Annotated in this window: 53 protein-coding genes and 1 riboswitch (1 of these 54 cut by a window edge); of the genes, 21 read left to right on the top strand and 32 right to left on the bottom strand. The window is 68.0% G+C overall.

Going from position 1 to position 55975, the window contains the following annotated elements; genetic code table 11:
- Positions 1-441: 441 nt before the first annotated feature.
- Positions 442-7611 carry a DUF4347 domain-containing protein gene (locus tag HNP48_RS29080; RefSeq protein ID WP_184863871.1) on the top strand — a complete coding sequence of 2390 codons (7170 nt, stop codon included), beginning with the start codon at positions 442-444 and terminating at the stop codon, positions 7609-7611.
- A 12-nt stretch (positions 7612-7623) separates the two neighbouring features.
- Here the strand turns inward: HNP48_RS29080 and HNP48_RS29085 are convergent, their stop codons facing one another.
- The 3 genes from HNP48_RS29085 to HNP48_RS29095 form a co-directional block, all read right to left on the bottom strand.
- Positions 7624-8115, bottom strand: coding sequence for a hypothetical protein (locus HNP48_RS29085; RefSeq protein ID WP_184863873.1), 492 nt, complete (start codon positions 8113-8115; stop codon positions 7624-7626).
- A gap of 388 nt (positions 8116-8503) precedes the next feature.
- Complete coding sequence (locus tag HNP48_RS29090) at positions 8504-10435, bottom strand: YhgE/Pip domain-containing protein (protein ID WP_184863876.1); 1932 nt, start codon at positions 10433-10435, stop codon at positions 8504-8506.
- A gap of 217 nt (positions 10436-10652) precedes the next feature.
- A complete protein-coding gene (locus HNP48_RS29095) occupies positions 10653-11885 on the bottom strand; it encodes a PLP-dependent aspartate aminotransferase family protein (protein ID WP_184863878.1) in 1233 nt (410 codons plus the stop codon).
- Between the two features lie 69 nt (positions 11886-11954).
- Between HNP48_RS29095 and HNP48_RS29100 the strand changes: the two genes are divergently transcribed.
- A complete protein-coding gene (locus tag HNP48_RS29100) occupies positions 11955-12728 on the top strand; it encodes a helix-turn-helix domain-containing protein (protein WP_184863880.1) in 774 nt (257 codons plus the stop codon).
- Between the two features lie 28 nt (positions 12729-12756).
- On the opposite strand, the gene HNP48_RS29105 is transcribed toward HNP48_RS29100, so the two are convergent.
- From HNP48_RS29105 to rimO, 3 genes are read right to left on the bottom strand one after another with little or no spacing between them, the layout of a single operon-like run.
- Positions 12757-13167 carry a DUF5329 family protein gene (locus HNP48_RS29105; protein ID WP_184863882.1) on the bottom strand — a complete coding sequence of 137 codons (411 nt, stop codon included), beginning with the start codon at positions 13165-13167 and terminating at the stop codon, positions 12757-12759.
- Between the two features lie 31 nt (positions 13168-13198).
- Positions 13199-13642, bottom strand: a complete 444-nt coding sequence (locus tag HNP48_RS29110) for a hypothetical protein (protein ID WP_184863884.1) — start codon at positions 13640-13642, stop codon at positions 13199-13201.
- An 11-nt stretch (positions 13643-13653) separates the two neighbouring features.
- The gene (gene rimO, locus HNP48_RS29115) at positions 13654-15045 is read right to left on the bottom strand and encodes a 30S ribosomal protein S12 methylthiotransferase RimO (protein WP_184863886.1); all 1392 of its coding nucleotides are present in this window, start codon (positions 15043-15045) and stop codon (positions 13654-13656) included.
- A gap of 175 nt (positions 15046-15220) precedes the next feature.
- On the opposite strand from rimO, the gene HNP48_RS35220 reads away from it, so the two are divergent.
- The 5 genes from HNP48_RS35220 to HNP48_RS29135 all read left to right on the top strand — a co-directional run bounded on the left by HNP48_RS35220 (position 15221) and on the right by HNP48_RS29135 (position 18696).
- Positions 15221-15877, top strand: a complete 657-nt coding sequence (locus tag HNP48_RS35220; RefSeq protein ID WP_221480391.1) for a hypothetical protein — start codon at positions 15221-15223, stop codon at positions 15875-15877.
- A gap of 39 nt (positions 15878-15916) precedes the next feature.
- Entirely contained in the window at positions 15917-16921 is a 1005-nt protein-coding gene (locus HNP48_RS35225; protein WP_221480392.1) for an AIPR family protein, read from the top strand.
- A 221-nt stretch (positions 16922-17142) separates the two neighbouring features.
- Positions 17143-17844: a glutathione S-transferase family protein gene (locus tag HNP48_RS29125; RefSeq protein ID WP_184863888.1), complete on the top strand. Its 702-nt coding sequence runs from the start codon at positions 17143-17145 to the stop codon at positions 17842-17844.
- Position 17845: 1 nt separating this feature from the next.
- Positions 17846-18223, top strand: coding sequence for a helix-turn-helix transcriptional regulator (locus HNP48_RS29130; protein WP_184863890.1), 378 nt, complete (start codon positions 17846-17848; stop codon positions 18221-18223).
- A complete protein-coding gene (locus HNP48_RS29135; protein ID WP_184863892.1) occupies positions 18220-18696 on the top strand; it encodes an SRPBCC family protein in 477 nt (158 codons plus the stop codon). The genes HNP48_RS29130 and HNP48_RS29135 overlap by 4 nt, the downstream gene beginning before the upstream one ends.
- Positions 18697-18708: 12 nt before the next feature.
- Here HNP48_RS29135 and HNP48_RS29140 read toward each other — a convergent pair whose 3' ends face one another.
- The 3 genes from HNP48_RS29140 to HNP48_RS29150 form a co-directional block, all read right to left on the bottom strand.
- Positions 18709-19167, bottom strand: coding sequence for a hypothetical protein (locus HNP48_RS29140; RefSeq protein WP_184863894.1), 459 nt, complete (start codon positions 19165-19167; stop codon positions 18709-18711).
- Between the two features lie 17 nt (positions 19168-19184).
- Positions 19185-19745, bottom strand: a complete 561-nt coding sequence (gene phaR, locus HNP48_RS29145) for a polyhydroxyalkanoate synthesis repressor PhaR (RefSeq protein ID WP_184863896.1) — start codon at positions 19743-19745, stop codon at positions 19185-19187.
- A gap of 227 nt (positions 19746-19972) precedes the next feature.
- Positions 19973-20620 (bottom strand): hypothetical protein, encoded by a 648-nt coding sequence (locus tag HNP48_RS29150; RefSeq protein WP_184863898.1) that lies wholly within the window; start codon positions 20618-20620, stop codon positions 19973-19975.
- Positions 20621-21056: 436 nt separating this feature from the next.
- On the opposite strand from HNP48_RS29150, the gene HNP48_RS29155 reads away from it, so the two are divergent.
- Together HNP48_RS29155 and HNP48_RS29160 are read left to right on the top strand one after the other, a co-directional pair.
- Positions 21057-21209 carry a hypothetical protein gene (locus HNP48_RS29155; protein WP_184863900.1) on the top strand — a complete coding sequence of 51 codons (153 nt, stop codon included), beginning with the start codon at positions 21057-21059 and terminating at the stop codon, positions 21207-21209.
- 553 nt (positions 21210-21762) lie between these two features.
- Positions 21763-24036 carry a diguanylate cyclase domain-containing protein gene (locus HNP48_RS29160; protein WP_184863908.1) on the top strand — a complete coding sequence of 758 codons (2274 nt, stop codon included), beginning with the start codon at positions 21763-21765 and terminating at the stop codon, positions 24034-24036.
- On the opposite strand, the gene HNP48_RS29165 is transcribed toward HNP48_RS29160, so the two are convergent.
- Both HNP48_RS29165 and HNP48_RS29170 read right to left on the bottom strand, forming a co-directional pair.
- On the bottom strand, positions 24037-26229 hold the full coding sequence (locus HNP48_RS29165) for a response regulator (RefSeq protein ID WP_184863910.1): 2193 nt from the start codon (positions 26227-26229) through the stop codon (positions 24037-24039).
- A 124-nt stretch (positions 26230-26353) separates the two neighbouring features.
- Complete coding sequence (locus HNP48_RS29170; RefSeq protein WP_184863912.1) at positions 26354-26737, bottom strand: response regulator; 384 nt, start codon at positions 26735-26737, stop codon at positions 26354-26356.
- Between the two features lie 145 nt (positions 26738-26882).
- On the opposite strand from HNP48_RS29170, the gene HNP48_RS29175 reads away from it, so the two are divergent.
- On the top strand, positions 26883-27182 hold the full coding sequence (locus HNP48_RS29175; RefSeq protein ID WP_184863914.1) for a hypothetical protein: 300 nt from the start codon (positions 26883-26885) through the stop codon (positions 27180-27182).
- 332 nt (positions 27183-27514) lie between these two features.
- Here HNP48_RS29175 and HNP48_RS29180 read toward each other — a convergent pair whose 3' ends face one another.
- From HNP48_RS29180 to HNP48_RS29235, 12 genes are all read right to left on the bottom strand, one after another.
- Positions 27515-27661 (bottom strand): hypothetical protein, encoded by a 147-nt coding sequence (locus HNP48_RS29180; protein ID WP_007858237.1) that lies wholly within the window; start codon positions 27659-27661, stop codon positions 27515-27517.
- A 196-nt stretch (positions 27662-27857) separates the two neighbouring features.
- Positions 27858-28130: a hypothetical protein gene (locus HNP48_RS29185; RefSeq protein ID WP_184863917.1), complete on the bottom strand. Its 273-nt coding sequence runs from the start codon at positions 28128-28130 to the stop codon at positions 27858-27860.
- A 178-nt stretch (positions 28131-28308) separates the two neighbouring features.
- Positions 28309-28899, bottom strand: a complete 591-nt coding sequence (locus HNP48_RS29190) for a hypothetical protein (protein WP_184863918.1) — start codon at positions 28897-28899, stop codon at positions 28309-28311.
- A gap of 118 nt (positions 28900-29017) precedes the next feature.
- A complete protein-coding gene (locus HNP48_RS29195; protein WP_184863920.1) occupies positions 29018-29179 on the bottom strand; it encodes a hypothetical protein in 162 nt (53 codons plus the stop codon).
- Positions 29180-29398: 219 nt separating this feature from the next.
- Entirely contained in the window at positions 29399-29617 is a 219-nt protein-coding gene (locus HNP48_RS29200) for a hypothetical protein (protein ID WP_184863922.1), read from the bottom strand.
- A 125-nt stretch (positions 29618-29742) separates the two neighbouring features.
- Positions 29743-30930: a TCR/Tet family MFS transporter gene (locus HNP48_RS29205; protein WP_184863924.1), complete on the bottom strand. Its 1188-nt coding sequence runs from the start codon at positions 30928-30930 to the stop codon at positions 29743-29745.
- A 292-nt stretch (positions 30931-31222) separates the two neighbouring features.
- Positions 31223-32338 (bottom strand): porin, encoded by a 1116-nt coding sequence (locus tag HNP48_RS29210; RefSeq protein ID WP_184863926.1) that lies wholly within the window; start codon positions 32336-32338, stop codon positions 31223-31225.
- 190 nt (positions 32339-32528) lie between these two features.
- Entirely contained in the window at positions 32529-32990 is a 462-nt protein-coding gene (locus HNP48_RS29215; RefSeq protein WP_184863928.1) for a nuclear transport factor 2 family protein, read from the bottom strand.
- A 28-nt stretch (positions 32991-33018) separates the two neighbouring features.
- Positions 33019-34041, bottom strand: a complete 1023-nt coding sequence (locus HNP48_RS29220) for a fumarylacetoacetate hydrolase family protein (protein ID WP_184863930.1) — start codon at positions 34039-34041, stop codon at positions 33019-33021.
- Positions 34038-34412: a NifU family protein gene (locus tag HNP48_RS29225; RefSeq protein WP_184863932.1), complete on the bottom strand. Its 375-nt coding sequence runs from the start codon at positions 34410-34412 to the stop codon at positions 34038-34040. Before HNP48_RS29225 ends, HNP48_RS29220 begins: the two co-directional genes overlap by 4 nt.
- A complete protein-coding gene (locus tag HNP48_RS29230; protein WP_184863934.1) occupies positions 34396-35418 on the bottom strand; it encodes an amidohydrolase family protein in 1023 nt (340 codons plus the stop codon). Before HNP48_RS29230 ends, HNP48_RS29225 begins: the two co-directional genes overlap by 17 nt.
- 25 nt (positions 35419-35443) lie before the next feature.
- Positions 35444-36430, bottom strand: coding sequence for a tripartite tricarboxylate transporter substrate binding protein (locus HNP48_RS29235; protein ID WP_184863936.1), 987 nt, complete (start codon positions 36428-36430; stop codon positions 35444-35446).
- Positions 36431-36584: 154 nt separating this feature from the next.
- On the opposite strand from HNP48_RS29235, the gene HNP48_RS29240 reads away from it, so the two are divergent.
- Complete coding sequence (locus HNP48_RS29240; protein ID WP_184863938.1) at positions 36585-37073, top strand: MarR family winged helix-turn-helix transcriptional regulator; 489 nt, start codon at positions 36585-36587, stop codon at positions 37071-37073.
- Between the two features lie 109 nt (positions 37074-37182).
- A complete protein-coding gene (locus tag HNP48_RS29245) occupies positions 37183-37542 on the top strand; it encodes a hypothetical protein (RefSeq protein WP_184863941.1) in 360 nt (119 codons plus the stop codon).
- Between the two features lie 13 nt (positions 37543-37555).
- On the opposite strand, the gene HNP48_RS29250 is transcribed toward HNP48_RS29245, so the two are convergent.
- A complete protein-coding gene (locus HNP48_RS29250; RefSeq protein ID WP_184863943.1) occupies positions 37556-38278 on the bottom strand; it encodes a FadR/GntR family transcriptional regulator in 723 nt (240 codons plus the stop codon).
- A gap of 258 nt (positions 38279-38536) precedes the next feature.
- Here HNP48_RS29250 and lhpI point away from each other — a divergent pair, with 258 nt between their 5' ends.
- Genes lhpI through HNP48_RS29265 form a run of 3 tightly spaced genes read left to right on the top strand, consistent with a single transcriptional unit; the run spans position 38537 to position 41630 of the window.
- Positions 38537-39430, top strand: a complete 894-nt coding sequence (lhpI, locus tag HNP48_RS29255) for a bifunctional Delta(1)-pyrroline-2-carboxylate/Delta(1)-piperideine-2-carboxylate reductase (RefSeq protein WP_184863945.1) — start codon at positions 38537-38539, stop codon at positions 39428-39430.
- A gap of 13 nt (positions 39431-39443) precedes the next feature.
- Positions 39444-40451, top strand: a complete 1008-nt coding sequence (gene lhpH / locus HNP48_RS29260) for a trans-3-hydroxy-L-proline dehydratase (RefSeq protein ID WP_184863947.1) — start codon at positions 39444-39446, stop codon at positions 40449-40451.
- 54 nt (positions 40452-40505) lie between these two features.
- On the top strand, positions 40506-41630 hold the full coding sequence (locus HNP48_RS29265; RefSeq protein WP_184863949.1) for a branched-chain amino acid ABC transporter substrate-binding protein: 1125 nt from the start codon (positions 40506-40508) through the stop codon (positions 41628-41630).
- Positions 41631-41675: 45 nt separating this feature from the next.
- Here the strand turns inward: HNP48_RS29265 and HNP48_RS29270 are convergent, their stop codons facing one another.
- Positions 41676-42539, bottom strand: a complete 864-nt coding sequence (locus tag HNP48_RS29270) for a LysR family transcriptional regulator (protein ID WP_184863951.1) — start codon at positions 42537-42539, stop codon at positions 41676-41678.
- 106 nt (positions 42540-42645) lie between these two features.
- Here HNP48_RS29270 and HNP48_RS29275 point away from each other — a divergent pair, with 106 nt between their 5' ends.
- Both HNP48_RS29275 and HNP48_RS29280 read left to right on the top strand, forming a co-directional pair.
- Positions 42646-43647, top strand: a complete 1002-nt coding sequence (locus HNP48_RS29275; protein WP_184863953.1) for an NAD(P)H-quinone oxidoreductase — start codon at positions 42646-42648, stop codon at positions 43645-43647.
- Positions 43648-43694: 47 nt separating this feature from the next.
- Positions 43695-44147, top strand: coding sequence for a hypothetical protein (locus HNP48_RS29280; protein ID WP_184863955.1), 453 nt, complete (start codon positions 43695-43697; stop codon positions 44145-44147).
- A 5-nt stretch (positions 44148-44152) separates the two neighbouring features.
- Here HNP48_RS29280 and HNP48_RS29285 read toward each other — a convergent pair whose 3' ends face one another.
- The 6 genes from HNP48_RS29285 to HNP48_RS29310 are packed head-to-tail and all read right to left on the bottom strand — an operon-like array spanning position 44153 to position 50014.
- Positions 44153-44920, bottom strand: a complete 768-nt coding sequence (locus HNP48_RS29285) for an SDR family oxidoreductase (RefSeq protein ID WP_184863957.1) — start codon at positions 44918-44920, stop codon at positions 44153-44155.
- A gap of 11 nt (positions 44921-44931) precedes the next feature.
- Entirely contained in the window at positions 44932-45939 is a 1008-nt protein-coding gene (locus tag HNP48_RS29290) for an ABC transporter substrate-binding protein (protein WP_184863959.1), read from the bottom strand.
- A 5-nt stretch (positions 45940-45944) separates the two neighbouring features.
- Positions 45945-46712: an ABC transporter permease gene (locus HNP48_RS29295; protein ID WP_184863961.1), complete on the bottom strand. Its 768-nt coding sequence runs from the start codon at positions 46710-46712 to the stop codon at positions 45945-45947.
- Entirely contained in the window at positions 46709-47467 is a 759-nt protein-coding gene (locus HNP48_RS29300; protein WP_260420424.1) for an ABC transporter ATP-binding protein, read from the bottom strand. The genes HNP48_RS29295 and HNP48_RS29300 overlap by 4 nt, the downstream gene beginning before the upstream one ends.
- Complete coding sequence (locus tag HNP48_RS29305; RefSeq protein WP_184863963.1) at positions 47457-48929, bottom strand: acyl-CoA reductase; 1473 nt, start codon at positions 48927-48929, stop codon at positions 47457-47459. The genes HNP48_RS29300 and HNP48_RS29305 overlap by 11 nt, the downstream gene beginning before the upstream one ends.
- Complete coding sequence (locus tag HNP48_RS29310; protein ID WP_184863965.1) at positions 48926-50014, bottom strand: long-chain fatty acid--CoA ligase; 1089 nt, start codon at positions 50012-50014, stop codon at positions 48926-48928. The genes HNP48_RS29305 and HNP48_RS29310 overlap by 4 nt, the downstream gene beginning before the upstream one ends.
- Before the next feature lie 83 nt (positions 50015-50097).
- Positions 50098-50189: riboswitch (TPP riboswitch) on the bottom strand.
- 144 nt (positions 50190-50333) lie between these two features.
- Here HNP48_RS29310 and HNP48_RS29315 point away from each other — a divergent pair.
- The 4 genes from HNP48_RS29315 (at position 50334) to HNP48_RS29330 (ending at position 55058) form a co-directional block, all read left to right on the top strand.
- Positions 50334-50717, top strand: coding sequence for a YciI family protein (locus HNP48_RS29315; protein ID WP_184863967.1), 384 nt, complete (start codon positions 50334-50336; stop codon positions 50715-50717).
- A gap of 77 nt (positions 50718-50794) precedes the next feature.
- Positions 50795-51361 (top strand): RNA polymerase sigma factor, encoded by a 567-nt coding sequence (locus HNP48_RS29320; RefSeq protein ID WP_184863968.1) that lies wholly within the window; start codon positions 50795-50797, stop codon positions 51359-51361.
- 90 nt (positions 51362-51451) lie between these two features.
- Positions 51452-52564 (top strand): FecR domain-containing protein, encoded by a 1113-nt coding sequence (locus HNP48_RS29325; protein WP_184863970.1) that lies wholly within the window; start codon positions 51452-51454, stop codon positions 52562-52564.
- A 106-nt stretch (positions 52565-52670) separates the two neighbouring features.
- Positions 52671-55058, top strand: coding sequence for a TonB-dependent receptor (locus HNP48_RS29330; protein WP_221480393.1), 2388 nt, complete (start codon positions 52671-52673; stop codon positions 55056-55058).
- Between the two features lie 140 nt (positions 55059-55198).
- Here HNP48_RS29330 and HNP48_RS29335 read toward each other — a convergent pair whose 3' ends face one another.
- Positions 55199-55975 carry the 3' portion of an LLM class flavin-dependent oxidoreductase gene (locus tag HNP48_RS29335; protein WP_184863974.1) on the bottom strand. It continues 549 nt past the right edge of the window, so the window shows 777 of its 1326 coding nt (coding positions 550-1326); its start codon lies beyond the right edge, outside the window; the stop codon is at positions 55199-55201.

Genomic DNA, 55975 nt, shown 5'->3' on the forward strand with positions numbered 1-55975 from the left:
CGACATCATGGCCGGGGGCACCAGTGCGGCCGAGCTGGTGGTCATGGCGGCCAACCTGGATCTCAACGCAACCCGCATCGATCTGGTGGGGCTGGCAGCGAAGGGCCTGGAATTCGCCTGACGGCGAAGGGCCTGGAATTCGCCTGAGGCAGGTGGGGCATCGCCGCGCCACCCCTCGCAGCCCTTGGCAATTCATTGTCGTAAGAATTTTTACTTTCTGGTAATAATCGGTTGGCGCAGCGCGCCACACACGGCAACCAGCAGGGAGCGGCCGGCCCGAACCGGGCCACTCCGTCCCATGCCCCAGCAGCGCGCCCGCCGCCGTCCAGAACCACGAACGTGCGCGCAGCCCCCGGGGTGCTGGTTGCTCTCGCACCCTGAATCAACACAACAGGAAGCCTCTCGCGGCACGAGGGCTGCCCATGCACAAGGAAACTGCCCATGACCCGCCACGCCATCGCCAGCCAGCGCCACCCTGCCCCGTGCGCCGTCACCACGCCAGCGCAGGTGGTTTTTGTCTTCGACGACCTGCACGACTGGCAAACCTTGGCGGCCGCCGCCCCCGAAGGTGCCGAGGTGGTGGTGCTCGACGGCTGGAGCGATGGCCTGGCGCAGATGGCCGCCCACCTACAGGGGCGCAGCGGCATCGGCGCGCTGCATGTGCTGAGCCACGGCACACCGGGCAGCCTGCTGCTGGGCAGCCTGCAGTTGACCGCCGCCCTGGCGGCCGAGCCCGCCCATGCGCAGGCGCTGGCCACCATCGGCCAGGCGCTGGCCGAAGAGGGCGACATCCTGGTCTATGGCTGCCGCGCCGGCGCGGGCGAGCTGGGCGCCAATTTCGTACAGGCCCTGGCGCTGGTCACAGGCGCCCATGTGGCCGCCGCCACGGGGCTGGTGGGCGCCGCGCACCTGGGCGGCAGCTGGGCGCTGGACCGGCAGCAGGGGGCCGTGGGCACGGCACCGCTGGCGGGCCTGGCGCGCTATCAGGGGGTGCTGGTGCCGAACGATCAAACCTTCAGCATCGCCGCTCAGCAAATCGGAAGCGGGGCTGTATTTGACTACATGGGCGTGCGGTACACGCTCGCTGGAGGGTCTGGCTACGATCACATGGTCCAGAACCCAGGCACGTACACACCGACTGCGAGTACCTACTTGATGCTGGATCTCGGCGGAAGCGGAGCGACCACCGTCACCGTCAGCGCAACCGATGGCAGTGCCTTTCGCCTGAAGGGGCTGAGCTTTTTGGTGGAGGAAGATGTAGTTTCCGGGGCGCCCTCAGTGGACTACACCCTCACCCCGCAAGGCGGGACCGCGCTCACCTTCACCTCAGACACGAAGTACCCGCTGTACGACTTCTCCAGCAACACCGACTTCTACAACATCACCAGCTTCACGTTCACGGCAACGGGCAGTCCGAAGATCTACGTCTCGCTGGACGACATCGATTTCGAGACGCCCATCATCCTCCCCACCATCACCAGCGCCACCTACGATGCGGCCACCGGCCTCCTCTCGGTCACCGGCACCAACATGACTGCGGGCGATACCATCGCCCTCAACAAGATCACCATCAGCGGCGAGGGCGGTCTCTCGCGTGTCCTCACCAGCGGCACCACCACGGCCACCAACGCCACCACATTCAGTGCCACGCTCAACGCGGCCGACCGGGCCGCCATCGACCAGTTCATCAACAAGAACGGCAGCACGTCCACCGGCGGCACCACCTTCAACCTGGCTGCCGCGGACGACTGGAACACCAATGTGACGGTCGCCAACACGGCCGACGCAAGCAATACCCTCACGGCCAGCAATGTGGCCGCCCCCACCATCACCGGCGCCACCTACAACGCAGCCACCGGCACGCTGTCGGTCACGGGCGCGAATTTTGTCCGGCTCAACGGCACCGACAACGACATCGATCTCACCAAGCTGACCTTCGGCGGCGAAGGCGGCGCCACCCGCACGCTGACCACCACCGGCGTGGAGATCACCGACGGCACCTCGTTCACCGTCGTACTCAACGCCGCCGACAAAGCTGCCATCAACCAGATCGCCAACAAGGACGGCACCAGCCCTACCACCACAACTCCCGTCTACAACCTCTCTGCGGCCGCCACCTGGGCCGCAGGGTCTGCGGTCGGCGCGGCCGACCTTTCGAACCCGGTCACGGTCTCCAACGTGGCCGTGCCCACCATCACCAGCGCTACCTACAACGCAGCCACCGGCGTGCTGCTGGTCACGGGCACCGGTTTTCTCAAGCTCAATGGCACCACCAACGACATCGACGTGAGCAAGCTGCGCTTTGTCGGCGAGGGCGGGGTGGACCACGCGCTGACCGGCACCAGCGTGGAGATCATCAACGGCACCACCTTCTCCGTCACACTCAATGGCGCCGACAAGCTGGCCATCAACCAGATCGCCAACAAGAGCGGCACCCTTTCCACCGGCGGCACCACCTACAACCTGGCCGCCGCCGAAGACTGGGCGGCCGGCGCCGATGCCGCGGTGGTGGTCGCCGATGCCAACAGCGGCATCACGGTCTCCAACGTGGCCGTGCCCACCATCGCCAACGCCACCTACGACGCCAGCACCGGCACCCTGGTGGTCACCGGCACGGGCTTCCTCAAGCTCAATGGCGCCACCAATGACATCGATGTGAGCAAGCTGGGCATCACCGGCCAGGGGGGCACCACGTACCCGCTGACCACGGGCGGCGTGGAGATCAGCTCCGACACCCAGTTCACCGTCGTGCTGTCGGGTGCGGACCAGACGGGTCTGCGCACCGTGCTCACCGCCAACGGCACGCAGTCCTCGGGCGCTACCCCCTACAACCTGGTGGCCAACGAAGACTGGGCCGCCGGCGCCGATGCCGCTGTGGTGGTCGCCGACCTCACGCTCAATGGCATCACGGTCTCCAATGCGGTCTTGCCCACCCTCAGCTCGGCCACGTATGACGCAGCCACCGGCACCCTGGTGGTCACCACCACCGGCATGCAGACGGGCGATGCCATCGATGCCACCAAGATGACCCTTGCGGGCCAGGGCGGCAGCTACCTGCTGACCGCGGACACCGCCAACACAACGGCCACCAGCGCCACCGCCTTCACACTCACGCTCGGTGCCGCCGACAAGCTGGCCGTCAACGGCATCCTGAACAACAACGGCACCGCCGCCGCAGACACCACGGTCTTCAACCTGGCCGGGGCCACGGGCTGGAACTCCACGGTCAACGCGCCAGCAGACACCACCGGCAACGGTGTGACCGTCAGCAACGTCACCGCTCCCACCATCACCAGCGCCACCTTCGACGGTGCTACCAACACCCTCGTCGTCACCGGCACCGGCCTTGTGAGGGCCTTCGGCGCCACCAACGACATCACCATCGGCAAGCTCACCATCACCGGCGAGGGCGGGGGCATCTATGCCCTGTCCACCTCCGGCGACGTGGAGGTCACCAGCGCCACCAGCTTCAGCATCACCCTCACCGGTGCAGACATCGCCGGTGTGAGCAACCTGCTCAACAAGAATGGCACTTCGTCTGCCAGCACCACCCCCTACAACATCGCCGCCGCCGACGACTGGAACAGCCCCATCACCGGCGCCGACATCGCCGACCTCACCGGCAACGCCATCACCGTCAGCAACGCCGCCCCCAGCATCCAGTCGGCCACCTACGATGCCGCCACAGGCACCCTCACGGTCTCGGCGCTGAACATGGTTATTGGCGACACGATCGATGTCTCCCAGCTCAGTGTCACCGGCCAGGGTGGCAGCTATGCGCTGACCAGTGCCAACGTCACTGCCGCCAGCGCCACCAGCTTCTCGATCACGCTCAATGCCGCCGACCAGCTCAACGTCAACGGCATCCTGAACAACAACGGTACGGTCTCGGCGGACGGCACCACCTTCAACCTGGGCGCCAATTCCAGCTGGAACACCAGCCGCTCCAGCAGCGCCGACGCCACCGGCAACGGTGTCACTGTCAGCAACGTGGCCGCCCCGACGATCACCTCGGCCACCTTCGACGGTTCCACCAACACCCTCGTCGTCACCGGCACCGGCCTTGTGAGGGCCTTCGGCGCCACCAACGACATCACCATCGGCAAGCTCACCATCACCGGCGAGGGCGGGGGCAACTATGCCCTGTCCACCTCCGGCGACGTGGAGGTCACCAGCGCCACCAGCTTCAGCATCACGCTCACCGGTGCAGACATCGCCGGTGTGAGCAACCTGCTCAACAGGAATGGCACTTCGTCTGCCAGCACCACCCCCTACAACATCGCCGCCGCCGACGACTGGAACAGCCCCATCACCGGCGCCGACATCGCCGACCTCACCGGCAACGCCATCACCGTCAGCAACGCCGCCCCCAGCATCCAGTCGGCCACCTACGATGCCGCCACAGGCACCCTCACGGTCTCGGCGCTGAACATGGTTATTGGCGACACGATCGATGTCTCCAAACTGAACATCGTTGGCCAGGCCGGTGGTGGCTCCTACCCCCTGACCACCGCCAACGTCACCGCCTCCAGCGCCACCAGCTTCTCGGTCACGCTCAACGCTGCAGACAAGCTGGCGGTCAATGGCTTGCTGAACAAGGATGGCACGCTGGCTGCGGACAGCTCGGTCTACAACGTGGGCGCGCAAGCCAACTGGAATACGACCAGGCCTTCGGCTTCGGACCTCACGGGCAACGCTGTCACGGTCAGCAACGTCACCGCCCCCACCATCACCAGCGCCACCTACGACGCCACCACCCACACCCTGGCGGTCACCGGCACGGGCCTGCTCAAGTCCATCGGCGCCACCAACGACATCACCGTCAACAAGCTCTCCATCACCGGCGAGGGCAGCTCCCATCTCCTGTCCACCACGGGCAATGTGGAGGTGATCGATGCCACCAGCTTCACCGTGACCCTCACCGGCGCGGACATCGCTGCGGTGCAGGCGCTGTTCAACAAGAACGGTACATCCTCCACCGGCGGCACCACCTACAACCTGGCCGCCGCCGACGACTGGAACAGCGAGGTCACGGGCGCCAGCATTGCCGATGCCACCTCGCCCATCACGGTCTCCAATGTGCCGCTGCCCGCCATCACCAGCGCCACCTACGACGCCTCCACGGGCACCCTGGCGGTCACGGGCACGGGCTTCAGCGCCCTGGCCGGCGCGGCCAACGATGTCCTGGCCACCAAGTTCACCTTGACTGGCGAGGGCGGCTCCACCTACGCGCTGACATCCTCCACCGCCAACGCTGAGATCACCAGTGCCACCGGCTTCACGCTGACGCTGGGCGCGACCGACCGCGCCGCGGTGAACCAGTTGCTCAACAAGAACGGCACCAGCTCCACCAGCACCACCACCTACAACCTGGCGGCCGCCGAGGATTGGGCCGCCGGGGCGGACGCCGCCCTGGTGGTGGTCGATGCCACCAATGCCGTCACGGCCTCCAACGTGGCCGTGCCCACCGTCACCAGCGCCACCTACGATGTGGGCACCGGGGTGCTGGTGGTCACCGGTACCGGCCTCCTGGGCAAGGCCGGGGCGCTCAATGACATCGCGGCCGGCAAGCTGACCTTCACCGGCAAGGCCGGCGGCACCCATGTGCTGGCGACCACCGCCGATGTGGAGATCACCAGTGCCACCAGCTTCAGCCTGACGCTGGACGCTGCCGACAAGACTGCCGTGAACCTGCTGCTGGACAAGGCCGGCACCAGCGCCACCGACAGCACCACCTACAACATTGCGTTTGCCGAGGACTGGAACACCGGGGCCGATGCGACCGTGGTGATCGCCGATCTCACGGGCAATGCAATCACCGTGGGGGGCTTTCCTTCCAGTGGCGGTGGCGGCACGACCCCGCCCCCCACCACGGTGGACGGCGTGCCCGTCACCACCACCCCTGGCCCTGGTGGCTCGACCATCATCACCATCCCGGTCGTGCCTCCCACGCGCCCGGAGGTACCCGGCACCACCAGCCCGCTGGCCGACATCCCCATCGCCAAGGCGCCCGATGGCCACCCCATCGTCACCGTCGGCTTGCCCACCGGCGTGGGCCTGTCGGCCGAGGGGCTGACGACCACCACCATGGGCTCGGCCGCCTTGGCTGAACTGGGCTTTCGCATCGAGCGCATTGCCGGCGACAACCCCGAGCTGACCAATGCCGGCCAGGTGTTCTTTGCCAGCATGCCACCCAATGAGCCGCTCACGGTGCAGATCCTCAAGCCCAGCATCGGTGCCGGCTACGACGCTTCGCAACCCCTGGTGATCACCGGCAGCGATGCGGCGGGTGATGGCAAGCAGGCCATCATCCTGGACGCACGCACCCTGCCTTCGGGCACGGTGATCCAGGTGGACAACATCGACTTCATCGCCGTGGTGGGCAATGTGCGGCTGATCGGCGGGGCCGGCCAGAATGCCGCCAGCGGCGATGGCGCCGCCCAGTGGATCGTGCTGGGCCCCGATGACGATGTGATCCATGGCGGTGGCGGCAATGACACCGTGGGCAGCGAGGCCGGCGATGACCAGGTCCATGGCGATGCGGGGGACGACACCGTGTTTGGCGGTGCGGGCAATGACCTGCTCTCCGGAGGAACCGGCAGCGACAAACTCAATGGCGGCACGGGCTTTGATGTGGCGATCCAGGAGGGGGCGCGCAGCGACTACACCGTGGTTCTCGAAGGGGCGGGCATCAAGCTGACCCATACCGCCAGTGGCGTGTCCGACTGGCTGGTGGATGTGGAGCAGGTGCGCTTTGCGACCGGCCCGAGTCTCACGGTGGCGCACAGTGCGGCCGAGGAGGCCGGGGCCTATCTGTTCCAGAAGTGGCTGGGGCGCGACCTGAACCAGGGCGAAGGCGCCATCATCCAGAGCCTGGCCGGCAAGACGGCGCTGGAGGTGGCAACCTTGTTCGCCCAGGTGTTCCCCACGCAGACCGCGGGCAAGACGCCGGCCCAACTCCTGGAGGGCATGGCCGGTGCAGGCGCCATCCGCGTCGATGCAGTGCGCGATGTGCTCGTCAACGGCGATGCCGCCAACAATACCATCACCCCGACCCTGGGCCTGGCACGCTATGTGGACGGTGGTGCGGGCACCGATACCGTGGTCATCCCTGCAACCCTGGCGCAGACGCACATCCAGGCCAACGCCAATGGATCCTTCACCCTGCAGCGCATGACCGATGGAGCCATGCTGGATGTAACCCGCGTCGAGCGCGTGAGCTTCAGCGATACCAAGCTGGCGCTGGACCTCAATGGCAATGCGGGCCAGGCGGCCAAGCTGCTGGGGGCCCTGGCCGGCCCGGGCATTCTGGCCAACAAGGGCATCGTGGGCGAGGTGATCCGCCTGCTCGATGCCGGCGCCAGCAGCCAGACCATTGCCGGCCTGGGGCTGCAGCTCTTGGGGGCCAGCACCCCCACCCAGGTCGCGCAGACGCTGTGGACCAACGTCACAGGCCGGGCGGGCACGGATGGCGAGCTCAAGATCCTCACCGACATCATGGCCGGGGGCACCAGTGCGGCCGAGCTGGTGGTCATGGCGGCCAACCTGGATCTCAACGCAACCCGCATCGATCTGGTGGGGCTGGTGGCCAAAGGAATTGAGTTCGCCTGAAGGCGGCAACCTCTACACCGTGCCGGCCAGGGTAAGCAGCTGGCGCACCTGGTCCGGCCTGGGCGCACATTCGCCGCGCCCGAACCAGGGGCCCCAGCCCTGCAGGATCTTGCGCGAGAACCAGCCCCCTTCGGTGCGGTAGGCCTTGACCGATGCGGCCACCGCGCCCGTCTTGCGGTCCAGGTAATCGGTCTGCTCCACGCCGATGGGAATCCACCGGCCCGCCACCGTGCCATGCCCCTTGCGCACCTGCCGCAGGTCGCGCGGGTGGTCCACCTTGAAGTGGACCTGGTAGGCATTCTCGGGCCGGCACAGCGCCTCGAACTGCCGCGCCCCGGCGATCTCGTCGGCCATCGGGGCCAAGAGCAGCATGGGTGTGAGCACCAGCCACAGCGCGGCGCGCAGCCCGATGGAAGCGGGAATCCGCTTGACCAGCTTGAACGCCAGTGCCGATGCAACGGCCGCCCAGAACAGCACGACCAGCAGGAACAGGATGGCGGACATGGGGGGACGGGCAGCAAAGGGAAAATGAAGGGCCCGACGAATCTACCACCGGCCCCCACGGCGTGGCTGCCCTCCCGTCGCCCCACGGGCACCGGCCAGCGCCCGCCTGCGCTCATGCGGATTTGCATTCAATCGCCTAACGTCGTTGGTTCGCCTTGCCGTGCTACAGCACTGCCTGCGGCTGCCCGGCTGGTTATACGATTGAGTACAAGTCCGTATCAGTCATCCATTGCACTGCGCGGCACCCACGACGCATGAAACCGGCGCGGCCAAGGCCAGTGCCCCCGCGCAAGGGCCGCCCCGCCGCGCTGGGGGCGTCCCCCTCCCGAATCGCGCAGCGAGTCGAGAGAGGGGTGAAGGCGCGAAGCGACTCAGGGGGTGTCTCACTTCAGATATCCATGGCGGGCTTGTGCTCCTCGGGCGGCACGAACTTCCACTGCCCCACCAGCAGCGAGAACACGAAGGCCCCGGCAGCGAACAGCCCGAGCACGGCCAGCGCCATGCCCCAGTCGCCGCCCAGGGCACCGAAGGCGCTGGCGCGCACGGCCTTGATGGACCAGGTGAAGGGCAGCCAGGGGCTGATGTCGCGGTAGAAGGTGCTGGTCAGCTCCACCGGCAGCACGCCGCCGGCCGACGACAGCTGCAGCACCATGAGGATCAGCGCGATGGCCTTGCCCACGTCGCCGAAGGCGCGCACCAGGGCCAGGATGACGAGCATGAAGGTCAGCGAGGTGACCGCCATCGACAGCGCCAGCCCCAGGGTGTTGACCGCCTGTATGCCCAGCATGAACCAGACCATGGCCAGCACGCAGGCGGCCTGCAGCAGGTTCACGCTCCACAGCACCCAGAGCTTGCCCAGCAGCAGCGAGACGCGCGAGTAACCCGCGGCCTCGTCGGGCAGGCGGCGCAGGTGGAAGATGAAGGCCGTCATCACCGCGCCCAGCCACAGCGCAATGGGGATGAAATTGGGCGCCAGGCCCATGCCGTTGTTCTTGACCGGTGCATCGATCTCGATCTGCGGCTTGACCGAAATGGCCAGGCCGCTGGCCGTGCCCTCCATGCCGGGGCCGCCCGAGGGCAGCGAGGCTTCCAGCGTATCGAGCCCCAGCACCAGCTGCGAGGAGCCGTCCTTCACCTTGAGCAAGCCCGTGCGCAGCTCGCCGGCGGCGCCGGCCAGCGCCTTGCTGCCGTCCACCACCTGGTCGACCTTGGCATCGGCCGGCACCTTGGCCGCCAGCGTGGAGGCGCCGGCCGAATACGCACCAAAGCCGTCCGCCATCTGCGCCACGCCCTGCGACAGGGTTCCCGCGCCCTCGGCCAGCCGGGCCTGGCCCTGGCTGGCCTGCTGCAGGCCGCCATGCAGTTGTGTCGCGCCATCGGCCAGTTGCCCGGCAGCGCCCGAGACCTTGTCACCGCCGAAGAGCAGGCCTTTGGACTCGTCGCGCAACTGCCCCGCCCCATCGGCCAGGCGCTGCGCGCCGTCTTCGAGCTGCGGCAGGGCCTGGCGCAGTTCCTCCTGCCCGCTGGCCAGTTGCCGGGCGCCGGCTTTCAGGGCCTGCAGGTCCGCTGCTTCGGGCTTCTTCGCATCGAGCGTGCGCGCGCCCGCGCCCAGCTGCTTCATGCCATCGCCCAACTGCGCCACGCCGCTGGACAGCTCGGTCGCCCCCTTGGCCAGTTGCGCCGATCCGCCCTCGGCCTTGCCCATGCCGCTGTGCAATGCCACCGCCCCTTCGCGCAGCTTGGCAACGCCTTCGTGCAGGCGCTGCAGGCTGTCGGCCGCCGAAGAGCTGGCACCGAGCACCACCTCCCAGCGCTTTTCGTTGAGCGATTCGTTCACCTGGTGCCCCAGCTCCTCGGCAAAGCGCCGGGCAAAGCCGGCACCCGCGTAGTTGTTGCCCTCGGAGGCAAACACCACGAGCTTGCCAGCCCCCGGCGAGCCCGCGGCCATGGCCCCGGCGCTGAAGTCGGCCGGAATCACCAGCGCAAACAGGCTCTTGCCCTGGCGCACGGCACGCCGGGCCACCTCGGGATCACCCTCTTCATAAAAGCCGAACTGCTCTTTGTCCTTGAGCGTCTGGGCCAGGTCCATGCCCAGGTTCACCGCCTGGCCATTGGCCATGGCACCGCGGTCCAGGTTGACGATGGCGGCCGGCAGGTTGCGGGTGTGGCTGGTGGGGTCCCACACCGATTCGAGGTAGATGAAGGCGTAGAACGCCGGGATGACCACCACGCCCAGCAGCGACCAGCGCAGCTTGGGAAAGCTGCGCAGCAGCCGCGCCTCGAGCATCGAGACGTGAAAGGCGTTGCGAAACAGGCGCATGGCGGGCAGGCCGGTCGGTCGGTCGGGTGTCTTGTTGTGTTTGCAAGGCAGCGCCAGCCCCCGCACCCGCGCGGTCGCACGCGAAAGCCGGCCCTGCCTCTTGTGCCCTGGAGTTTGCCCTGAACTGCGCCGCTTCGCCCGTACTGGCCCCACCGTCGGCGCACGCAAATGTGTAAAGTTTTATGTGTGCAGCGGCCCCGCCGCGCGCTGCACCAGCTCAGGGCGAAGAAGGGCCAGCGCCGTGGCCGATGTGCGCCAGTGCCGCTGCCAGGTCATCGCACAGGTCGCCAGGCGCCTCCAGCCCGATGTGCAGGCGCACCAGGCGCCCCGCGTCGGGCTGCACCGGCAGCGCGCGCAGGTGGTGTGCAATGGCCGGCATCACCAGGCTTTCGAAACCGCCCCAGCTGGTGCCCAGCCCGAACAGCTGCAGGGCGTTGATGAAGGCCTCGAACGCGGCCTCGCTGCAGGGCGCCAGCTCCACCGTGAAGGGCCCGGGCGCGCCGCTGAACTGCCGCCGCCATAGCGCATGGCCCGGGTCCGACGGCAGGGCCGGAAACAGCACCCGCTCGATCTGCGGCTGCGCCTGCAGCCACGCAGCCACGGCCAGCGCGCTCGCATGGTGGCGCGGCATGCGCAGGCCCAGGGTGCGCATGCCGCGCAGCACCAGCGCGCAGGCATCGGCCGACACATGGGAACCCTGGCGGTCGCACCAGGCCCGGGTGGAGGCCAGCGCCTCGTACGAGCCCGTGACCAGCCCCAGCACCACGTCCGAATGGCCGTTGATGTACTTGGTGGCCGCATGGATCGACAGCGCAATGCCCAGCGCATGTGCGTCAAAGAAGAGCGGCGTGCCCCAGGTGGAGTCACAGGCCACCGGCACGCCCCGGGAGGCCGCGAATTCGCTGACCGCCGCGGCGTCCAGCATGCGCATCGTGAGCGACGAGGGCACTTCGATGAAGACCAGGCAGGCCTGGTCGGTCCAAAGCTCACGCAAGGAGTCCACGCTGTCGAAATAGTCGATGCGGCACTGCAGCGGCGCCAGCACCTGGTCGCACAGCACTTGGGCCGGCCCGTACACGCCCTCCTGCACCAGGATCTGCCCGCCCGGCCGCGCATGGGCGCCCAGCACGGCGGCAATGGCCGCCAGCCCCGATGGCAGCGCGATACAGCTCTGCGCACCGCACAGCTGCGCCATGGCGGCCTGCAGCTCGAACTGGGTGGACGTGCCCGAGCGCCCGTAGCGCGGGGCCTCGAACACGGTGCCGCGGTACGAGTCCTTGAACTCCGCCAGGGTTGGGAACACGGTGGTCGATGCCCGCACCAGCGGCGGATTCACCGACAGGGCGGCCGTGGCCGACGTGCGGCCCAGGTGCGCCAGGGCCGTGTCGGTGTGCCAGGGTGTGCTGCGGACTGCGTGCGGTAGGGAGGGGGGTGTGGGGTGGTCAGTCATGCCGCCAGCGTAGGGCGGCTGGCAGATTCCGTCTCACGCCAATCGGCTGATTTCTGTAGAAAATCGGACATGGCCTCTTCCCCCCACCACCGCTCCCTGGACTGGGACCGCATCACGCGCCCCCTGGTGGCCATGGACAACCGCTGGCCTTCGGGCCGCTCCACGGGCTGGCACGCCCACCCCCGCGGGCAACTGCTCTATGCCACCGAGGGCGTGATGGTCGTGCACTCGGACGCCGGCTCCTGGGTGGTGCCGCCCCACCGCGCGCTGTGGATGGTGGCCGGGCTGCGCCACAACGTCACCATGTCGGGCGAAGTGCTGATGCGCACCGCCTACATCGATGCCACCGCCATCGCGCGCCTGCCGGCGGCCAGCTGCGTCGTCAACGTCTCGCCGCTGCTGCGCGAGCTGCTGGTCGAGGCCGTGCGCCTGCCCATGGAGGGCGCCCTGTCAGCGCGCGACCGGCGCCTGCTCGCCCTGCTGGCCGACGAACTGCGCACCTGCGACACGGTGCCGCTGCACCTGCCCCTGCCCGCCGACGAACGCCTGCGCAGCGTGTGCAGCGCGCTGATGGAGCGGCCCGACGATGCGCGCAGCGCCAGGGCCTGGGCCGCCACCATCGGCGTGGGCGAGCGCACGCTGCAGCGCCTGTTCGTGCAAGGCACGGGCATGGGCTTTGCGCAGTGGCGCGAGCAGGCCCGGCTGCTGGCCGCCTTGACCGCCATCGCCCGGGGCGAGAAGCTCATCGCCGTGGCCCTGGGCTGCGGCTATGCCAGCCACAGCGCCTTCACCGCCATGTTCCGCCGCCACTTCGGCGTGCCGCCCTCGGTGTTCTACCGGTAGCAGACTGGCCACCCGGTGCTTGGGGCGCCTATTGGGAAGATGCCATGCCCGGGCCGCCGGCACTGCCACCCGCCCGGATCTTTTGCAGCTCTTTGGCGAACCACTGGGCGCTGGGCTGAACGCTGCCGTTGCAGCGCACCTGGTAGGCCTGGCCCGAGGCGCTGCTCGACGAGGCAGCCAGCTCGATGAATTTCTCGGTGCTGGGCAGCGTGCTGCGCTTTTCGATGTAGTCGAGCTTGCGCAGCAGATGCGTCTTCGCCTCCGCGGCGCCGTGCCAGGAGCCATTGCGCTGGAACTCGCAGCCCGAGGACTGGAGCGCGGCCAGCAGGCGATCGATCTCGCCGCGCACCGGCGCGGCCGCTGGCGCTGCGAACGCCAGGCCCGCAACCAGGCTGAGCCCCCAGGCGACCACGGTGTGCTGCAGATGTCGTCTTGTCATGGGCGAAAAGGATACCCCGTGGCCCAAGGCCTCAGCACTCGTAGGGATCAATGCGGAGCACCCGCGGCACGCCCGGCTGGCTGCAGCCTTGGGTGCACTGGTACACGGGCCAGCGGGGGTCACCACAGACCTTCTTGCGGCCGGGCACCCGGCGGTAGGTGGCGCCGGCCAGCACCGTAGCGCCATCGGCACCGCAGGCAAAGCCGGCCCGGCCGTCCGGGGTCCACTGGCACTGGCTGTCAAAGGCGACCATGCCCGAAGCCGAAGACCGCGCCACAGCGGCCGGCTGCGGCTTCGCGGACCGCAGCACCTCCACACCGATCATGAGCTTGCCGAATTCGCAGCCCCCATCGTTGATGGTGACCTCGTGCGTGCTGGAGCGCCCGGAAAGGACCTCGGAGCAACCCGCGTGCCCTGCCCCGCTTGCCAGCAAGGCAGCGGCCACCACCAGGCATGCGCGCAGGGTCCTGAGCATGGCCCGAACGGTCAGATCGGCTGGGCGATCAGGTCGTGACCACGCACGCCCACGATGCGGGCGCGCGTGAACTCGCCCACCTTCATGGTCTTGCTGATCTTCTCGGGCGGCAGCAGCTGCACCGTGCCGTCGATCTCGGGCGCATCCGCGTACGTGCGGCCCACGCCGCCCTTGCGGCCCAGCGCGGGGGCCGAGTCCACCAGCACCTGCATGGTGGCGCCCACGCGGCGCTGCAGGCGCGCGATGGAGACCTCTTCGGCCACGGCCATGAAGCGGGCGCGGCGCTCTTCGCGCACTTCCATGGGCAGCATGCCGGGCAGCTCGTTGGCGGCGGCGCCGTTCACATCGCTGTAGGCAAAGCAGCCCGCGCGGTCGATCTGCGCTTCGCGCACAAAATCCAGCAGGTGCTGGAATTCTTCTTCCGTCTCGCCCGGGAAGCCGGCGATGAAGGTGCTGCGGATGACCAGCTCGGGGCAGACCTCGCGCCAGCGCTGGATGCGCTCCAGATTGCGCTCGCCGCTGGCGGGGCGCTTCATGCGCTTCAGGACATCGGGGTGGCTGTGCTGCAGCGGCACGTCCAGGTAGGGCAGCACGCGGCCCGTGGCCATGAGCGGCAGCACGTCGTCCACGCTCGGGTAGGGGTACACGTAGTGCAGGCGCACCCAGGCGCCGTAGGGCTCGGCGATCTCGCCCAGGGTCTGCACCAGTTCGAGCATGCGCGTCTTCACGGGCTTGCCGTCCCAGAAGCCGGTGCGGTACTTCACGTCCACGCCGTAGGCCGAGGTGTCCTGGCTGATGACCAGCAGTTCCTTCACGCCGCCTTCGAACAAGGCCTTGGCCTCGCTCAGCACGTCGCCGATGGGGCGCGACACCAGGTCGCCACGCATCGAAGGGATGATGCAGAAGGTGCAGCGGTGGTTGCAGCCCTCGCTGATCTTGAGGTAGGCATAGTGCTTGGGCGTGAGCTTCACGCCCGCAATGCCGAAGCCGCCAGGCACCAGGTCGATGAAGGGGTCGTGCGGCTTGGGCAGGTTCAGGTGCACGGCGTCCATGACTTCCTGCGTGGCATGCGGGCCGGTCACGGCCAGCACGCTGGGGTGCATCTGGCGCACCATGTTGCCGCCGCCCTCGGCCTCGCGCGCACCCAGGCAGCCGGTCACGATGACCTTGCCGTTCTCGGCCAGCGCTTCGCCAATGGTGTCCAGGCTTTCCTTCACGGCATCGTCGATGAAGCCGCAGGTGTTGACGATGACGAGATCCGCCCCCTGGAAGGTCTTGGAGGTCTCATATCCTTCGGCGCTCAGTTGCGTCAGGATCAGCTCGGAATCGGTCAACGCCTTGGGGCAGCCCAGGCTGACAAATCCGACTTTCGGTGTTTTCGTGGGGGACAGTACTTCGCTCATAACCCTCTATTGTCCCAGTTCTGGCGGGAAAGGGCTATGGAGGGGGCTCTCCAGGCCCTTCGAGCACGTTCCCCTCCGCCGAGCCATCAACATCCCGTAACATGTCAACCGAGCAGCATCTCAACAGCTTGCTGCCCATGCAGCACTAGCACAAATAATTGAAGGAGGGAACCCAATGCACTTGGTTACGCGCTCGTATTTTGAAACTTTCTGCAGAAATTTTGATGCTCCATATGACGAAGCAAAAAATTTCGAGGCATTTGTAAATTATTGCGCTTACTCAAAATATTCAGGAGACAGTGTAGAGGCCAGCGATCTGGCATACGAAGGTGCGGACCCAGGCATTGATGGAGCGCTGTTATTCCTCGATGATCGAGCAGTTTTTTCAATTGAAGAACTTGACGAAATTTTTGAGACAGGAAGGCGCGAGTACCAAGTCACCATTGTTTTGAGCCAAGCCAAACGCTCTGTCAATTGGTCAAAACAGGAAATCGATTCCTTTGTAGCAGCTATTGTCGATTATTTATCAGACACACCAGCCCAGCCCCACAGCCCTTACCTCTCCGATTTCAAAAGGATGTTTAAAAAGCTGTATGACAATATAGGAAGAATAAAGGGCGGACTACCCAATCTACATGCATACTTCTTCTCCGCAGCGCCTGACACAGATGCCGTTGAAATCAATGCCGCATTTCAAATTGGCGAGGTCGCATTGAAGAAAATGGGGTATACCAACGAAACCCTTTTAATCAAAGGACATCGCGAGGTCATTCATGGACTATGGTTGGCAGCAGACGGCCCGATGGAAGCAACGCTGCAAACCGTAGGATAAGCATCATTTCCGAAGGCACCAAACATTAACAGCGCGTACGTGGCAACCGTCACTGCGCGCAGTTTTATAAATTCAATTCTAAAAGATGGCAAAGGCGCCCCCAGAAAAAAACTCTTCGAGGAAAATGTGCGTGATTTCTTGGGGGTAGACGCCGACGTCAATTCAGAAATAGCAGACACACTGAAAACTGAAGGGAAACGCCCAAGATTTGGGTTAATGAACAATGGCGTGACCATTGTGGCATCAAGCGTTCGACCAGCTGGACAAGAGATCTACATCCGCGACTTTCAGATCGTCAACGGATGTCAAACATCAAACATTTTAATTTCCCTTGATGCAGAAGTTGATAGCTCCGTAAGCTTAATGATTAAGCTAATTGAAGCCGAAGAGCCTTCTGTCATAGATGATATAGTTAGAGCTACCAATCGCCAATCCAAAGTTGAAGATGCACAATTTAGCTCCACGCTTGTAGCACTGCGCAAACTTGAGCAATATTTCAATGCAAGAGGTGTAGGCGAAACAACTAGAATTTACTTTGAACGCCGAAAAGGTCAGTATCGACCAGAAAATGTAGCACCAGTGAGAATATTTGATGTGAGAGAAACAGCCCGGTGCTACGCAGCCATCTCCATGATGCGCCCGGATCTCTCCAGCAGGTATCCCAATCGTCTTACTGGCGAACTCCTCACTGAGGTTTTCGCACAAAGTGCTCATGAAGAAGACTATTACACTGCTTGCTTTTGTCACTATCGATTGAGAATGCTGACATCAAACAAAAGATTTGATGGAAAATATTCCAAGCTAAGATGGCATATTATGGCAGCAGCGTCAAAATATTGCGCAGCCAAATACAAAAATTTTGGATGCAAATCAAAAAATGAGGCACTTTATAACCTTTTTTCCAGCAATGATGGAGTATGGTTTGATCGATTAGATCGCTTGATTAAAACCACCTTGCCAGAGCCGGACATTTCAAGAGATTTATTGAAATCCCCTCCACTAACGGCCACCGTGCTAGCAAATGTAGATCAACTCCTTGATTGATACCTATTTTTAGAAATTTACCGAATTGCTCCTTGCCAGCCTCCATTGGCAAGGTCAATTGATATTGACCAGCTAGCTACACATCCATTTTTCTGCACACCGTACTCTGCCTGTCTGGCATATTTGTGGCATGAATAGCATCAGGTCGGCTCGTCACCTTGACGAGCAGTACCAGTAATGCTGATAGTTTCTTATTGTAGAAACTATGATGATGACCAACTATGCCTACACAACTCACCCTGCACTACCACCCCTTGTCCTCGTACTGCCACAAGGTGCTGATCGCGCTGGATGAACTCTCCATCACGCCCGAGCTGCGCCTGCTCAACCTGGGCGACCCGGCCGAGCGCGCGGCCTTTCTGGCGCTGTGGCCGACGGGCAAGATGCCGCTGCTGGTGGACGCAGGCCGTCCGGTGCCGGAGACCAGCATCATCATCGAGCACCTGCAGCGCCACCATGCCGGCGCAGGCTGTGCGCCGCTGATCCCGCACGACGCGGATGCGGCCCTGCAAGTGCGCCTGTGGGACCGGCTGTTCGACCTGTATGTGATGGCGCCCATGCAGGCCTGCACGGCCGACCTGCTGCGGCCCGAGGGCCAGCGCGATGCCCTGGGCCTGGCCCGGGCGCGCGAGGCCCTGTCTGCCGCCTACGCCATGGTCGACGCGCACATGGCAGGGCGCACCTGGGCCGCGGGCGACGCCTTCAGCATGGCCGACTGCGCTGCCGCGCCGGCCCTGTTCTATGCCGTGACCCATGTGCCGCTGGACGCCCGGCACACGCACCTGGCAGCGTACTTCGAGCGCCTGGTGGCACGCCCCTCGGTGGCGCGCACCATCGCAGCGGCGCGGCCCTTCTTCCGCTTCTACCCAGGGCGCCAGGGGCTGGCGCGCCGCTTCTTCAATCCTGATGATGCGCAGGGCTGACATGCCGCCGCCCTCTTCCTCTTCTCCCGCCCCGGGCGATCTGGACCGCATGTTCTTCGCCCTGGCCGACGCGCACCGCCGCGGCATGCTCGAATTGCTGAGCCGCGGCGGGCCGGCCTCGGTGTCGGAACTGGCCGCACCGCTGCAGATCGCCCTGCCCTCGGCCGTGAAGCACCTGGCCGTGCTGGAACAAGGCGGCTTTGTCGCCTCGCGCAAGGCGGGGCGGGTGCGCACCTTCCAGATCGAGCCCCACGGCTTCGATGCCATGAACACCTGGCTCGCACAGCACAAGGCCATGCTGCATGCGCAGTTCGACCGGCTGGGCGACTACCTGGCGCAGCAGCAGGCAGAGCCCGCAAACCAAGGAGACCCGCGATGACCGCCAGCCGCCCGCCCAGCACGCAGACCGATTTCGTGATCGAGCGCCAGTACCCGGCAGCGCCCGATGCGGTGTTTGCCGCCTGGACCGACCCCGCGGCCAAGCGCCTGTGGTCCGATTGCCACCCCGAGCACACGACCCACTATGCGCTCGACTTTCGGCTGCACGGGCACGAGACGCACCGGGTGCGGCATGCCGATGGGCGCCTGCAGGAGATCGAGAAGCTGTTCTTCGACATCGTGCCCGGCCGGCGCATCGTGTTTGCCTACGACATCCGGCTCGACGGGCGCGCCCTGTCGGTGTCGCTGGCCACCGTGGAGTTCTTCGCGGCCGCCACCGGCACCCGCATGGTCTATACCGAGCAGATCAGCTACCTTGACGGGCACGAAGACCGCGCGCAGCGGTTGCGGGGCACCGAGGAGGGGCTGGAGCGGCTGGGGCTGTACCTGGCACAGCCTGGCGCTGCCTCGTAGGCAAGGCGGCCGCTACCCGCTCACTTCCACGCGCACCACATGACCGCGCTCGATGTAGCAGGTGAAGTGGCGCCGCGCCGTGCCGTCCTGCAGGCATTCGAAGGACAGGTCCCAGGGCTTGAGTTCGTCGCCATCGGCCGGGATCGACAAACCCACCCATGCGAACGCGTCCCGCCATTCGGCGGGAAACTGGCGGCGCACCCAGTCTTCGTACTCGCCGACCAGCAGGTCTTCTCCCTTGTGAAAAGCTGCATCGGGGTAGTGGATGTAGCGCTCGAAAAAAGCCACCTGTGCAGGCACGGGTTCAGCCCCTCCCGGGGCCTCGATGGCCAGGGTCAGCGGATGGCCCAGAACTTGGGTCTCACCCTCCCAGTACGCCCCATGCTTGGCACGGATGAGCACCAGATCGCCAAAGACAGGGTGCGCGAGCCTGCGCTCCCCTCCTCCAAACAGGCGTTGCAGAAAGCCCATGGCGACCTCCGGTCGGATCAGCGCTTGAGTCCAAAGGCTCCCAGCATCTGCTCGGTCTGCTTTTGCATCTGCTCCTGCATCTGCGTGAGCATGGACTGCGACTGCTCGACGTAGTTGCCCATCATGCCCTTGAGCATGGGCGATTGCAGGTTCATGAACTGAGCCCACATCTCGGGCGTCACGCTCTGGCTCTGTTCGGCCAGCTTGGCCTGCACGTCGGTGAAGGCCTGCACATTCTTTTCGAGGTAGGCGCCCATGAAGCCCTGCATGGCATGGCCGTAGAAGCGGATGATGTTGGCCAGCACGGCCTCGGTGAACATGGGCGCGCCACCGGCCTCTTCTTCCAGGATGATCTGCAGCAGGATGCTGCGGGTGAGGTCTTCGCCCGTCTTGGCATCGCGCACCACCACATTGTGGTGGGCCATCACCAGCTCGCGCACCTCGGCCAGCGTGATGTAGGTGGAGGTGTCGGTATCGTACAGGCGGCGGTTGGGGTACTTCTTGATCACGCGCTGTGCAGACTTGCCGCCGGCAGGTGCTGGTGCGGATGCGGCGGGGGCGCTCTTCTTGTCGGACACTACGGACTCCTCGGGCGCTCGGGCCCATGTGTGACTGTTCTGTGGCTATTGCAGTGCAACAGATTCTAGGCAGTGCAGCCCCCCGGTGCGGCAAAGGAATACCCTGATGGGGAGAAGTCGCGCATTTGACAGCAGGGCCCGGTGCGCAGCGGCGCCCAACGCCTCCCCCAAAAGAAAAGGGCGGCACCATGTGCCGCCCCCCGGGATTGCGCGCTGTCGGGCGCGTGTCAGTGGTAGACGTAAGTGGCGCTGTAGGGCAAGGCCAGGCCCGAGACGCTCAGCGTCATGGCGATGGAACCCGTGCCTTCGATGACATTGAAGGTGCAGGCCTTGATCGTCCAATTGCCGGCCAGCGCGCTTTGCTGCTGGCTCTGGGTGATGGGCAGGCGCAGCGACGCGTCGCTGCAGAACTCCTGCTGGCTCATGGGGCGCGTGACGTTGACCAGGGTGATGGGGTTCTGCGCCGTGGCCACCGCGGTAACGCGCACGTCCAGCAGGTGGCCGGTGCCTCCGGTGCCGGTGAACGGGGGCGTCGTCACCACGCCGCCATAGCTCACCAGCGCAAACGAAGGGTTGCCCAGGCTGACCTGGGTGAAGATGTCCTTGCCCAGGGCCAGCCGGGGCAGGTACAGCAGCTTGCCATTGCTGATGAACTGGCTGTCCTCACCCACCACGGCGGGGTCGCCAGCCTTGAGCTCGCCCACGTCGAGCAGCTTGATCACCACATTGAAGTACTTGGCGTTGTCGATCTGCAGCACGGGCATGCTCAGCGTGCCGGCTGTGCCATCGAACACCGCCGGATCCGCTGCCTGGGCCCCTGCCATGGCGCTCACGAGAAACGCCGCAACCGCGAGGTTTTTGGGGTTCGGTTTCACGTCTGATCTCTCCTGGAGGGCCTTGCGGGCCCTGTAACCGTTAACGTACATCGTAACCAACTGAGTCGGGCAACAATCTGCACCGCCCGACCTGGGTGCGTCGCGCATGCGCCACACCTTAATGGGTGTATTGTCCGCCACCCTGTCCCGACTTGCTGGTGATCGGGGGCACAAGCTCGTGCAGAAAAACGCCTCATTTTTCAGCAGGCCCAGGCGATATTCGCCACGCCAAAGATAACAACAACAATGAAATTGATACATAAATCACATCTTTGGCGCCAATTGGGCGCTCGGCAGGGTGCGCGGCGCGTGCCTGTGCCAGAGCCTGCGCTCACCGGCTCCGGGTCGGGGCATTGGCTGGCATACACGGCATGGATGGGGCGGTACCGTGGGCTTGTCGGGGCACGCCGCCCCATTCCTTCAACAGGAGTTCACCATGCCCGCACCCGCACCCCAGCCCCTGCCGCCCATGGACATCCCACCGCTCGAGCAGCCGCCCCGGCCGGCCTGGGCCCCCGAGCCGCCCCAGGGCGACCCGCCGCCCGGCCCGGCAGAGTCACCGGTGCAAGACCCACCTCCGCACTTCTGACGAAAGGCCCCATGTCCCACGGCAAGGGGCGGCTGCACGCCCTTGCGGCCGGTGGCGCCCCTCGATCACACCATCCCTAGCACTAGCACGGGAGGGCCTGTGGCCACACCCCCCGCATGGGGGAGTGCTTCGGTCTTGACAATCGGCACCACACCAAGGCCGCCACACACCAGGGACGGGGCGGCGGCAGGCCCCATGGGTCGCAGTTTCACCCCCACGGGTGATGACTTCGGGCCGGCATTTGCAGACAATGCTGACCAGCCCCAGGGGCCGGCCCGCCCAAGCTGCCAGGCGCCAGTGCACCGCCTGGCAGCCGCCACGGCGGCAGCGTCCCGCCCCATGAACCCGCGCCAGCGGTGCTGCCCAGACAGCCGGTGCGCGGGCCCGTGGTCCACTGGAAGCGAGAAATCGACTGTGCCGATTTCTCGCTTCCAGTGGACCCATGCTACAGGGATGGATGAAAGGCAAGGCCCGGCAGGTGTTTTCTTCGCGAACCGACTCTCCCCCAGGGTCTGCCAAGGACCGCACTTCGCCACGGCTCGAACCGTGGCGGGTGTTCCTTTTTGTGTTCGCCCTGGCCGGGGTGGCACTGGCCCTTCAGCTGCTCACCGCACGCCATGCCATCCGCGAAGTCGAGGTTGCGCGACTGCAGGATGTGAGCCGCTATGTCTCGGAAAACCTCACACGCCAGCTCAAGGGCTTGAACGAAGCGCTCACGCGCATCAGCCGCGACTACCGCGCCTCGGCGCTCGCGGCGTCGAGCAGCGACTCCTCGCGCCAGCTGCACCTGCTCACCGACGTGATCCAGGCGGTGCGCGGGCTGGCGGTGTACGACGCCAACGGCACCGCCGTGGCCTCCGACCGGGCCATCGACGTGGGCCGCGACTTCTTTGCCAAGGAGTTCTTTCGCACCGTGCGCGGCCGGCCCGACCCGCATGTGCTCTACCTCTCACGCCCCTCGGCCTCGGACGACGAGGGCGTGGCACTGCACCTGTCGCGCGCCGTGTTCGACGCGGCCGGCCAATTCACCGGCGTGGTCACCGCCACGCTGGACGACGAGTTCTTTGCCTTCACCCTGCGCGCAGCCCTGTTTGCATCGGACATGCGGGCCACCATGGCGCATGCCGATGGCGAGGTCTTCGTGACCGTGCCCAGCATGGGCTCCGAGCGCATGGCCAACCTCTCGCGGCCGGGCTCCGCATTCGAGGCCCATGTCCAGAGCAAGCGGCAGAACACGGTGTACGAAGGGCTGGTACCGGCCACCGGGCGCGAGCGCCTGGTGGTGCTGGCCAGCGTCAAGCCGCAGGGCCTGGGGCTGGACAACACCGTGGTGCTGGCGGTGAGCCGCGAGCGCTCGGAGGTCTATGCGCCCTGGTATGCGCAGGTGCGCCTGTACACCACGCTGTACGCCACCGTGCTGGTGCTGGCCACGGGCCTGCGCTTGTTCGAACGCCGGCGCCTGCGCCGGCTGCTCGCGCAGGAGGAGGCCTCGCAGGCCGCGCTGCAGCTCACGGCGGCCCGCCTGGAGCGCGCACTCGACGGCGCGCAGCTGGGCCTGTGGGAGCTGCAGGTGGACACGCGCCAACTGCGCATCGATGCCCGGGGCGCGCGCATGCTGGGCTATGGCAATGCCGAGGTGGTGCGCTCGGTCGAGGAATGGACGGCCACCCTGCACCCGGCCGACCGGGCCGGCAACACCGCGGCCTTCGCCAGCCACCTGCGCGGTGCCAGCCCGGCCTACGAAAACGAGTTCCGCGTGGGCGTGGGCGATGGCGGGCAGTTCGTGTGGCTGTTCAGCCGCGGCAAGGTGACCGAGCGCGCCGAGGGCGGCGCGCCCCTGCGCATGATCGGCACCTTCATGGACATCACCGAACGCAAGGCCAACGAGGCAGCGCTGGCCGATGCCGTGCTGCTGCAGAAGAAGTCCGGCGAGATCGCCCGGGTCGGCGGCTGGACGCGCGACCTCGCCACCGGCGAGTCGCAGTGGACCGACGAGGTCTACCGCATCCACGACCTCGAACCCGGCAGCGCGCCCGACCTGCCGCGCACGCTCGACTACTACACCCCGGCCTCGCGGCCCCTGATCGACGCCGCCGTGCAGCGGTGCATACAGGACGGCACGCCCTGGGACCTGGAGCTGCAGATCGTCTCCGCCAAGGGGCGGCTGCTGTGGGTGCGCACGCAGGGCGAGGCCATCCGGCGCGATGGCACCATCGTGCGGCTGGCAGGGGCCTTCCAGGACATCACGGCGCGCAAGCAGGCCGCGCTGGAGCTGGAGCGGCTCAACGCCACGCTGTCCGAGCTGTCCTACCAGGACGCACTCACCGGCCTGGGCAACCGCCGCCTGTTCGACGACACGCTACAGGCCGAGTGGGCGCGCAATGCGCGCCAGGGCTCGGCGCTGTCGCTGCTGATGGTGGACGTGGACTACTTCAAGCGCTTCAACGACCTGCACGGCCACCAGGCGGGCGACGAATGCCTCAAGCGCGTGGCCCACGTGCTGCGCGATGCGCTGTGGCGCTCGCACGAACGCGCCATGCGCTACGGCGGCGAGGAGTTCGCCATCCTGCTGCCCGAAACCACGCTGGAGGGCGCGCGCCAGGTGGCGCAGCGGCTGCTGGACGCCATCGCGACCGCCCGCATCGCGCACGGCGCCTCGGTGCTGGGGCCCTGGGTCACGCTGAGCATCGGCGTGGCCTGCGTCACGCCGGCGGCAGACGGCCGGCCCACCCACCTCACCCGGCGCGCGGACATGGCGCTCTACCAGGCCAAGTCGCAGGGCCGCGCCTGCTTTGTCGCCGACGAAACACCCGCCAGTGTGCTTTGACTACCGGCCGACGCTGCCGTCGAGCAGCGCGCGCACGCGGCGCGCCATGTCATCCACCTCGAAGGGTTTGGTGAGGATCTCCATGCCGGGCGAGGCGAAGGGCTGCGAGGCCGAGACCTTCTCGGCATAGCCCGTCATGAACAGAATCTTCATGTCCGGCCGCTCGGCGCTGGCGGCCTCGGCCACCTGGCGGCCGTTGAGCCCCGGCAGGCCGACATCGGTGATGAGCAGGTCGATGCGCCGCTCGCGCACGCGCAGCTGGTCCAGCCCCGACAGGCCGTCGTGCGCCTCCAGCACCTCATAGCCCAGGTCGCGCAACACTTCGGCCACCATCTCGCGCACCAGCGCCTCGTCCTCCACCACCAGGATCACCTCGCCCCGGGTCGCTGCCGCCGTGGCGGCGGGCGTGGGCAGCGCGTGCGCCGGGCTGTCTTCGGCGTTGAAACGGGCCGGCAGGTACATGCGCACCGTGGTGCCCTGGCCGTACTCACTGAAGATGCGCGCATGGCCCTCGGACTGGCGCGTGAAGCCGTAGATCATCGACAGCCCCAGGCCCGAGCCCTCGCCCACCGCCTTGGTGGTGAAGAAGGGCTCGAAGGCATGGGCCAGGGTTTCGGCCGTCATGCCCGTGCCCGTGTCGCTCACGCTGATGCAGATGTAAGAGCCGGGCTGCACGCCGTGCAGGGCGGCGGCATAGGCCGCATCGAGCTCGGCGTTGTGGGTCGCGATGGTCAGCCGGCCACCGCCCGGCATGGCATCGCGCGCATTGATGGCCAGGTTGAGGATGGCGCTCTCGAGCTGGTTCTCGTCGCACAGCGTGGTCCACAGCTCGGGCGCGAGCTGCAGTGCCAGCTCGACCTTCTCGCCGATGGTCTGGCGCAGCAGGTCCTGCATGGACAGCACCAGCGGATTGGCGCGCACGGCCTTGGGGCTGAGCGGCTGGCGCCGCGAAAAGGCCAGCAGCCGGTGCGTGAGCCCGGCCGCGCGCGAGGTGGAGGCCAGGGCCCGCGTGACATAGGTGTCCAGGTCGGCCGCGGCGCCCTGCGCAATGCGCTTGCGCAGCAGCTGCAGGTTGCCCATGATGCCCTGCAGCAGGTTGTTGAAGTCGTGCGCAATGCCGCCCGTGAGCTGGCCCACGGCCTCCATCTTCTGCGCCTGGCGCAATGCCTCCTCGTGCTGGCGCAGCTGGGCGGTGCGCTCGGCCACCTGCGACTCGAGGGTGGCATTGAGCGTCTGCAGCGCGGTCTCGGCCTTGCGGCGCTCTTCGATCTCGCGCTGCGCGGCCTCGAACAGGCGCGCGTTGTCGATGGCAATGGCCGCCTCGGCCGCGAGCAGCGCCACCGAGCGCTCGGAGCGCTCGGTGAACACCCCCGCCTGCGAGTGGCCAAAGAACAGCCCGCCGATCACCTCGCTGGCGCGGTTGACCACCGGCACCGCCAGGTAGCTGGTCACGGCCAGGTGGCCCTGGGGCATGCCATGGTAGGGCGCACTCAGGCCGTAGCGCGGGTCGCGCCGGATATCGTCCGAGCGCACGATGCCCTCGCCCGCGAAGGTGGGGCCGAACACCGCCGTGTTGCGCGGCATGGGAAAGTGCTCGAACGCCGCGCGCGGCGCGCCCGACAGGGTGTACAGGGTGTAGCTCTCGCCCGCCTCGTTCACCCGGTTGTAGAAGAAGGCACCGAACTGCGCGCCCGTGACCTCCACGCCGGCATCGGTCACCGCCTGGACCACCTTGGCCAGGTCGTTCTCGCGCGCCAGCGTGGCGCCAGCGCGGTTGAGCACCTCCAGCGTGCGCTTTTCCTCGCGCAGTGCGTCTTCGGACACCTTCCACTGCGTGCGGTCGCGCAGCACCTTCACGAAGGCCACGGGCGCGGCGGCCGGGTCGGTCACGGGCGTGAGCTCGCCCACCGCCCAGAAGCGCGAGCCATCGGCGCGCATGCGCCAGCCCTCGTGGCCGCCACGGCCCTTGGCCAGTGCGTCGGCCATCTCCTCGGTCACGCGCGCCTGGGGGTTGGTCTCTTCGGGGAAGATGCGCAGCAGGGTCTGGCCACGCATCTGCTCCTCGGTCCAGCCCAGCAGGCGCACGGCACCGGGGTTCCAGCTGAGCACGGTGCCGGCGCTGTCCAGCGCGATGATGGCCGTGTCGGTGGCGCTGTTGATGACGGTGGATAACGCGGCTGCGCTCAGTTGCATGGGCTGTGTCTCGTTGAACACGTTCGTCGGGGCCGAGGGCTCCCTGCTCGGGAAAGGCCCACTGTAACGTTTCCAACCCATTTGAACCACCGGGTGTTCATGGGGTGGGCAGGTCCTCCGGCCTTCAGCCGGGCTCGGGGTCGGGCAGCCCCATGCAGTGCTCGAAGAAGGCATCGAGCTCGGTGGACTTGTCGAACACGCCGTCGGCGCCCAGCGCCTGGCAGCGGCGGCGCATGTCGGGCGTGGCGTAGTTGGACAGCACGTACACATGCTGGCTGGGGTTGCGCTGGCGCACGGCCTGCAGCACCTCCAGGCCCGAACCGGCGGCCAAAAACAGGTCCACCACCATCAGCTGCCACTGGCCGCGCCAACGCTCCAGCGCCTGCCGGGCGCCCGTGGCCGTGGCAGCAATGGCAACCACGCGCGCATTGGCCAACTCCTCCAATGCCGGGACCAGTGTCTCGCTGATCGTTGGGTTGTCTTCGACGAGAATGGTGATGAAAGGCATCGTGGACGCCTGCCGGTTACACCGGTAATGGGCAAGCTGCCTACAATCTATGCTTGCAGCCGGATCCGGCGTGTAGGCGGGCGCCCCGCGTGTAGGGCCTGCTACACCGGAATGTGTGATTTTTTCCACGAGCAGGCGGACATCTATGCCCAGCGACCCGAAGACGCCCCCGGCATCCCCCGAGATTGCCGAGGTCTTGAGCCAGAACGAGGAAGCGGCCGAGCAGATCAAGGCCACGGCCAGCGAACTCGACGTGGTGCACGCTGTGCTGTCCACGCAGATCCCGCCCGAGCACCTGGAGGGCGACCTGCAGGCCGCCGTGGAACGCACGGACGAGCTGGAGCAGCAGCTCAGCGAGACGGCCGAGGCGCTCGAAAAATCGAACGACCTGCTGCGTGAGATCGACGCCAGGCACAACGGCGGCAGCGCCAAGACAGGCAAGTAGGGCAAGGCCTGCCGACGGTGGCCGTCGGGTCGGCGGCATCGTCCTACAGCGGCGTGATCGCCATGCGCGCACACTGGGTCTTTGGCAGCCAAGGGTCCACCATGGCCACACCTCCCCCACCACCCGCCGACAACCGGCCCCGCACAGACCCGACCCCGGCTTTCACGGAGACCGGTGTTTCTGGCAGCAGGCGCGACACGCCTGCGGACGCGGCGCCCGCAGCCCCAAGGGAACACCCACCCGAGTCGGACACCCACCCCGAAACCCCGGCCAGCATCAACTCACCATGATGGGGCGGCGCGCCCCAGCCCGAGGCATGCAGGCAGTGCGGTTCACAGCGGGGTCAGCGCCTCGGGCAGGCACGATTCCTCATGGCCCACGAGGCGTATCCACATGCCGGTCTTGCGGATGATGATGTAGTCGACGGTGACGACGCGGCCTTTATAGAGGAATTGGGAGCCGGGTTTGTACAGGACCATGGAGCAGGCGAAGAAGGCGGGTTGCAGATGGCACATGGGCCACCCGCAAGAAACAGGCCTTCGATGGTGCCTGCACTGGCATCACCGGGTTGTGACAGCCGCAAAAAACCCGGGGATCCACTGGGCTGTTGCTTGACGCGCTGCAGCAGTCCAACCCCGTACCACCCGGGGCACGATGTGCAGCGCGCCTGGCTGCTCAGTGTTCGCCCATGGCCAGGCCGTGCGCTGGCGTGTCGGCCCGCGGCGCAGGGGCCGAGGCCGACGATTGCGCCGGCATGGGCTGGGACGCCGCGGACAGGTGGCTCAGCACGGCGGCCTTGATCTCGGGCCCGGCCATCTTGAAGCCCACCACGGCCCAGACCACGAGCACCGCGATGGTTGCTGCCACGCCGAACACCCGCGAATCACCGGCAGCGTCGGCGCCCTGCAGCATGCCGTAGTGGCCCGATGTATTGCTCATGCTTTTCATGGTGTTGCTCCTGGCTGTGTGGTGCAGTGAAGTTAACGGCCAGACAGCGCCCGGACTGTCGGACAAACACCCTTCCTGGCTGCGGAAAACCCGCAGCCCCCGCCCTGCCCCGCCCGGCATGAAAAAAGCCGCCTGGCAGGGCGGCTTCATGGGCTTGTCACGGTCTCCCGGAGGGTTGTCACATGCGGTTCCAGGGCCACTCGCCGCACTTGGACTGCGATACCGTCACATTGGCCAGGCGGCGCATGGAGGTGTCGTCGTAGATGTAGCTCAGGCGCACGCCGGCCTGCAGGTCGGGCGCCACATGCGGGTCGCGGCACAGCGTGCCCATGAGCTCGCGCTCCACCACGGCCTCGAAGTCCGGCCGCACGCCGGCGGGGCTGACCAGGAACTTCACCGTCACATGCCGGCCCGCATGCGTGGCCGAGGTGTTCAGAATGCGCTCGTCGCGCCGCTCGCGCGCCTCGCCGTTGTACTCATCGGCCAGGCGGGCCGCGCGGGCCTCGGCGCTCATGCGTGGCGTGCGCTCGCCGGGCACCACCCGGGCCATGAGGTAGTTCTCGTCGCACACCCGGAGTGCCACCTGGATGCCCGTGGGCGTGGGCTTGTTGGTGGCGGCATCCACACAGCGGTCGTATTGCGCACGCGCCCGGGGGCCGAGTTCATCGCGCGAACGCAGCGGGTAGTCCTGCGCCATCGCGGCGCAGGAAAACAGCAGCGCCGCGCCGAGCGCGGCAGCGCGTGCCAGTGGTGGTTGCATGGTCCGCATGGTGTTTCCCCAGATATCTTGTTGGTTGATTTCAGCGAGACCGCAGTGTGCGCGCGGGCCAGCCATGCGGCAAGTGGCGTTGCCTGCGGTAACCGGCGGCACGGCGCCGGGGCTTCCTTCAGCCTGCGGCCAGGGTCACCACGGCCACCAGCAGCATCACGGCGGCAGCGGCCAGCCACATCACACGCGGGCCGTACTGGCCGAACTCCAGCTCACCGTCGTCTGCCAGGCCGGCATCGGCAAAGGACATCTGGCGCTGCAATGGTTTGCTGGTGTTCATGGTGCTCTCCCGGTGTGGATGTGTGCAAAGGTAAGTACAAGGTAGCTGGCAGGCCCGGCCGTCCGTGTCAGACAAGGCCCCATCCTCGCAGCAGATGGGGCCGGCGGCGCAGGCGAAGTGGCCGGGGATGTGACATACCGCACGAAGAGCGCACGAAAGAGCCCCCAGCGCTGCGGCCAGGGCAGGCTCCACAGGCCGAAGACCCTTTGGATCAGGCTATCAGTTGAAAACCTTGCCGCTGTGGTCGCACACCCAGCTGCGCGCGTGCTCCAGGGCCTCGTCCTCGGTCTCGAAGGTCTCCTCGGGGCCCACGTTGAGCACCTCGCCCCCCGATAGCTCCACCGACACGACCGACCACTGTTCTCTGCGCTCCAGGGTCACCCAGCAGCTGTCCGAATCACTGCACCGCAAACGGTGCTCCGTTGTCACCATGGCCATCGGCATGTCCTTGTTGGTCCCGGCTGGCAGCCCCCCAGCGGGCGGCGCACCAGCACATCGATGGACCACTGTACGGCGGGTGCGCGGCGCTGCGCGTCAGCCAACACCTACAAAACCGGCGTGCGCTAACGCGGGCTCTGGGCGGTGCCCCGCAGCACGAACGGCAGCGCCAGTGCATGGACCACCACGACCAGCAGCCAGATGGCGCCCGGCCAGTCGGCACGCACTGCGTAGTAGAAGGCGGAGAAGCCCAGCGGCGCGATGATGGACGCCAGGCTGATGGCCGAGGCCAGCGCGCCCTGGAACTGGCCCTGCTGGTCAGCCCCCACCTGCCTGCTGGCCAGCGCCTGCAGGGCCGGCATGCCGATGCTTCCCAGTGCGAACACCGGCATCACCGCAAACACCAGCCACCCCTGGCGGATGAAGGCCATGGCCACCAGGGCCAGGCAGGCGCAGGCGATGCCCGTGAGCACCGCGCCACGCTCGCCCAGCCAGCGGCTGGCAGGCCCGGGCGCGAAAGCCTGCACGAGCATCTGGCACAGACCGAACGCGCCCAGCGACAGCCCGACCCAGGTGCCGTTCCAGTGGAAGGCATCGCCGCCCCACAAGGCCCAGCAGACCCCATAGGCCTCTCCGGTCGCGGCAAGCATGAAAAAGGTGAACGCCAGGGGCAGCAGCTGCGGTTGCGAGCACACCCAGGCCAGCGGCCGCAGCGGGCTCAACGCGGCCAGATCGATGCGCCCCCCGCTGCCCTGGCGCGACTCGGGCAGCGACACCCATGCCAACAAGAAGTTGGCGCCATGGAGTACCGTCGCCGCGATGAAGGGCAGCCGCACCCCATGGTCGCCCAGCAGGCCGCCCAGCACCGGCCCGGCAATGAAGCCCGCGCCGAACATGGCATTGAACAGGCCGAAGCGCCGCGCCCGCTGGTCCCCGGGCGTCACGTCCGTGAGGTAAGCCGTGGCCACCGACATGCTGGCCCCCGTCAGGCCCGCGATCGCGCGGCCCAGGAGCAGCAGCGGCAGGCTGGGCGCGCAGGCCAGCAGCAGGTAGCTGGCACAGGCCCCGGCCAGCGACAGCAGCAGCACGGGCCTGCGCCCGAGCCGGTCGCTCAGCGCACCGAGCACCGGCGCGCACACCAGCTGCATGGCGGCATAGAGCGCCGCCATCACGCCGATGACCGGCGCCACGTTGGCAACATGGGTGACGTCCTGCACCAGCGCGGGCAGGATGGGAAAGACGAGGCCGATGCCCATGGCATCGAGCGCGACGCACAGGTAGATGGCGAAGAGGGAGGGGGTGCGGTGGTGCATGGCGGCAAGCGTTCCAGTGGGTGCGGGCACGGTGCAAGGTGCTCGCAACAAGGTCCGACGGATGTCGGGGGAAACGCTGGCCGGATCACCCCCTGCGGGGGCCGATGGCGTGTGCGCGGCGGCTGGCTGCCGGTGGTTGATGTACCCACCTGGCAAGGGCCAACAGCCGTTTTTCGCGGTTGTTATGGCCGCAGTATCGCACAGCGGGCGACCGCGCAAAAAAAGCGGGCTGCCAGCCCTGCATGGCCGGCAGCCCCAACACCTTGGAGATCGGAAAGCCCGGGGACCGTGCTCAGAAGCTGTGGCGCAGGCCCACGTCGAAACCGCTGGAACTGCCGTTGGCCGCCGGGCTGCCCGCGCCCTGGGTGACCGTGGCGAAGGCGCCGCCGCGGTTGTTCAGGCGTGCGTAGGTGGTGTAGACCGCCGTGCGCTTGGACAGGTGGTGCACATAGCCCAGCGCCAGCTTGCGCGCCCGGTTGTCGGCGGCGGCAAACTCCTGCCGGTACTGCGAGTACGACACCCGCACCTCGCCCGCGCCCACGGGCACCAGCGCGCCCAGCAGCCAGCCATGCCCGTCGGCCGCCAGCGCGGGGCCGCCCGCCACGGCGCTGGCAGAGCCCTTGTCGCTGGTGACCTGGCCCATGAGCCGCGCCACGCCCAGGTCCCACTGCGCGCCGATGTTGGCCTGCCGGATATCGCCCAGCGCCCCTGCGCGCTGCGTGCGGCCCAGGGCCAGCGCCACGTTCACCGGCCCGCTGGCGTACCCGAAGCGTGCCCCGGTGCCCGTGCCATCGCTGGCCGTGCCGCCCGCGGCGTTGCTCGCGTTCTCGCCGCGGTAGTGCATCACCTGGCCGTAGAAGCCGCCCAGGTTGCCCGGCAGCAGGTAGCCGATGCTGTTGGAGGCGCGCGCCGCGGTGAACGGCGCACCCGTGACGATGCTGCCGAAGGTGAGCGTGGCGCCCACGCCCACATTGCCGTAGGGATCGAAGATCGTGAGGTTCCAGAACTGCGGGGTGTAGTCGCGGCCCAGGCGCACCTCGCCCCAGGGGCCGGCCAGGCTCACGGTGGAGCGGCGGTTGAAGGTCAGGCCCTGCCCGCCCGCCGCTGCCGGGGCTGCCCCCGAGGCCTGGTTGTTGCTGTTGGTGGCCAGGCCGGTGCCGTCGTCGTTGTTCAGCCCGGCTTCGAGCCAGAACGATGCGGACAGGCCGCCGCCCAGGTCTTCCACGCCGCGAAAGCCCAGGCGCGAATTGCTGAAGCCCGAATTGGTCAGCCGGCTCACGCTGGCGCCGCCCGCATTCGAGATGTGCTGCAGCGTGGCATCGACCACGCCGAACAGGGTCACGGACGATTGCGCCGCTGCCGTACCGGCCACGGCCCATACGGCCAACAGGGTTGCTGTCTTCTTCATGGTGTTGTCTCCATCCATCCAGTGGGTTTGCTTGGTTTCTTGCTTGCTTCAGGCATGCGGCGGCCGGGCGCCGGGCGAGCCGGGCACCAGGAATTGCATGCAGGAACTGCTGGCCCCCGCCGCCGGCGGACTGCCGGCGGTCAAGGGACTGTCGTGGTCAGGGTGCGGCCGGCGGGCGGCCGCGACGGGCTCAGAACATGCCGTTGGGGTTGGCAGCGGTCTCGGGCACGGGCTGCATCACATCCCAGTGCTCGACGATCTTTCCCTGGTGCACGCGGAAGATGTCCACCAGGGCCATGCCCCGGTCCTCGGGTCCGCCGCGCTGCGCGTGCGAGTGCAGCACCACCAGGTCGCCCTGGGCCACCACGCGCTTGACGGTGGAGCGAGCCTGCGGTGCGCTGCGCTGCAGCTCGCGCACAAAGCCCTGCAGCGGTGCCAGGCCCGTGGGCACGCGCGGGTTGTGCTGGATGTAGTCCGCCGCCACATAGCGGGCCGCGGCATCGGCGTTCTTGCCGTTGAGCACCACCTCGTAGAACTCCAGCACGAGTTTTGTGTTGGCCTGTTCCACCGATGGTGCCGACGCGCCCGGCCCTTGCGATGAGCAGCCCACCACCAACAGGGCCGCAGCCCACAACGCAAACAGTTTCTTCATGGTCGATTTCCTTTCTTTCGGCATGGCATCAAAAACGGGGGTATGCATCGGCTTTCACGACCTGGTTGCGCAGCGTGCCCAGGCCCTCGATCTCGGCCTCCACCACATCGCCCACCTGCAGCAGGCGCTCGGGGAACTTGCGGTGAAAGCCCGCACCACCGCCGGGCGTGCCGGTGGTGATCACGTCCCCACACTCCAGCCCCAGCCGGGACCAGTACGCAAAGATCTGGCCGCAGCTGAACAGCATGCTGCGCGTGGAATCGTCTTGCCGCACCTGGCCGTTGACGCGCAGGCCGATGCGCAGGTTGCCGGGGTCGGCGATCTCGTCGCGCGTCACCAAAAACGGCCCCATGGGGCAGGCCGACTCGAAGTTCTTGCCCGCGAACACGATGCCCGAGGCCTTCTCCGCAAGGATCACATCGCGCATGCTCAGGTCGTTGACGATGGTGAAGCCGGCCACGCAGTCGAGCCAGTCCTCGGCCGCCACGTCGCGGCAGTTGCGGCCCACCACCATGGACAGCTCGACCTCGTAGTCCAGCTCCTGGCCGAAGCCGGGGTAGACGATGGGCTGGTCACAGCCCACCACGGCGGTCGACATCTTGAGAAAGGCCGGCGGGTAGCTGGGCAGCTCGGTGATGGCGCCGGTATCGCGCCCCTCGTCGATGTGGGCACGGTAGTTGGCCCCGATGGCCACCACCTTGCCGGGCCGCGGTATCGGCGCCAGCAGGGTCACACTGCTGCGCCCATGCAGCAGGCCGCACTCCAGCAGCTCCTGCACGCTGCCCGGGCCCCGGCCCAGCCAGCGCCGGGTCTGGTCATGGGCGCGCTGGCAGGCGGCCATGGCCGTGGCACCGCCCGCCAGCAGGCTCTTCATGTCGTGCGTGATGAGCGCCGTGGCCGTGGCAGCCGCACCGGGCTCGCGGTCGATCTGCGACAGCACCTGGGCATAGGCGCGCACGGCATCGATCAGGTAGGCGCCGCCCGCATGCTCCAGGTAGATGCCGATGCGCGGCTCGCGCCGGCCGGCGGGGAGGTAGGTGGCCAGTTTCATGGGAGTGCAATCCTGTTGTCGTGTTCGATCTGCCGCACGATGCGCACCGCGCGCTCGCGCGCCGCGGTCTGGTCCAGCGTGGCGCCGATGCGGGCGCAGGCGGCTTCGGAGATGCGTGGCCCCGCCACCGCGACGGAGGTGACGCCCGCGACATCCAGCAGTGCGGGCTCCACCGTGCCGGCCGTGGTCACGGGGCGGTAGTCGCAGCCCGCGCACATGCCGGTGTAGCGCACGGTGACGCGGCCATCACCGGCCACGCCGACAAGCTCGATCTCGCCCGCATGCGAGCGCACCAGCACGTTGACCGAGGCGATGCGCGCCTGCAGGGCCTGGGGGTCGATGGCGGCGGCCATGTCAGCGCCCCAGGGCATCGAGCTCGGCCCGCTTGGCCGCGATGTCCACGCCCATCAGGCGCGCGAAGTTTTCGCCCAGGATGGCGCGCCGGTCTTCGTGCGTGATCTGCGGGTAACCGTAGCCGTCGCGCAGGTCGTCCGGAATCTGCATGCCCATGAAGGCATCCAGATACGGCTTGGGGCCGCCGGCCAGCGCCGCCTCGGAGCCCCATAGCAGCTTGCCCGCCCCGCCCACCTGCAGCAGCCGCCCGATGTGGTGCTGCACGCGGCGCGGCGCGATGCGGTACATCGCCATGTACCCCGCCAGCGACAGGTAGACGTTGGGAAAGCGCGCGGTGATGGACACCATTTCGTCGAAGTACGGCAGCGCGAAGTGGTGCACGATGAAATCCATGTCTGCAAAGTCGCGCATGGGCGCCTGCAGGTCGATGGGGCTCAGGTACTCCATGTTCTGCAGGCCGTGCGGGTTGCCCTTGTGGAACTGGACCACCTTGATACCGAGCTCCCGCGCACGCTCGTACAGCGGGTAGGCGATCTTCTCGTTGTCGCAGCGCCAGCACTGGCGCGTGTCCACATGGCCGTTGTAGAACTTGAGCGAGCGCGCGCCCAGCTCCTTGACCTGGTACTCCATCTGCTCCAGCGCTGCGGAGAGACCCTGGTAGGCCGGGTCCACGCCGCCGCACAGCAGCACGCGATCAGGGTGGGCCTTGGCCATCGCATGCTGCGATTGCACGGGCGCATACCAGTCCTTGAACCAGTCGAACATGGGCACCACCTGGGCCATGGCCATGTCGGTGGGGGCCTTCTGGAACACCAGGTCGTACATGTCCTCCACGCCCCAGCGGCGGCCCCAGTCGAAGGCCTTGTCCTCGTGCAGGGGGTAACCGGTCCAGCGCAGCCGGGCGACCTCATCCAGCGTGTGGTCGCGCGCACCCTGCGCGTCGGCCACGTCCTGGCGCACGTTGGCGTTGGACAGGTCGTACAGGTGGATGACGTTGTCGAAAATGAAGCAGTCTTCAATCATGGGGCACTCTTGGGGGCAGGGGGAATCAGTCGGGCTTGACGCCGGTGCGGCGCACCAGGGCCGCCAGGCGCGTGGTGTCTTCCTGCACACGCTGCTGGAACTGCTCGGGCGTGGTGTGGATGGGCACGAAGCCCAGCTCGGCCGAACGCGTCCTGAACTGCTCGGTGGAGATGATCTGGTCGATCTCGCGCGCCAGGCGGCCCACGATGGCCTTGCTCACCCCGGCCGGCGCGAACACGCCGAACCAGACCTTGAGCTCGTCCACCAGGTCCACGCCCTGCTCCTTGGCCGTGGGCGTCTTGGGCAGCAGGGCATAGCGCTGCGTGCCCGACACCGCCAGCGCCCGCACGCGGCCCGCCTTGTCCAGCGGTACGGCGTCGAAGCCCGAGGTGATGATGGTCGTGACCTGGCCGCCCAGCAGGTCCTGGATCGCCGGGGCCGTGCCCTTGTAGGGGATGTGCGTGAACTCCACACCCGAGCCGCTGGCCAGCAGTGCGCCCATGATGTGCGAGGCCGAGCCCGAGCCGGGCGTGCCATAGGTCACCGAGCCGGGCTTGTCGGCCGCCATCTTCACCAGGTCCTTGTAGCTCTTGGCGGGCGAGTCGGCGCGCACCAGCAGCACCAGCGGCATCTCGGCCACGATGGCGATGGGCAGCAGGTCCTTCTGCGGGTCGTAGCCCAGCCTGGCGTGGTAGTTGGGCGCCAGCGCCACGGCATCGCTGCTGCCCACGCCGAGCGAATAGCCATCGGCCTCGGCCTTGCTCAGCAGGTTCAGGCCGATGGTGCCCCCGGCGCCCGCGCGGTAGTCGAAGTACAGCGGCTGGCCCAGCCGCGCGGCCAGTGGCTCGGTCACCAGGCGGAACACCGCATCCCCGCCGCCGCCCGCCGCATAGGGCACCACCAGCCGCACGGGCTTGGTGGGATAGGCCTTGCCATCCGGGGCCTGCGCCCAGCTGCCAGACAGCGCCGCCAGGCCGATGGCCAGGCCCGCCACGCGAATCACCAGTTTCATCGCTCGTCTCCTTGAGGGGTTCGTGCCCCGTTCTGCGCTCACGCCAATTGGTTCGACATAAAACTAGTTTAGGTGTGATATCGTTCGACGTCAAACCAATTTGCCCTGGGGTTTACCCGTGGCATCGAACCTTCACCCCCAGAACCGGCAACCCATGAGCACCAGCCCCGCCCCCCAGGATGCAGACACCCCCGACAGCGACGGCAAGGGCGCGATGCGCATGGGCATCCTGCCCAGCCTGGTGGGCCGGCAGCTGCGCCTGGCCTACCTGCGCACCTTCAAGGACTTTGCGATGGCGGTGGAGGGCACCAGCCTGAGCCCGGGCAGCTTCGAGATCCTGGAGCTGCTCAGCTGCAACCCGGGCCTGAGCCACTCGCGCCTGGCCAGCGCCATCGGGCTGGAAAAATCCAGCCTGGTGCCGGCCATTGCGCGGCTGGAGGAGATGGCCCTGGTCAAGCGCAAGCAGTCCGCCACGGACAAGCGCTCCAACGAGCTGCGCATCACCCCCAAGGGCGAGCGCGTGCTGGCCGAGCTGCGCAGCTACGTGGTGCAGCGCGAGTCGGAGATCACCGAGGGCATGGCGCGCGCCGAGGTGGACACGCTCAACCGGCTGCTGGCGAAGATGGCGGGGATCAACGGCTAGGGGCGACCCAGGGGCGCGGGCCGCAGCAGACACATTGCACGGCCCTCTTTTCATGGGAAGCATCGGGCGCCAGGTCCACAATACGGGGCCTGCAACCACCCTGCCCCCCGTGCCCAACTTCTACCTGCTCTTTGGCGTGATCGCCGTGGCCGCTGCCATCCTGTGGGCCTCCCGCCAGGGCAGGCCATCCGAAACATCCACCCCCAAAGACAGCCGCAGGCCCGCCGACGCCAGGCCAGCGCACCCCATGGCCTGGATCGTCTTCGCGGTGGTGGGCGCTGTGCTGCTGGCAGCAGGGGTTGTGCTGGGCTTCTCGCCCGGAGAACCGAGCGGCGGCGGCGGCAAGGGCGGCGCCCTGCTCGCCTACGCCGCCTACTGGCTTTTGGGCGACTATGGCCCAGCCATCACCTTGCTGGCCATGGGGGCGGCGAGCCTGTACCAGGCCTACCGGCTGCTGCGGGGCGATTGAGCAGCCGTCGCCGCTACTCGCGCGTGGCGATGTCCCGCCGCACCCGCTTGAGGTGGCACTCCACGTAGAACGCCGCGGCGTCCTCGTCGCCGGTGACGATGGCCTCGTAGATCAGCCGGTGCTCGGCCACGTACAGCTGGATGCGTTCGGGGTCGTAGATGCCGTCGTCGCGCAGCCGGTTCCACAGCGGCTGCTCCATGCTCTTGGCCACCTCGTCGGCGATCTTCACCATCAGCGCGTCGCCGGTCATGAAGGCCAGTTGGCGGTGGAACAGCCGGTCGCACTCGGACCACAGCGCCTGCTGGGCGGGGTCGGTGATGTCCTTGACCGCCGCCATGCGCTGCAGGTGGCCCTCGGCCACGGGGTCGCGCCGCGCGCGGCGGGCCGCCAGGCGGGCGATGGCCGGCTCGATCAGCAGGCGCACTTCCAGCGTGCTGGTGGGGCTGAAGTCGGCATCGGCCTGCGCGGGTGCCAGGGGCGCGGCCGGCACCTGCTCGGTGACATAGGTGCCCGAGCCATGGCGCGTGGCCACCAGGCCCTCGTTCTGCAGCGCGCCAATGGCTTCGCGCACCGCAGGGCGGCTCACCTTGAGGCGGGCGGCCAGCTCCCGCTCTGCCGGCAGGCGCGTGCCGGGCAGGTAGACCCCCGCCACGATGGCGTTGCGGACCTGCTCGGCCACCTGCTCGTACACCTGCTTGGGGCGAAAGCCCGCGGAGGGCTCGAGATCTCTGTGCATGGGCCGGGTGCCTGTCGTTCGATGGGGTGGGCACAGTGTAGGCGACACAGGTTGCCTTCGTGACCACTTTTCGCCGATATCGGCAAAACATGCGGAAAATTCAACCACTTTGGACAATTCAACTATCCAATCTTCGCAAACACGGCTACTATCGCGCCTTCTGGCAACCACCTCAGGCGCACTCCCGGCAAAGTGGTCACCGGTGTGACCAGATTCTGGCACCCGCCCGCCCCCAATCCTCCACCCATCGCCCGCAACATGAACACCGCCCCCACCCTGCATGGCCCGCAGCAGACCGCTGCCTTGCTGCCCTTTGCCGCGCTGGTCGATGCCATCGCCGCCGCTGCGCTGCAGTACGCCGACGGCGGCATCGCCAGCCCCGAACGCATGGTCGTGCCGCTGGGCGATGGCGGGGTCATGCTGAGCATGCCTGCCACCGCAGCGGACATCGCCATCCACAAGCTGGTCAACGTGCAGCCCGCGAACGCGGCGCTGGGGCTGCCCACCATCCACGGCATGGTCACCGTGTGCGATGCCGCCACGGGCCGGCCCCTGTGCCTGCTCGACGGCCCCGAGCTCACGGGCCGGCGCACGGCCGCCGTGTCGCTGCTGGCCCTGCGCACCCTGCTGGGCGCGGCCCCGCGCGAGGTGCTGCTCTATGGCACGGGCGTGCAGGCGCGGCACCACCTGAGCGCGCTCCAGGCCCTGCACCCCGGCTGCAAGCTCTGGCTGCGCGGGCGCAACGCCGGCCAGGTGCAGCGCCTGTGCGATGAGTTCGGCGCGGCGCCCTGCCCTGCAGAAATCCCTGACACCGTGGACGCGGTGCTCACCCTGACCACGGCCACCGAGCCGGTGTACGACGAAGCCCCCCGGCCCGGCCGCGCGGTGGTGGGCGTGGGCGCCTTCAAGCCCGGCATGGCCGAGATCGGCAAGACCACGCTGGACGGCAGCGCCCTGTATGCCGACGACCCCGCAGGCGCACGCCACGAGGCCGGCGACCTGCTGCGCGCGGGCATCGACTGGGCGCGCGTGCAGTCGCTCGCCACCCTGCTGCGGGGCGGGCATGACGCCCGCCGCCCGGCGGTTTTCAAGAGCGTGGGCACGGGCGCCTGGGACCTGGCCGCCGCACGCATCGCACTCCAGAACCTCTGAAAGCACCCACAGCATGCAGATCACCCGCACCATCAGCACCGTCGAAGTGCACACCGGCGGCGAGCCGTTTCGCATCGTCACCTCGGGCCTGCCCCGGCTGCCCGGCCACTCCATCGTGGAGCGCCGCGCCTGGCTGCGCGAGAACGCCGACGACATCCGCCAGGCGCTGATGTTCGAGCCGCGCGGCCATGCCGACATGTACGGCGGCTACCTCACGCCGCCCATCTCGCCCGAGGCCGACTTCGGCGTCATCTTTTTGCACAACGAGGGCTACAGCGACCACTGCGGCCATGGCGTGATCGCGCTGGCCACGGCGGCGGTGGAGCTGGGCTGGGTGCAGCGCACCGAGCCGGAGACGCGCGTGGGCATCGACGCGCCCTGCGGCTTCATCGAGGCCTTCGTGCAATGGGACGGCGCGCACGCCAACGGCGTGCGCTTCGTCAACGTGCCCTCGTTCATCTACCGGCGCGACGTGACGGTGCAGACGCCCAGCTTCGGCGCGGTGACGGGCGACATCGCCTACGGTGGCGCCTTCTACTTCTACACCAGCGGCGAGCCGCATGGCCTGGCCATCCGCGAGTCGGACATCGAGCGCCTCAAGCAGTTCGGCGCCGAGGTCAAGATCGCCGCCAACCTGGCCTTCCCGGTGGTGCACCCCGACATCCCGGAAATCAACCACATCTACGGTACCATCATCGACGGCGCACCGCGCCACCCGGGCTCCACCCAGGCCAACTGCTGCGTCTTCGCGGACCGCGAGATCGACCGCTCACCCACCGGCTCGGGCACGGGCGGGCGCGTGGCCCAGCTGTACCTGCGTGGCCAGCTCGGCCAGGCCGGTGTGCTGGTCAACGAGTCCGTCATCGGCACCGTGTTCAGCGCCCGCGTGCTGCACGAAACCCGTGTCGGCGACTTCGACGCCGTGGTGCCCGAGGTCTCGGGCTCGGCCTACATCTGCGGCTTCGGCACCTGGGTGCTGGATGCACGCGATCCGCTCAAGAACGGCTTTCTCGTGCGCTGACGCGCCAGCCATTCCCATCCACCCTTTTTTCATTTCTTCATTCAGGACATTTCCATGAACAAGCTTGCTTTGGGCCTGGCCCTCGCCGCCCTGGGTTGCACCGCCGTGGGCGCCCACGCACAGGAGCGCATCCGCATCGGCTTCATGAGCCCCGTCACCGGGCCGCAGGCCGCCAACGGTGGTGACAACCGCGACGGCGCACGCCTGGCCATCAAGGAGCTGAACGCCCGCGGCGTCAAGCTCGCGGGCAAGCCCGTGGTCTTCGAGCTCGACATCAACGACGACGTGGCCGACCCCAAGCAGGGCGTGCAGGTGGCCCAGACCCTGGCCGACAAGAAGGTGAAGTTCCTCCTCGGGCCCTACAACTCGGGCGTGGCCATGCCCGCATCGCGCGTGCTGGCCGAGGCCAATGTGGTCACCCTCACGGTGGCGTCCAACCCCAAGATCACCGAACAGGGCCATGCCAACCTGTTTCGCATCGGCGCCAGCGACAACCAGCTGGGCACCAAGATGGCAACCTATGCCGCGCAGGACCTGAAGGTCAAGACCGTGGCCGTGATCGACGACCGCACGGCCTACGGCCAGGGCGTGGCGCGCGAGTTCAGCGAACAGGCCAAGCGCCTGGGCCTGAAGATCGTGGCCAGCGAGTTCACCACCGACAAGGCCACGGACTTCAGCTCCATCCTGACCAACATCCGCGGTGCCAAGCCCGATGCCGTGTTCTACGGCGGCTACTCGCCCCAGGGCGGCCCGCTGCTCAAGCAGATGCGCGCGCTGGGCATCGCTGCCCCGCTGCTGGGCGGCGACGGCATCTGCTCGTCCGAGACGGCCACCCTGTCGCAGATCGCGGGCGACCTGAACACCTTCTGCACCCAGGGCGGCTCCATGCTGGACAAGAGCGACAAGGGCCAGAAGTTCGCCGAGCGCTACCGCGCCGAGTACAAGCGCGACCCGCTGACCTACGCCGCCGCCTTCTACGACGGCATGCACCTGCTGGCCAACGCCATCGAGTCCACCCAGTCCACCGACGCGAAGAAGATCATCGACTTCATCGCCGCCGGCAAGTACGCGGGCGTCACCGGAGAATTCGCCTACGACGCCAAGCACGACCTGAAGTCGTCGGCCGTGACGGTCTACACCTTCAAGGGCAAGGACGTGGTGCCGCTCAAGAGCCTGTGATGGGGCATCGCGGGCGCGCTGAGCCGCCCGCTGGCGGCAGCGGGCTCACTCCAGCGCCGCTGACAGAAACTCCGCCGTCGCCCGCACGCGCGCCGTGCGCTGCAGGTCGGGGTGCATCACCAGCCAGACCTCGTGGTCGTGCGCACGGCGGCGCTCGGGCCAGATGCGCACCAGGCCTTCGCGCTCGCCCAGGTGCACCGGCATCTCGCCCAGGCCGATGCCGGCCGCCACGGCCTTGCGCACCAGCAGGCCCGAATTGACCGCCATGGCGATGCGGGCCTGGCGCGCGGGCACCTCGGCGGCGGTGGGAAAGGGCCGCTGCTCCAGCGCGGGGCCGTAAACCACCAGGTGGTGGCCGCGCAGTTCCTCCTCCGGCACGGGTGCGCCGAAGCGCGCGAGGTAGGCCGTGCTGGCGAACAGGCCCACGGGCCAGGCCACCACGCGGCGCACCACCAGGTCGGGCGACTCGGGCCGCACATTGCGAAACGCGATGTCGGCCTGGCGGCGGCCCAGGCTCAGCACCTGGGGCGACATCTCCAGGTCCACGCGGATACCGGGCCAGCGCTGCTGCAGGCGTTCAATGGCGGGCAGCAGGAAGTCGATGGCAATCGAATCCGAGCAGGTCACACGCACCAGCCCCGCATGGCTCTCGTCCTGCCCCTCGATGCGCGTGCGCAGGTCGGTGGCCGCAGCCTCCATGCGCCGCGCGGCACCGAGGGCCGCCTCGCCCGCGGCGGTGAGCTGGTAGCCGCCCTTGGCGCGCAGGAACAGCGTGGTGCCCAGCTCGGCCTCCAGCGCCTGCAGGCGCCGGCCCACGGTGGCCTGGTCCACGCCCAGGCTGCGCGCTGCAGCGCGCAGCGAGGGTGCGCGGGTCAGGGCCAGAAAGATGCGCGTGTCGTCCCAGTTCATGCGATGCAATTTTGCATCACTGTGGCGCATAAGTGCTGCATTTCACAGGCGGCTTTCCACCCTAAGCTGTAGGCCATTCTGGACAACTACTCCCCAAGGACCCCCCATGCAAGCCATAGTGTTCGATGAATTCGGCGGCCCCGAGGTGCTCGTGGCCCGCGACATCCCCCGCCCCGGGCTGCGCCCGCATGACCTGCTGGTGCACAACGCCGCCATCGGCGTGAACCGTGCCGACCTGTCGCACCGCAAGGGCGCCTACGGCCGCGCCTACTTCGGCGACTCGGACCTCATGGGCCTGGAGGTGGCCGGCACCGTGGCCGAGGTGGGCCCCGAGGTGCAGGGCTTTGCCATGGGCGACCGGGTCATGGGCATCGTGGGTGGCGGCGCGTACGCCGAGTACTCGCGCATCGACCACCGCATGGCCATGCACGTGCCGCAGAGCCTGTCGCTGCTGCAGGCCGGCGCCGTGGCCGAGGTCTTCGTCACCGCGCACGAGGCCATGTTCCACCTGGCGCGGCTGCAGGCCGGCGAATCGGTGCTCATCCATGCCGCCGCGGGCGGCGTGGGCTCGGCCGCCGTGCAGCTGGCCCACGCCGCCGGGGCGCGCGTGTTCGCCACCGCCAGCGCCGATAAGCGCGATGCCGTGCGGGGCTTTGGCGCCGACCGGTTCATCGACTACCGCAGCGAGGACTTCGAGGCCGTGGTGGCCGAGCAGACCGGCGGCAAGGGCGTGGACGTGGTGATCGACTTCATCGGTGCGCCCTACCTCGCGCGCAATGTGCGCTCGCTCGCCGTGGGCGGGCGCATGACCGTGGTGGGCCTGCTCGGCGGCGCCATCGACAGCGCGCAACTGCCCATCGACCTGCTGCTCTACCGCCACCTGCAGATCTACGGCACGGTGATGAAGTCGCGCCCGCCCGAGGTCAAGCAGGCAATGACCCAGCGCTTTGCAGAGCGCTGGCTGGGCGCGCTGGCCGACGGCACGCTGCGCCCGGTGATCGACAGCAGCTACCCGCTGGCCGATGCGGCCAGCGCGCACCGGCGCATGGAGACCGGGGCGAGTGTGGGCAAGATTCTGCTGGTGCCAGAAGGCATGGCCGCGCAGTGACGCCATTCGACTGCCGAGCCCCGAGGCAAGGGCGTTAGACTGGCCCGATGGCACGCCTCCAGTCCTGTCTCACCATCGCCCTGCTCGCTGGCGCAACCCAGGCCATCGCCTGCCCGCCCCCTGCGACCTTCACGCCCTGGCCCGAGCAGGTGGCCCAGGCGTATGCTCAGTCGCAGGCCGTCTATATTGCGCAGGCAGTGCGCACGCAGGCCGGCCCCCAGCAGGACGGCTACGGCACCGTGCGCGTGTTCCTCAAGCCGTTGCAGTTCTTCAAGGGCGGCCCTGCCCACGCCCTGCCCTACATCGACAAGGCAGGCCATACCTGCGACCAGCGACCGGTGCCCACCGAGCGCGGCAAGGTGCTGGTGTTCGCCTCGGCCCAGGGCGAACTGCTGCGTGCCATACCGGAGCAGGACAAGGACAATCCGCCGAAGCAGCCACCGCCCTACGCGTCGGCGCTGCGGCAGGTGCAGAGACTGAGCCAGGCAGGAAAGAACTGAGGCCGTCAGCGCATCACCAACCCACCATCCACCAACAGCACCTGCCCCGTCATGAACCCGGCCCAGTCCGATGCCAGAAACAGCACCGGCCCGGCCACATCCTCGGGCCGGGCGATGCGGCGCAGCGGCGTGGCCGCCATCAGCGATTCGCGAAAGGACTCCTGCGTGGCCTCGCTGGCCTGCGTGGGGTAGACCAGCCCGGGCGCCACGCAATTCACGCGGATGCCCAGGGGCCCGAGCTCCGTGGCCAGGTTGCGGCTGAAGGCCACCAGCGAGGCCTTGGCCGTGGTGTAGTCGTGGTAGGCCACGACCGGGTGCTCGACCAGGTTGCTCACGATGTTCACGATGGCGCCCTGCGCGCGCTGGCGCATCTGCGGCAGCACCGCGCGGCAGACGTGGAAGGCGCCGCCCACGGCGCCATCGAACTGCGCCTGGTAGTCGCTCCACTGCAGATCGTCGAACAGCGTGCGGCGCCGGGGGTCGAAGGCGTAGGGCTTGAAGGCATTGTTCACCACGATGTCGATGGGCCCCAGCTCGCGCGCCACCGCATCGACCATGGCCTGCACGGCGGGCGCAGAGCCCACATCGGCCTTGACGGCCCAGGCATCGCCACCGGCGGCCTGGCAGGCCGCCACGGTGGCGGCGGCAGCCGCATCGTTGGAGAGGTGGTTGATGGCAACCGTCGCGCCCTCCCGCGCGAACGCGGTGGCAATCGCGGCACCGATGCCGCGGCTGGCGCCCGTGACCAGCACCACCTTGCCCTGGAACTTCATGTTAAGCCCCCTTACGCAGGCAGCAGGCTGGTGTCGACCACGTCGGCCACCTTGATCTGGCGCTGCACCAGGCCCAGCGCGCGGTAGGCGTCGGCGGCCTTCTGCAGGGAGGCGAGGTCGAAGGCGCCCAACTTGGCGCCCGCAGCCGCGGGGAGCGACGAGGCATTGCGCAGGCGGATCACCTCCAGGTTGATGTCGCGCTGCGTGCCGTCGATGGCGTGCTTGACGGCCAGGGTCGCGGCCTCCTCGGGGTTGGCGATCATCCAGGCGGCACTGTCGCGGTAGCCCTTGAGGAAGGCGCGGAGCAGTTCCTTCTTCTCCTGGTAGCTCTCCTGGCGCACCACGAACAGGTCGCTCGACACGTTGAGGTGGTCGCGCACCTGCATCACGTTGACCTCGCCCAGGCCCTTGCGCTGGCCCACCACCAGGCCGGTGTCGGTGGCGGCCGTGGCGTCGACCTGGCCCTGCAGCAGCGGTGCGAAGTTGAGCAGGCCGGTGACGACGATGGTCACGTCCGATTCCTTGAGCCCCGCCTGGTGCAGCATCACCAAAAGGTTCTGGCGCGTGCCGCTGGCCAGGCTGTACACGCCAATCTTCTTGCCCTTGAGGTCCGCAGGCTTGTGGATGTTGGCGGACTTGAGCGAGACCACGTTGAACACGTTCTGCGGGTAGATGTCGTAGATGGCCGTGAGCTTCTCGCCCTTGTCCAGCGCCGTGAAGAAGGAGCCGGGGTCGGTGAAGGCCACGTCGGCCTGGCCGGCGAGCAGGTTGCGGATGGCGTCGCCGCCGCCCGCGCCGGGCACGTAGCCCAGCTCCACGCCCTGGGCCTTGAAGAAGCCCTTGTCGGGCTCGGCCAGCAGGTTGGTGATCTCGCTGATGGGCTTGCTCCAGCCGCCCACCGTGATCTTGCCCTTGGCCTGCGCAGAGGCCAGTCCGGCAAAGGGCAAGGCCACCAGGCCTGCGGAGGCGCCGAGCACGGTGCGGCGGGAAATGGTCAGAGAGCGGGCAGAGGTGTTCATGGCAGTCAAGGGTTGTCGAGGTAAGGGGTGAGCAGCCAGCGCTCCAAGAGCAGCGTGGCCTGGTAGAGCACCAGCCCGATAAGGGCGATGAGAAAGAGCGCGGCGAACATCAGGGCGGTGTCCATCATTCCCTGCGAGGCAATGACCACAGCGCCCAGCCCGTGGCTGGCGCCGATGAATTCGCCCACGACGGCGCCAACCAGGGCCAGCACCACGGCCATGCGCAGGCCCGCCAGGATGGGCGGCAGCGCCACGGGCAGCTTGAGCCGCAGCAGCGTCTGCCCGCGCGTGGCGCCCAGCATGCGGAACAGCTGCAGGCGCTGCGGGTCCACATGCCTGAGGCCGGTCAGCGTGTTCTCCATCAGCGGGAAAAAGCAGATCAGCGCCGTGATCAGCGCCGTGGGCACGATGCCAAAGCCGAACCACAGCACGAACAGGGGCGCCAGCGCGAGCTTGGGCACCACCTGGCTGACCACCACATAGGGCCGGAACACGCGCTCGAGCAGCACCGATTCGGCCAGCGCCACGCCCACCAGCAGGCCGGCCACAGCGCCGCCCGCCAGCCCCAGGAACAGTGCCGCCAGCGTGGCCCGCAGATGGGGCCAGAAATAACCGGTGGATACGCCATTCCACAGCGCCGCGGCCACGGCCGACGGCGCGGGCAGCACCAGGGCCGACAGCCCGGAGCGGCGCACGGTGAACTCCCACGCCGCCAGCAGAACCAGCAGCAGCGCGCCGGAGAGGAGCCGCGTTTGCACGCTCGTCAGCTTCATGCGGCGACCCCATCCATGCTTCTGCGCACCCAGCCGCACAAGCGGTTGAACGGCAGCTCCTCGCGCATGGCCTGCTGGCGCGGGCCGGGCAGGTCGATGCGGATGTCGTCCACGATGCGGCCGGCATGCATCACCGCGATGCGGTCGCCCAGGTACACGGCCTCGTGGATGTCGTGCGTGACGAACAGCACCGTGGTGCCACGCTGGCGGCAGGTGCGCAGCAGGTCGTCCTGCAGCTCGGCCCGGGTGATGGCGTCGAGCGCGGCAAAGGGCTCGTCGAGCAGCAGCAGCGCGGGCTCCAGCACCAGGGCACGCGCCAGCGCCACGCGGCTTTGCTGCCCGCCGGACAGTTGCCGCGGGTAGTGCTGGGCATGCGTGGCCAGGCCCAGTTGGTCGAGCAGCGCCTTTGCCCGCTCCACATCCGTTGCACCTGGGCGGCGCTGCAGCGACACAGGCAGCAGCACATTGTCGAGAGCGCTTTTCCAATCGAGCAGCGTCGGCGCCTGGAACATGAAGCCCAGTTGCGGCCCGGGGGCCAGCAGCCCGCGCCCCTGCAGCAGCACGCGGCCCGACTGCGGGCGCAGCAGGCCGGCCGCCAGCTGCAGCAGCGTGGTCTTGCCGCAGCCGCTGCGGCCCACCAGGCAATGGATCTCACCAGCCTGCATGTGCCAGTCGATGCCATCCACCACGGGCGCGCGGCCCGGGTAGGTGAACACCACCTGCTCCATCGAGAGAAAGCCCATTTCAGTCGGCATAGGGTGCCAGCGGCTCAGCGGCCAGTTCGGCGGAGTTTTCGATCTCGACCATGCGCACCAGGTCGAGCAGGTTGAAGCGGCCATCGTGGTGCCAGCCTGCCTCGGGCATGCTCATGGAACCGATGGCACTGATGCGTGTGACGCCCGCGGCGCCCAGCAGCCCGGCCAGGCGGAACAGCTCTTCAGGTGCGGCGGCCACGCCGGCGGTCTGCAGAAAGCGGCTGTGTGGCGCCACCAGGGGCACCACCTCATCGAGCGCATCCACGGCCACCACCTGGATGGTGCGCTGCGTGGCGGTGGGCGCCAGGGCTTGGTGCGTTTCGCTGTAGGCCACGCTCCACGCGGCCTGGGGCGAGCCGATGAGTTGATCAGCAGATTCAGCCGACGAGGCAGAAAGTGCCTTCCATTCCACACCCTGCTGCCACCGGGCCACTGCAGTGGAATCCTCTACATCCAGAGGCCGACGCGGAAAGCGCCGCTGCAGGTTGGCCAGCTCGCCCGCCAGGTAGTTGGCAAACACGCGGGGCGACACCGCCCCGCCGCGCTGCACATAGAACACATGGGGCGAATAGCAGCCCTGCTGGTCGTAGCGCATCACATCCCACGCGGCCAGCCGCGCCAGCGCGGGCGCCTTCTGCGTATCGAGTGCGCTGGCGCTGACCACGCCAAAGCCCAGCTTGTGCCCGTGGGGCAAAAAGCGCGTGGTCACCGGCAGGCGCCGGCGGATCGCGTCCAGCGCCTCGTTGCCGCCATAGGCCAGCACCGTATCGGCCTGGGCATAGAGGGCCGAGGCGCCCTCGTCGCCGGCACCGCGCCACCAGACCACGGCAAAGCAATCGGCGATGGGCGGGTGCACCTCGGCCAGCAGGCGCGCGAACCAGCCCGCGAACAGCGGCTCGGCACTGGGCAGCTTGCCGATGTTGCCGGCCTTGACCAAGAGGCCGCAGACCAGGCTCCACAGCGCCAGCGCGGGCACGTTGCCGGCCCAGTTGTGCACCAGCAGGTCGGGGCCAAAGGCGCGCACCGCGCCGCCCTTGGGCGTGGGCTGAAAGCCGTCGAGGACCTGGGGGTTGGCGAAATCCTCCGCCACAAAGCGACGCAGCTGCGCCGCGCGAAAGGTCTTGAAGAAGCCCGTGAGCCCCAGGCGCACCATGTCCTGGTCATAGCCGCTGACCAGGGGCAGAAACGCCTCGGCCTGCTGGCGGCAGGGGTCGCTCCTGTCCAGCAGGCGGGCGATGGCCTGGTCGATGACGGCAATGATCTCGGACACCGGCATGGTCTTGAGGTGCAGGGCGCTGGCCTGCCGCACGCGCGCTGCCAGCGCATCCATCTGCGCGGCGGACAGCACCGGCACTTCGACCTCGAGCGCCTGGCCGCTCTGCGCAAAGCGCAGCACCTGCCATTCGACCTCGGCAGCAGCCAGCCCCGGCAGGTAACCTGCCTGGATGCGCGGAATGCTCATGCCGCTGTGGCCCGCGCAAATTCCTCGACCGCGAGCGAGCAGCCCTTGGCCTCCACGCCCTCGGCGCGGCCCAGCAGCAGAAAGCCGCCCTCGGCGTTGAGGCCCACGTCCTCGGTCAGGATGGTGGTGACCGCATTGAAGTTGGCCAGGTCGCAATGCACCAGGATGCCGCGCTCGCCCGCGGGCACCGTGCGCCCCGTGACCGGGTCCACCAGGCGCGAGCGGATCCAGTGCGGGCCCGACTTGACCGAGGGCACCACTGCATTGCCATCGTCGTAGAACTGCGTGCTCAGCTCCGTCATGCCGTACATGTTGATGCAGTGCGAGCGCGGCACGCCCAGCGCCTGCGACAGTTCGTTGTAGAAGGCATCGAGCGGCAGCTCGCGCGACTGGCCCTTGTAGCCGCCCGTATCCAGGATGCGGCTGCCCGGCGGCAGCTGGAAAGTGCGGCCCTGCTGGCGCAGTGCGTCGATCACGTGCACGAAGCTGAAGCTTGCGCCCAGCAGCGCATAGGGCTCACCACTGCGCTCGGCCGCCTCCAGGGCCGCCCACAGCCCGTCGAGGTCGATGCCCTGCGGTGTGACGAAGGTCTGGCTGGCTTGCGTGCCGAACGCCGACTTGGCCAGGTCCAGGTAATGCGCCAGCGAGGAGTTGGGCATGGCCACCTCGTCGGGGAACAGAATGCCCATGGGCATGCGCTCCGTGCCGCGCATGAAGCGCCGCGCGAAATTGCGGGTCATCGACAGGTCGTACACATCGAGCAGCGGGTGGAAATGCTGCCCGCGCATGCTGCCGCCGCGCGTGGTGCCGCTGGTCATGAAGATGCGGTCGCCCGCGGCCGGCGGCTCGCAGCGCAGCGGCAGGGCCTTGAAGGCGTCGATGGGTACGGCGGGAATGTCCGCCCACGACTTCACGTTGCGCGTGGTGATGCCGCGCAGCCGGCAAAAACTCTGGAACGGCGCATTGGCCGCGAACTGGTGCGCAAACAGGCGCAGGGCCATCTCGTCGAACTGTGCGTCCGTGCAGCCATCCTCCATCGCAATGAAGGCGAGCAGGTCCGCCACCAGCGGTGTGGCCTTGTCCATGGGCATCCTTTGGGTCTCTCTGTGACTGGATGCTCCGAGGCCACCCGCTCCATCGCAGGGACAGCGCAGCAAGGCGCGCCCGTGAGGGGGGTGAAAGCTCTTCTTCCGCCGGAATTACCCGGTTCAAGTTCTCGGGTGTGGATCTCAGCACGTGCGTGCACCCCGGAGCGTAGGCTTCATTTTAACCCGCTGCTGAAAACCGGGCTGTTCGAGGCCAGGGCGTATTCTTCCAGCGCAGAAGATTTTTCCAGATCCTGTCGATTCCCGGTCGCCCGCTTCGTCGTGAAGGCATGGACCAACCAACCCCAAGGACTGCACCATGAAATACCTCGGCCTTGCCTACTTCGCCCCTGAAAAATTCGCCGCCATGGCGCCCGCCGACGTGCAGGCCCTGGTAAGCCAGTGCCCCGCCCTGGACGAGAAGATGCGCGCCACCGGCAAGGTGCTGGTGTCCGCCTCGCTGGGCGACGCCAAGGACTGGGTCAGCCTGCGCCCGCGCGCCGGCAAGCCGCAGATCAGCGACGGCCCCTATACCGAATCCAAGGAGATGGTGGGCGGCCTGTTCATCATCGACGCCGACAGCCGCGAGGAGGCCGTGCGCCTGGCGTCCATGCACCCCGCGGCCACACTGGGCGAGGCGGGTGGCTGGGGCGTGGAGCTGATCCCCATGGACTTCTTCCTGCAGCCGAATGTGCAACAATGAGAACAATTCCCATTTAAATACCGCCAGCGGCCCCGCCCAGACGGCCGGACGCAGGCCCGTGCCTGGCCTGGCCCCCTGTGCTTACCCGCTACTACCGCGAGCTCCTGAACTTTCTGACCGGCAAGGTGGCCGACCGCGCGACGGCGGCCGACCTGGCACAGGAAAGCTATGCCCGGGTGCTGGCCGCAGAATCTGGCGGCAGCAAGGCGGCAGACCCGCGCGCCCTGCTCTACCAGACCGCCAGGAACCTGGTGGTGGACCACTACCGCCACCAGGGCGTGCGCGCCAGCGTGGGCATGGCTGGCGGCGATGCGCAGCCGGCCGAGGTGGATGCACAGCTGGGCCCCGCCGGCCTGGAGCCCGAGGCGGCCCTGGCCTCCAAGCAGGGCGTCGCGGCCCTGGTGGCCGCCATCGGCGCCCTGCCCCCGCGCTGCCGCGAGGCCTTTCTGCTGCACCGTTTCGAAGGGCTGAGCTATGCACAGATCGCGGCGCAGATGGGCATTTCCGTCAAAATGGTCGAGCAGCACCTGAAGAACGCGCTGGACGCCTGCGAACGCAGCCGCCGCGCCCACGAGGGCATGCCGCCAGCGCCCACCGGGCCGGGCGGGAAGAAGCCCCCCCGAACCCGGTCGCGCCATGGCTGATGCCGCTGGCGCACCGACCCCGGCCCGAGCCTAGGGTTTCCGGCCCGTCGCACGTCTACCCCGAAGAACGCAGAAAGCACCCCCATCCCGATGCCGCCCCCCACGCCGCGCCCACCACCCGTTGACGAGACGCCGTCCGCGCGCCTGCGCGACGAAGCGCTCGGTTGGTTCGTGCGCCAGCGCAATGCGGACTTTGGTGCCCAGGAGCAGCAGGCGCTGGCGCAGTGGCTGGCGGCCGACCCACAGCACCGCAGCGCCCTGGCCCATTGGCAGAACGAATGGCAGGCCTTCAGCGACATTCCCCCCGAGACAGTGGCCCTGCTGCGCGCCAATGTGGACTTCGACGTGGCCATGCAGGCTGCCAGCGCCCAGGGCGCACCCGCCGCAGCCACCGCACCACCTCAGGGTATCGGCACCGGTGTATCGCGCCGCCGCTGGCTGGCACCGGCCGCAGCGGCCTGCCTGGTGGTGGCCGCGGGAGGGGTGGGCTGGAACCACTGGCGCGCGCAGCCTGTCTGGACGCAAAGCCACGCCACCCAGCGCGGGCAGCAACTGGAGGTGACGCTGGCCGATGCCACGCGCATCCGGCTGGACACCGCGACCCGCATCGAGGTCCGCTACTACCGCGACCGGCGCGAGGTGCGCCTGCTTGGCGGCCAGGCCTTGTTCACCGTGCAGCCCGATGCAGCCAAGCCCTTTCACGTGCAGGCCGGGCCCGCACGCGTCACCGTGGTGGGCACGCGCTTTGCAGTGCGCCACACGCCCGACATCGCCGGGGCCGAGGCCGTGCAGGTCGCCGTGGAGGAAGGCCGGGTGCGCCTGCAGGCCAGCGCCACACCCGCCAGCGGGCCAGGGGCCGGGGCCATGGTCGAGCTCACGGCAGGCCAGCAGGCAACCGCCAGCGCCGATGGCCAGCTCTCGGCCGCCACGGCCGTGTCCGCCGCGGGCGTGGCGCCATGGACCGGCCAGCGCGTGCGCTTTGACGACATCCGGCTCGACCGCGCGCTGGCCGAGCTGGGCCGCTACCGCGACACCCGGCTGGTGGTGCGCGACCCCGCCGTGGCCGCGCTGCGCATCACCGGGGTGTTCGACCCGGCCGATATGGCCACCTTCCGCCGCCTGCTGCCGCTGTCGCTGCCGGTGCAGGTGCGCGAGGCCGATGGGGGCGTGGCCGAGATCGTGGCGCGCCCGTCCGGCCGTTGAGCGGGGGCCGCTGCAGGCACCAAAAAAAAGTTTTCATCGGCACCTAGGGTAGTTCGATGCACGTCCGTCTTCCAGCGGACCACAGCAATACCAAAGGACTCTGATGATGACGCGCCCCTTCACGCGGCCCGCCCCCCTGGCCATGGCCCTGGCCCTGGCATTTCCGGCCGCACCGGCACTGGCCCAGGCCGGCGCCCCGGCACGCAGCGATGCAGCCGTGCAGCAGCAACAGGTGTTCAACCTGGCGGCCCAGCCACTGGGCCAGGCACTCAGCGCCTGGGCCCTGCAGACGCGCATGCAGCTCATCGTGCAGCCGGGCCTGGTGGCCGGCAAGACCGCGCCGGCCGTGGCGGGCAGCCTGACGCCACGCCAGGCGCTGGAGCGGCTGCTCGCGGGCAGCGGGCTCGAATCGAGCTTCGACGGCCAATCGGCCGTGGTGCATGCCGCCCACGGCAACCACTCCGGCGGGCCGCTGCCGGCCGTCACGGTGCGTGCCGAAGCCGAGGCCGATGGCAGCAGCGCCGCCGGCTACCGCGCACGGCGCGCCAGCACCGCCGGCTTTGCGGCGCAGGACACGCTGGACACACCGTTCTCGGTCACCGTGCTGTCCTCGGAGCTGTTCACCAACCAGAAGATCGACAACATCAGTGGCCTGGACCGCCTGGATGCGAGCATCACCTCGTCGGGCGCCAGCCCGGCCTGGTATGGCTCGCCCATGATCCGCGGGCTGGGGCTCGATAACTGGAGCAACTTCCGCTACAACGGGATGATCTTCATCAACCAGCAGGTGACCGGGCTGGAGAACAAGGAGCGCGTGGAAGTGCTCAAGGGCCTGTCGGCGCTGCAAGGCGGCTTTGCCGCGCCCGGCGGGTTGATCAACTACGTCACCAAGCGGCCCGCGGCCACGCCGGTGAACGATGTGCACCTGTCGGCCAACCAGTACGGCCAGGCCAAGGTGCATGCCGACCTGAGCCGCCGCACCGACGACGGGCGCCTGGGCCTGCGCGTGAACGCGGCGCTGGAGGGCGAGCGCTCCTACGTGCGCGAGGTCACGGGCCATCGCCGCTTCCTCTCGGCTGCGGTGGACTGGCGCCTCACACCCGACACGCTGGTGCAGCTCGACCTGGAGCACGAGACGCACGACCAGACGCTGCAGCCCGTGCTGCGCCCCAACGTGAACCGCGGCCTGCCCACGAACATCGACCCGCGCCGCTTTCTGGGCCAGCCCTGGGCCAGCTTTCCGACCGAGTCGACGGTCGCCAGCGCCAAGGTGGAGCACTGGCTGAACGAGCGCTGGTCGCTGGTGGGCGACCTGCACTGGATGGAACTGAACCGCGACCAGGACGCGCTGGCGCTGGGCAACATCCAGCCCAATGGCGATGCCACGCTCACGCAGAACGTGTTTGCCAACCAGCGCCGCCAGCCCACCACGCTGCGCGCCATGGTGCAGGGAAAATTCCACACCGGCAGCGTGGGCCACGAGCTGGCGCTGGGCGTGCAGTCGTACCGCTTCAAGCGGCATGAGAGCGCGGGCGCAAGCCGCGTGCTGGGCACCACCAGCCTGTACAACCCCGTGGCGTTTGCCGACCCGGGCCTGACCGTGGGCCCCGCGCGCCTGACCACCGAGGCCCAGGAGCGCAGCCTGTTCGGGCAGGACATTCTCTCGCTGGGCGATGCCTGGAAGCTGCACCTGGGCGGCCGCTACGCCACCCGCCAGCAGACCGACTACAGCAGCGCCACGGGGGTGCAAAGCGGCACGCCCTACGACAAGAGCGTGTTCACCCCCCACATTGCCCTGGTGCACAAGCCGCGCCCCAACCTGTCGGTCTATGCCGGCTACGTGGAAGGGCTGGAACAGGGCGGCACCGCCCCGCTGGGCACGGCCAACGCCAACCAGCAACTCAAGCCGCGCGTGAGCAAGCAGATCGAACTGGGCGTCAAGGCCGACCTGTCGGCCGACCTGAGCGCCAGCGCGGCGCTGTTCCAGATCCACCGCACGGCCGAGTACACCAACACCGGCAACACCTACGTGCAGGACGGGCTGCAGCGCAACCTGGGGCTGGAGTTCTCGCTGACCGGCCGGGTGTCGAAAGAATGGACGCTGGTGGCCAGCGCCATGCTGCTGGACGCCGAACTCCAGCGCACCGGCGACCGCAGCACCGAGGGCAAGCAGCCCATGAACACGCCCAAGCAACGCTTCACCGCGGTGGCCGAGTACGCCCCTGCGCAACTGCCGGGCTGGACCTTTGCGGGCAATTGGTCGTACTCGGGCAAGCGCCAGACCAACGACGCCAACACCGGAGAGGTCGCCCCGGCCTACAACACCTTCGGCCTGGGCACCCGCTACGCCACCCGCATCGCCGGCACGCCCGCCACGTTTCGCCTGAACATCGACAACCTGTTCAACAAGCGCTACTGGGACATCGCGCAGGCCTTCTCGCTGCTGCCGGGCGCGCCGCGCACGGTGAGTGCGGGGGTGAGCCTGCAGTTTTGAGGGGTGGTGTGCACGGGCATGCTGGCGCGCAGCGCTCTGCATCGAACAGGCACCTGGAAGAGCATCTGTGGGCCAACCGCTCCGTCCTCGACAGCTTGCCGGCCCGAGCGAGCGAGCTGGCGGCATGTGCCCCGGTGGCCTCAGTGCCGCGGCGGCCGGGCCAGCCCCAGGTGCTCGCGCAGCGTGCTGCCGGTGTACTCGGTGCGGAACAGCCCGCGGCGCTGCAGAAGGGGCACCACGCCGTCGACAAAATCCTGCAGCCCGTCGGGCAGCACATCGGGCATCAGGTTGAAGCCATCGGCCGCGCCGCTCGCAAACCAGTGCGCCAGATCGTCCGCGATCTGCTCGGGCGTGCCTACCACGACGCGGTGCCCGCCCCCACCCGCCAGACGCCGCACCAGCTCACGCACGGTGAGCTTGTCGCGCCGGCCGGCCGACAGCGTGGCGTGGAAGAAGGTGTGGTTGCCGTTGCCACCCGCGGGCAGCTCGATGTGGTCGGGCAGGGGCTGGTCGGCGTGCAGCCGGTCGGGCGCAATGCCCAGGATGCCGGCCAGCCGCGTCACGTTGTACTCCCAGGGGATCAGGTCCACCAGTTCGTCGCGCCGGCGCACGGCCTCGGCCTCGGTGGCGCCGACGATGGTGGTCAGGCCGGGCAACACCTTGAGCGAGCCCGCCGGCCGGCCCGCGGCGCGCACGGCGGCGCGCAACTTGTTCGCATAGGCCAGTGATTCCTCCAGCGTGGTCGATGCGGTGAACACCGCCTCGGCATGCTCGGCCGCCAGTTGCAGGCCATCGGCCGAGCCGCCGGCCTGCACCAGCACCGGGTGGCCCTGGGCGCTGCGCGGCAGGGTCAGCGCACCGTGCACGGCGAAGTGGCTGCCCTGGTGCAGGATGGGGTGCACCTTGGCGGCATCCAC

The organism is Acidovorax soli (genome assembly GCF_014207955.1).
GTDB classification, from domain to species: domain Bacteria; phylum Pseudomonadota; class Gammaproteobacteria; order Burkholderiales; family Burkholderiaceae_C; genus Acidovorax; species Acidovorax soli_A.

Bases quoted from the DNA above. Each gene is read 5' to 3' on its own strand.
- HNP48_RS29300 (WP_260420424.1), bottom strand. From the start codon at position 47,467: ATGCCGACTGAAATGGGCTTTCTCTCGATGGAGCAGGTGGTGTTCACC.
- HNP48_RS29230 (WP_184863934.1), bottom strand. From the start codon at position 35,418: ATGATTGAAGACTGCTTCATTTTCGACAACGTCATCCACCTGTACGAC.
- HNP48_RS29130 (WP_184863890.1), top strand. From the start codon at position 17,846: ATGCCGCCGCCCTCTTCCTCTTCTCCCGCCCCGGGCGATCTGGACCGC.
- HNP48_RS29270 (WP_184863951.1), bottom strand. From the start codon at position 42,539: ATGAACTGGGACGACACGCGCATCTTTCTGGCCCTGACCCGCGCACCC.
- HNP48_RS29170 (WP_184863912.1), bottom strand. From the start codon at position 26,737: ATGCCTTTCATCACCATTCTCGTCGAAGACAACCCAACGATCAGCGAG.
- HNP48_RS29210 (WP_184863926.1), bottom strand. From the start codon at position 32,338: ATGAAGAAGACAGCAACCCTGTTGGCCGTATGGGCCGTGGCCGGTACG.
- HNP48_RS29100 (WP_184863880.1), top strand. From the start codon at position 11,955: ATGGCCTCTTCCCCCCACCACCGCTCCCTGGACTGGGACCGCATCACG.
- HNP48_RS29235 (WP_184863936.1), bottom strand. From the start codon at position 36,430: ATGAAACTGGTGATTCGCGTGGCGGGCCTGGCCATCGGCCTGGCGGCG.
- HNP48_RS29195 (WP_184863920.1), bottom strand. From the start codon at position 29,179: ATGAACACCAGCAAACCATTGCAGCGCCAGATGTCCTTTGCCGATGCC.
- HNP48_RS29310 (WP_184863965.1), bottom strand. From the start codon at position 50,014: ATGGACAAGGCCACACCGCTGGTGGCGGACCTGCTCGCCTTCATTGCG.
- HNP48_RS29275 (WP_184863953.1), top strand. From the start codon at position 42,646: ATGCAAGCCATAGTGTTCGATGAATTCGGCGGCCCCGAGGTGCTCGTG.
- HNP48_RS29090 (WP_184863876.1), bottom strand. From the start codon at position 10,435: ATGCGCCTGTTTCGCAACGCCTTTCACGTCTCGATGCTCGAGGCGCGG.
- lhpH (WP_184863947.1), top strand. From the start codon at position 39,444: ATGCAGATCACCCGCACCATCAGCACCGTCGAAGTGCACACCGGCGGC.
- HNP48_RS29205 (WP_184863924.1), bottom strand. From the start codon at position 30,930: ATGCACCACCGCACCCCCTCCCTCTTCGCCATCTACCTGTGCGTCGCG.
- HNP48_RS29135 (WP_184863892.1), top strand. From the start codon at position 18,220: ATGACCGCCAGCCGCCCGCCCAGCACGCAGACCGATTTCGTGATCGAG.
- HNP48_RS29220 (WP_184863930.1), bottom strand. From the start codon at position 34,041: ATGAAACTGGCCACCTACCTCCCCGCCGGCCGGCGCGAGCCGCGCATC.
- HNP48_RS29315 (WP_184863967.1), top strand. From the start codon at position 50,334: ATGAAATACCTCGGCCTTGCCTACTTCGCCCCTGAAAAATTCGCCGCC.
- HNP48_RS29290 (WP_184863959.1), bottom strand. From the start codon at position 45,939: ATGAACACCTCTGCCCGCTCTCTGACCATTTCCCGCCGCACCGTGCTC.
- HNP48_RS29325 (WP_184863970.1), top strand. From the start codon at position 51,452: ATGCCGCCCCCCACGCCGCGCCCACCACCCGTTGACGAGACGCCGTCC.
- HNP48_RS29085 (WP_184863873.1), bottom strand. From the start codon at position 8,115: ATGTCCGCCATCCTGTTCCTGCTGGTCGTGCTGTTCTGGGCGGCCGTT.
- HNP48_RS29155 (WP_184863900.1), top strand. From the start codon at position 21,057: ATGCCCGCACCCGCACCCCAGCCCCTGCCGCCCATGGACATCCCACCG.
- HNP48_RS29280 (WP_184863955.1), top strand. From the start codon at position 43,695: ATGGCACGCCTCCAGTCCTGTCTCACCATCGCCCTGCTCGCTGGCGCA.
- HNP48_RS29295 (WP_184863961.1), bottom strand. From the start codon at position 46,712: ATGAAGCTGACGAGCGTGCAAACGCGGCTCCTCTCCGGCGCGCTGCTG.
- HNP48_RS29180 (WP_007858237.1), bottom strand. From the start codon at position 27,661: ATGGTCCTGTACAAACCCGGCTCCCAATTCCTCTATAAAGGCCGCGTC.
- HNP48_RS29080 (WP_184863871.1), top strand. From the start codon at position 442: ATGACCCGCCACGCCATCGCCAGCCAGCGCCACCCTGCCCCGTGCGCC.
- HNP48_RS29215 (WP_184863928.1), bottom strand. From the start codon at position 32,990: ATGAAGAAACTGTTTGCGTTGTGGGCTGCGGCCCTGTTGGTGGTGGGC.
- HNP48_RS29185 (WP_184863917.1), bottom strand. From the start codon at position 28,130: ATGAAAAGCATGAGCAATACATCGGGCCACTACGGCATGCTGCAGGGC.
- rimO (WP_184863886.1), bottom strand. From the start codon at position 15,045: ATGAGCGAAGTACTGTCCCCCACGAAAACACCGAAAGTCGGATTTGTC.
- HNP48_RS29285 (WP_184863957.1), bottom strand. From the start codon at position 44,920: ATGAAGTTCCAGGGCAAGGTGGTGCTGGTCACGGGCGCCAGCCGCGGC.
- lhpI (WP_184863945.1), top strand. From the start codon at position 38,537: ATGAACACCGCCCCCACCCTGCATGGCCCGCAGCAGACCGCTGCCTTG.
- HNP48_RS29140 (WP_184863894.1), bottom strand. From the start codon at position 19,167: ATGGGCTTTCTGCAACGCCTGTTTGGAGGAGGGGAGCGCAGGCTCGCG.
- HNP48_RS29175 (WP_184863914.1), top strand. From the start codon at position 26,883: ATGCCCAGCGACCCGAAGACGCCCCCGGCATCCCCCGAGATTGCCGAG.
- HNP48_RS29305 (WP_184863963.1), bottom strand. From the start codon at position 48,929: ATGAGCATTCCGCGCATCCAGGCAGGTTACCTGCCGGGGCTGGCTGCT.
- HNP48_RS29265 (WP_184863949.1), top strand. From the start codon at position 40,506: ATGAACAAGCTTGCTTTGGGCCTGGCCCTCGCCGCCCTGGGTTGCACC.
- HNP48_RS29330 (WP_221480393.1), top strand. From the start codon at position 52,671: ATGACGCGCCCCTTCACGCGGCCCGCCCCCCTGGCCATGGCCCTGGCC.
- HNP48_RS29200 (WP_184863922.1), bottom strand. From the start codon at position 29,617: ATGGCCATGGTGACAACGGAGCACCGTTTGCGGTGCAGTGATTCGGAC.
- HNP48_RS29165 (WP_184863910.1), bottom strand. From the start codon at position 26,229: ATGCAACTGAGCGCAGCCGCGTTATCCACCGTCATCAACAGCGCCACC.
- HNP48_RS29225 (WP_184863932.1), bottom strand. From the start codon at position 34,412: ATGCCCTGGGGCGCTGACATGGCCGCCGCCATCGACCCCCAGGCCCTG.
- HNP48_RS29240 (WP_184863938.1), top strand. From the start codon at position 36,585: ATGAGCACCAGCCCCGCCCCCCAGGATGCAGACACCCCCGACAGCGAC.
- HNP48_RS29125 (WP_184863888.1), top strand. From the start codon at position 17,143: ATGCCTACACAACTCACCCTGCACTACCACCCCTTGTCCTCGTACTGC.
- HNP48_RS35220 (WP_221480391.1), top strand. From the start codon at position 15,221: ATGCACTTGGTTACGCGCTCGTATTTTGAAACTTTCTGCAGAAATTTT.
- HNP48_RS29105 (WP_184863882.1), bottom strand. From the start codon at position 13,167: ATGACAAGACGACATCTGCAGCACACCGTGGTCGCCTGGGGGCTCAGC.
- HNP48_RS29250 (WP_184863943.1), bottom strand. From the start codon at position 38,278: ATGCACAGAGATCTCGAGCCCTCCGCGGGCTTTCGCCCCAAGCAGGTG.
- HNP48_RS29190 (WP_184863918.1), bottom strand. From the start codon at position 28,899: ATGCGGACCATGCAACCACCACTGGCACGCGCTGCCGCGCTCGGCGCG.
- HNP48_RS29110 (WP_184863884.1), bottom strand. From the start codon at position 13,642: ATGCTCAGGACCCTGCGCGCATGCCTGGTGGTGGCCGCTGCCTTGCTG.
- HNP48_RS29095 (WP_184863878.1), bottom strand. From the start codon at position 11,885: ATGACTGACCACCCCACACCCCCCTCCCTACCGCACGCAGTCCGCAGC.